General features: G+C 69.2%; 54 protein-coding genes and 2 tRNA genes (1 of these 56 only partly in view). 21 read left to right on the top strand and 35 right to left on the bottom strand.

Going from position 1 to position 57,303, the window contains the following annotated elements:
- Positions 1-108 carry the 5' end (the start) of a TetR/AcrR family transcriptional regulator gene (locus tag ACTWQN_RS10700; protein ID WP_443203234.1) on the bottom strand. 477 nt of this gene lie to the left of the window's left edge, so only the first 108 of its 585 coding nucleotides appear in the window; it begins with the start codon at positions 106-108; the stop codon falls past the left edge of the window.
- Between the two features lies 1 nt (position 109).
- Complete coding sequence (locus tag ACTWQN_RS10695; RefSeq protein ID WP_443203233.1) at positions 110-1,450, bottom strand: glutamate-5-semialdehyde dehydrogenase; 1,341 nt, start codon at positions 1,448-1,450, stop codon at positions 110-112.
- Positions 1,451-1,574: 124 nt separating this feature from the next.
- On the opposite strand from ACTWQN_RS10695, the gene ACTWQN_RS10690 reads away from it, so the two are divergent.
- Complete coding sequence (locus ACTWQN_RS10690) at positions 1,575-3,695, top strand: RecQ family ATP-dependent DNA helicase (protein WP_443203232.1); 2,121 nt, start codon at positions 1,575-1,577, stop codon at positions 3,693-3,695.
- A gap of 58 nt (positions 3,696-3,753) precedes the next feature.
- Here the strand turns inward: ACTWQN_RS10690 and ACTWQN_RS10685 are convergent, their stop codons facing one another.
- The 4 genes from ACTWQN_RS10685 to ACTWQN_RS10670 form a co-directional block, all read right to left on the bottom strand.
- Positions 3,754-3,918: a DUF885 family protein gene (locus ACTWQN_RS10685; protein ID WP_443203231.1), complete on the bottom strand. Its 165-nt coding sequence runs from the start codon at positions 3,916-3,918 to the stop codon at positions 3,754-3,756.
- The gene (locus tag ACTWQN_RS10680; RefSeq protein WP_443203230.1) at positions 3,919-4,074 is read right to left on the bottom strand and encodes a hypothetical protein; all 156 of its coding nucleotides are present in this window, start codon (positions 4,072-4,074) and stop codon (positions 3,919-3,921) included.
- A gap of 326 nt (positions 4,075-4,400) precedes the next feature.
- Complete coding sequence (locus tag ACTWQN_RS10675) at positions 4,401-4,598, bottom strand: DUF397 domain-containing protein (protein WP_443203229.1); 198 nt, start codon at positions 4,596-4,598, stop codon at positions 4,401-4,403.
- Positions 4,595-5,446, bottom strand: a complete 852-nt coding sequence (locus ACTWQN_RS10670; protein WP_443203228.1) for a helix-turn-helix domain-containing protein — start codon at positions 5,444-5,446, stop codon at positions 4,595-4,597. The genes ACTWQN_RS10675 and ACTWQN_RS10670 overlap by 4 nt, the downstream gene beginning before the upstream one ends.
- 278 nt (positions 5,447-5,724) lie before the next feature.
- On the opposite strand from ACTWQN_RS10670, the gene ACTWQN_RS10665 reads away from it, so the two are divergent.
- Together ACTWQN_RS10665 and ACTWQN_RS10660 are read left to right on the top strand one after the other, a co-directional pair.
- Entirely contained in the window at positions 5,725-5,943 is a 219-nt protein-coding gene (locus ACTWQN_RS10665) for an HC3 family zinc finger protein (protein WP_443203227.1), read from the top strand.
- Positions 5,944-6,078: 135 nt separating this feature from the next.
- Positions 6,079-7,356: an MFS transporter gene (locus ACTWQN_RS10660; protein ID WP_443203226.1), complete on the top strand. Its 1,278-nt coding sequence runs from the start codon at positions 6,079-6,081 to the stop codon at positions 7,354-7,356.
- Positions 7,357-7,383: 27 nt separating this feature from the next.
- Here ACTWQN_RS10660 and proB read toward each other — a convergent pair whose 3' ends face one another.
- The 4 genes from proB to rplU all read right to left on the bottom strand — a co-directional run bounded on the left by proB (position 7,384) and on the right by rplU (position 10,690).
- Positions 7,384-8,505, bottom strand: a complete 1,122-nt coding sequence (gene proB, locus ACTWQN_RS10655; protein WP_443203225.1) for a glutamate 5-kinase — start codon at positions 8,503-8,505, stop codon at positions 7,384-7,386.
- Entirely contained in the window at positions 8,502-9,983 is a 1,482-nt protein-coding gene (gene obgE, locus ACTWQN_RS10650) for a GTPase ObgE (protein WP_443203496.1), read from the bottom strand. The genes proB and obgE overlap by 4 nt, the downstream gene beginning before the upstream one ends.
- A 126-nt stretch (positions 9,984-10,109) precedes the next feature.
- Positions 10,110-10,367, bottom strand: a complete 258-nt coding sequence (gene rpmA / locus ACTWQN_RS10645; RefSeq protein WP_443203224.1) for a 50S ribosomal protein L27 — start codon at positions 10,365-10,367, stop codon at positions 10,110-10,112.
- Positions 10,368-10,381: 14 nt separating this feature from the next.
- Positions 10,382-10,690: a 50S ribosomal protein L21 gene (gene rplU / locus ACTWQN_RS10640; RefSeq protein ID WP_443203223.1), complete on the bottom strand. Its 309-nt coding sequence runs from the start codon at positions 10,688-10,690 to the stop codon at positions 10,382-10,384.
- A 417-nt stretch (positions 10,691-11,107) separates the two neighbouring features.
- Here rplU and ACTWQN_RS10635 point away from each other — a divergent pair, with 417 nt between their 5' ends.
- From ACTWQN_RS10635 to ACTWQN_RS10620, 4 genes are all read left to right on the top strand, one after another.
- Positions 11,108-12,811, top strand: a complete 1,704-nt coding sequence (locus ACTWQN_RS10635) for a hypothetical protein (protein WP_443203222.1) — start codon at positions 11,108-11,110, stop codon at positions 12,809-12,811.
- Complete coding sequence (locus tag ACTWQN_RS10630; RefSeq protein WP_443203221.1) at positions 12,808-13,788, top strand: glycosyltransferase family 2 protein; 981 nt, start codon at positions 12,808-12,810, stop codon at positions 13,786-13,788. The genes ACTWQN_RS10635 and ACTWQN_RS10630 overlap by 4 nt, the downstream gene beginning before the upstream one ends.
- Positions 13,789-13,904: 116 nt before the next feature.
- Positions 13,905-17,132 (top strand): arabinosyltransferase domain-containing protein, encoded by a 3,228-nt coding sequence (locus ACTWQN_RS10625; protein ID WP_443203220.1) that lies wholly within the window; start codon positions 13,905-13,907, stop codon positions 17,130-17,132.
- Positions 17,133-17,194: 62 nt separating this feature from the next.
- A complete protein-coding gene (locus tag ACTWQN_RS10620) occupies positions 17,195-17,917 on the top strand; it encodes a helix-turn-helix domain-containing protein (RefSeq protein WP_443203219.1) in 723 nt (240 codons plus the stop codon).
- A 69-nt stretch (positions 17,918-17,986) separates the two neighbouring features.
- On the opposite strand, the gene ACTWQN_RS10615 is transcribed toward ACTWQN_RS10620, so the two are convergent.
- The 6 genes from ACTWQN_RS10615 to ACTWQN_RS10590 form a co-directional block, all read right to left on the bottom strand.
- Positions 17,987-20,902 (bottom strand): translation initiation factor IF-2 N-terminal domain-containing protein, encoded by a 2,916-nt coding sequence (locus ACTWQN_RS10615; protein WP_443203218.1) that lies wholly within the window; start codon positions 20,900-20,902, stop codon positions 17,987-17,989.
- A gap of 166 nt (positions 20,903-21,068) precedes the next feature.
- A complete protein-coding gene (locus tag ACTWQN_RS10610) occupies positions 21,069-21,863 on the bottom strand; it encodes a TIGR03936 family radical SAM-associated protein (protein WP_443203217.1) in 795 nt (264 codons plus the stop codon).
- 235 nt (positions 21,864-22,098) lie between these two features.
- The gene (locus ACTWQN_RS10605) at positions 22,099-24,063 is read right to left on the bottom strand and encodes a TIGR03960 family B12-binding radical SAM protein (RefSeq protein ID WP_443203216.1); all 1,965 of its coding nucleotides are present in this window, start codon (positions 24,061-24,063) and stop codon (positions 22,099-22,101) included.
- A gap of 135 nt (positions 24,064-24,198) precedes the next feature.
- Entirely contained in the window at positions 24,199-24,744 is a 546-nt protein-coding gene (locus tag ACTWQN_RS10600) for a GNAT family N-acetyltransferase (RefSeq protein WP_443203215.1), read from the bottom strand.
- Between the two features lie 5 nt (positions 24,745-24,749).
- Positions 24,750-25,160 (bottom strand): nucleoside-diphosphate kinase, encoded by a 411-nt coding sequence (gene ndk / locus ACTWQN_RS10595; protein ID WP_443203214.1) that lies wholly within the window; start codon positions 25,158-25,160, stop codon positions 24,750-24,752.
- 344 nt (positions 25,161-25,504) lie between these two features.
- Positions 25,505-27,040, bottom strand: a complete 1,536-nt coding sequence (locus ACTWQN_RS10590; RefSeq protein ID WP_443203213.1) for an alkaline phosphatase D family protein — start codon at positions 27,038-27,040, stop codon at positions 25,505-25,507.
- 183 nt (positions 27,041-27,223) lie between these two features.
- On the opposite strand from ACTWQN_RS10590, the gene ACTWQN_RS10585 reads away from it, so the two are divergent.
- The gene (locus tag ACTWQN_RS10585; protein ID WP_443203212.1) at positions 27,224-28,324 is read left to right on the top strand and encodes a zinc-binding dehydrogenase; all 1,101 of its coding nucleotides are present in this window, start codon (positions 27,224-27,226) and stop codon (positions 28,322-28,324) included.
- A gap of 20 nt (positions 28,325-28,344) precedes the next feature.
- On the opposite strand, the gene ACTWQN_RS10580 is transcribed toward ACTWQN_RS10585, so the two are convergent.
- Complete coding sequence (locus tag ACTWQN_RS10580) at positions 28,345-29,256, bottom strand: DMT family transporter (RefSeq protein ID WP_443203211.1); 912 nt, start codon at positions 29,254-29,256, stop codon at positions 28,345-28,347.
- A 111-nt stretch (positions 29,257-29,367) separates the two neighbouring features.
- Between ACTWQN_RS10580 and ACTWQN_RS10575 the strand changes: the two genes are divergently transcribed.
- Entirely contained in the window at positions 29,368-30,237 is an 870-nt protein-coding gene (locus ACTWQN_RS10575) for a LysR family transcriptional regulator (protein ID WP_443203210.1), read from the top strand.
- On the opposite strand, the gene ACTWQN_RS10570 is transcribed toward ACTWQN_RS10575, so the two are convergent.
- From ACTWQN_RS10570 to ACTWQN_RS10530, 9 genes are all read right to left on the bottom strand, one after another.
- Positions 30,234-30,662 (bottom strand): type II toxin-antitoxin system VapC family toxin, encoded by a 429-nt coding sequence (locus ACTWQN_RS10570; protein WP_443203209.1) that lies wholly within the window; start codon positions 30,660-30,662, stop codon positions 30,234-30,236. The genes ACTWQN_RS10575 and ACTWQN_RS10570 overlap by 4 nt on opposite strands.
- On the bottom strand, positions 30,662-30,901 hold the full coding sequence (locus ACTWQN_RS10565) for a ribbon-helix-helix domain-containing protein (RefSeq protein ID WP_443203208.1): 240 nt from the start codon (positions 30,899-30,901) through the stop codon (positions 30,662-30,664). The genes ACTWQN_RS10570 and ACTWQN_RS10565 overlap by 1 nt, the downstream gene beginning before the upstream one ends.
- A 55-nt stretch (positions 30,902-30,956) precedes the next feature.
- A complete protein-coding gene (locus ACTWQN_RS10560) occupies positions 30,957-31,409 on the bottom strand; it encodes a DUF4233 domain-containing protein (RefSeq protein ID WP_443203207.1) in 453 nt (150 codons plus the stop codon).
- A gap of 26 nt (positions 31,410-31,435) precedes the next feature.
- On the bottom strand, positions 31,436-32,803 hold the full coding sequence (gene folC, locus ACTWQN_RS10555) for a bifunctional tetrahydrofolate synthase/dihydrofolate synthase (protein WP_443203206.1): 1,368 nt from the start codon (positions 32,801-32,803) through the stop codon (positions 31,436-31,438).
- Between the two features lie 44 nt (positions 32,804-32,847).
- Complete coding sequence (locus tag ACTWQN_RS10550; protein ID WP_443203205.1) at positions 32,848-33,225, bottom strand: helix-turn-helix domain-containing protein; 378 nt, start codon at positions 33,223-33,225, stop codon at positions 32,848-32,850.
- Between the two features lie 268 nt (positions 33,226-33,493).
- Entirely contained in the window at positions 33,494-36,142 is a 2,649-nt protein-coding gene (locus ACTWQN_RS10545) for a valine--tRNA ligase (protein WP_443203204.1), read from the bottom strand.
- Positions 36,143-36,365: 223 nt separating this feature from the next.
- Positions 36,366-36,962 (bottom strand): YwqG family protein, encoded by a 597-nt coding sequence (locus ACTWQN_RS10540; protein ID WP_443203203.1) that lies wholly within the window; start codon positions 36,960-36,962, stop codon positions 36,366-36,368.
- Positions 36,963-37,181: 219 nt separating this feature from the next.
- Entirely contained in the window at positions 37,182-37,289 is a 108-nt protein-coding gene (locus ACTWQN_RS10535; protein WP_443203202.1) for an MFS transporter small subunit, read from the bottom strand.
- Positions 37,286-38,623: an OFA family MFS transporter gene (locus ACTWQN_RS10530; protein WP_443203201.1), complete on the bottom strand. Its 1,338-nt coding sequence runs from the start codon at positions 38,621-38,623 to the stop codon at positions 37,286-37,288. Before ACTWQN_RS10530 ends, ACTWQN_RS10535 begins: the two co-directional genes overlap by 4 nt.
- Positions 38,624-38,729: 106 nt before the next feature.
- Here ACTWQN_RS10530 and fdhD point away from each other — a divergent pair, with 106 nt between their 5' ends.
- Entirely contained in the window at positions 38,730-39,566 is an 837-nt protein-coding gene (gene fdhD / locus ACTWQN_RS10525) for a formate dehydrogenase accessory sulfurtransferase FdhD (RefSeq protein ID WP_443203200.1), read from the top strand.
- Between the two features lie 109 nt (positions 39,567-39,675).
- Here the strand turns inward: fdhD and ACTWQN_RS10520 are convergent, their stop codons facing one another.
- The 5 genes from ACTWQN_RS10520 to tig all read right to left on the bottom strand — a co-directional run bounded on the left by ACTWQN_RS10520 (position 39,676) and on the right by tig (position 45,319).
- A complete protein-coding gene (locus tag ACTWQN_RS10520; RefSeq protein WP_443203199.1) occupies positions 39,676-40,314 on the bottom strand; it encodes an RBBP9/YdeN family alpha/beta hydrolase in 639 nt (212 codons plus the stop codon).
- Positions 40,315-40,706: 392 nt separating this feature from the next.
- On the bottom strand, positions 40,707-41,987 hold the full coding sequence (gene clpX, locus ACTWQN_RS10515; RefSeq protein WP_443203198.1) for an ATP-dependent Clp protease ATP-binding subunit ClpX: 1,281 nt from the start codon (positions 41,985-41,987) through the stop codon (positions 40,707-40,709).
- 408 nt (positions 41,988-42,395) lie between these two features.
- The gene (locus ACTWQN_RS10510; RefSeq protein ID WP_443203197.1) at positions 42,396-43,028 is read right to left on the bottom strand and encodes an ATP-dependent Clp protease proteolytic subunit; all 633 of its coding nucleotides are present in this window, start codon (positions 43,026-43,028) and stop codon (positions 42,396-42,398) included.
- 37 nt (positions 43,029-43,065) lie between these two features.
- Entirely contained in the window at positions 43,066-43,692 is a 627-nt protein-coding gene (locus tag ACTWQN_RS10505) for an ATP-dependent Clp protease proteolytic subunit (protein WP_443203196.1), read from the bottom strand.
- Positions 43,693-43,933: 241 nt separating this feature from the next.
- Entirely contained in the window at positions 43,934-45,319 is a 1,386-nt protein-coding gene (tig, locus tag ACTWQN_RS10500; RefSeq protein ID WP_443203195.1) for a trigger factor, read from the bottom strand.
- A 306-nt stretch (positions 45,320-45,625) separates the two neighbouring features.
- Here tig and ACTWQN_RS10495 point away from each other — a divergent pair, with 306 nt between their 5' ends.
- Positions 45,626-46,567 (top strand): ferredoxin family protein, encoded by a 942-nt coding sequence (locus ACTWQN_RS10495; protein WP_443203194.1) that lies wholly within the window; start codon positions 45,626-45,628, stop codon positions 46,565-46,567.
- Between the two features lie 304 nt (positions 46,568-46,871).
- Here ACTWQN_RS10495 and ACTWQN_RS10490 read toward each other — a convergent pair.
- A tRNA-Pro gene (locus ACTWQN_RS10490) sits at positions 46,872-46,945 on the bottom strand.
- 107 nt (positions 46,946-47,052) lie between these two features.
- Between ACTWQN_RS10490 and ACTWQN_RS10485 the strand changes: the two genes are divergently transcribed.
- The 5 genes from ACTWQN_RS10485 (at position 47,053) to ACTWQN_RS10465 (ending at position 51,966) form a co-directional block, all read left to right on the top strand.
- A tRNA-Gly gene (locus tag ACTWQN_RS10485) sits at positions 47,053-47,123 on the top strand.
- A 542-nt stretch (positions 47,124-47,665) separates the two neighbouring features.
- Positions 47,666-49,150: an MDR family MFS transporter gene (locus tag ACTWQN_RS10480; RefSeq protein ID WP_443203193.1), complete on the top strand. Its 1,485-nt coding sequence runs from the start codon at positions 47,666-47,668 to the stop codon at positions 49,148-49,150.
- A gap of 46 nt (positions 49,151-49,196) precedes the next feature.
- On the top strand, positions 49,197-49,832 hold the full coding sequence (locus ACTWQN_RS10475; RefSeq protein WP_443203192.1) for a 2'-5' RNA ligase family protein: 636 nt from the start codon (positions 49,197-49,199) through the stop codon (positions 49,830-49,832).
- A gap of 90 nt (positions 49,833-49,922) precedes the next feature.
- Positions 49,923-51,137 carry a GNAT family N-acetyltransferase gene (locus ACTWQN_RS10470; RefSeq protein ID WP_443203191.1) on the top strand — a complete coding sequence of 405 codons (1,215 nt, stop codon included), beginning with the start codon at positions 49,923-49,925 and terminating at the stop codon, positions 51,135-51,137.
- Positions 51,138-51,204: 67 nt separating this feature from the next.
- On the top strand, positions 51,205-51,966 hold the full coding sequence (locus ACTWQN_RS10465; RefSeq protein WP_443203190.1) for a hypothetical protein: 762 nt from the start codon (positions 51,205-51,207) through the stop codon (positions 51,964-51,966).
- Positions 51,967-51,985: 19 nt separating this feature from the next.
- Here the strand turns inward: ACTWQN_RS10465 and ACTWQN_RS10460 are convergent, their stop codons facing one another.
- From ACTWQN_RS10460 to ACTWQN_RS10450, 3 genes are read right to left on the bottom strand one after another with little or no spacing between them, the layout of a single operon-like run.
- Positions 51,986-52,810, bottom strand: coding sequence for an Fpg/Nei family DNA glycosylase (locus tag ACTWQN_RS10460; RefSeq protein WP_443203189.1), 825 nt, complete (start codon positions 52,808-52,810; stop codon positions 51,986-51,988).
- 18 nt (positions 52,811-52,828) lie between these two features.
- Complete coding sequence (locus ACTWQN_RS10455; protein WP_443203188.1) at positions 52,829-53,158, bottom strand: hypothetical protein; 330 nt, start codon at positions 53,156-53,158, stop codon at positions 52,829-52,831.
- 2 nt (positions 53,159-53,160) lie between these two features.
- Positions 53,161-53,631, bottom strand: coding sequence for a ribose-5-phosphate isomerase (locus ACTWQN_RS10450; protein ID WP_443203187.1), 471 nt, complete (start codon positions 53,629-53,631; stop codon positions 53,161-53,163).
- Positions 53,632-53,697: 66 nt separating this feature from the next.
- Between ACTWQN_RS10450 and ACTWQN_RS10445 the strand changes: the two genes are divergently transcribed.
- The 5 genes from ACTWQN_RS10445 to ACTWQN_RS10425 form a co-directional block, all read left to right on the top strand.
- Positions 53,698-54,378, top strand: coding sequence for a 2-phosphosulfolactate phosphatase (locus ACTWQN_RS10445; RefSeq protein ID WP_443203495.1), 681 nt, complete (start codon positions 53,698-53,700; stop codon positions 54,376-54,378).
- Entirely contained in the window at positions 54,375-55,166 is a 792-nt protein-coding gene (locus ACTWQN_RS10440; RefSeq protein WP_443203186.1) for an MBL fold metallo-hydrolase, read from the top strand. Before ACTWQN_RS10445 ends, ACTWQN_RS10440 begins: the two co-directional genes overlap by 4 nt.
- A gap of 248 nt (positions 55,167-55,414) precedes the next feature.
- Positions 55,415-55,993, top strand: a complete 579-nt coding sequence (locus tag ACTWQN_RS10435; RefSeq protein WP_443203185.1) for a YbaB/EbfC family nucleoid-associated protein — start codon at positions 55,415-55,417, stop codon at positions 55,991-55,993.
- Entirely contained in the window at positions 55,990-56,316 is a 327-nt protein-coding gene (locus ACTWQN_RS10430; protein WP_443203184.1) for a WXG100 family type VII secretion target, read from the top strand. The genes ACTWQN_RS10435 and ACTWQN_RS10430 overlap by 4 nt, the downstream gene beginning before the upstream one ends.
- Before the next feature lie 14 nt (positions 56,317-56,330).
- Positions 56,331-57,303, top strand: a 973-nt coding sequence (locus tag ACTWQN_RS10425) for a WXG100-like domain-containing protein (protein ID WP_443203183.1), incomplete at its 3' end; no start/stop codon positions are given.

Below are 57,303 nucleotides of genomic sequence, written 5' to 3'. Positions count from 1 at the left end.
CACCGTGGTCGCGTTGAAGCCGCGCTCGGCGAACAGTTCCGAGGCGGCTTGCAGCAACGCTTCCTTGGTAGCGGCCGAATCCCGTTTGCGGCGCGGCGCCCCGGTCAACTCAGCTCCCCGGCAGAGGACTCGCGTTCGCCGGAGCGGAGCCCGGTCGCACGTGCCCGTCACCGAAGGCCAGCCACTTCGTGGAAGTCAGCTCGGGCAGCCCCATCGGACCGCGGGAGTGCAGCTTCTGGGTGGAAATGCCGATCTCGGCGCCCATCCCGAACTCGCCACCGTCGGTGAACGCGGTGGAGGCGTTGACCATCACGGCAGCGGCGTCGACCTGCAAGGTGAACTGCCGCGCGGACCGGACGTCGCTGGTCACGATGGCCTCGGTGTGCCCGGAGCCGTGGGCGCGGATGTGCTCCACCGCATCGGGCAGCGAATCCACCACCGCTGCCGCGATGTCCAGCGACAGGAACTCGGTGTCCCAGTCCTCTTCGGTCGCCGCAACGACGTTCGCACCACCGGCGGCCACCACGCGCTCGTCGCCGTGCACGGTCACTCCCGCGTTGTGCAGTTCGGCCAGCGCCTGCGGCAGGAACTCGTCGGCGATGTCCTTGTGCACCAGCACCGTTTCCGCCGCGTTGCACACGCTGGGACGCCGCGCCTTGGAGTTGAGCAGGATGCGCAGTGCCGAGTCGATGTCGGCACTGGCGTCGACGTACACGTGGCAGTTGCCGACGCCGGTCTCGATGGCGGGCACCGTCGCATGCTCGGTGACGGCCGCGATCAATCCCGCGCCACCACGCGGGATAACCACGTCGACCAGGCCGCGGGCCGTGATCAAGTGGTGCACGGACGCCCGGTCGTGGCACGGCAGCAGCTGCACGGCAGCGGCGGGCAGACCGTGCTCGCCGATCACGTCGGAGAGGATCGACACCAGCGCCGTGTTGGAGTGCTCCGCCGAGGACGATCCCCGCAGCAGCACCGCATTGCCCGCCTTGAGCGTCAGCCCGGCGGCGTCCACCGTGACGTTGGGACGACCCTCGTAGACGATCCCGACCACGCCGAGCGGCACCCGGACCTGTTGCAGTTGCAACCCGTTGGGCAGCACGCTGCCGCGCAGCACCTCGCCGACCGGGTCCGGCAGCCCGGCGACCACGCGCAGCCCATCGGCCATCGCGGCGATCCGCTCCGGGCTCAGGCTCAGCCGGTCGACCATGTGCTCCGGCATGCCCGAGTCGCGACCGGCCGCGATATCGCGGTCGTTGGCGGCGAGGACCTCCGGCGTCCGCCGCACCAGGGCGTCGGCCATCGCGTGCAGCAGCGCGTCCTTGGTGCTCCTGGTGGCCTGGGCCAGCTCGGTCGCGGCTCGCTTGGCCCGCCGCGCCGCGTCGCGGACCTGCTCCCGCAACTCGTCGCCGGACGCCTTGGCCGTTGTCGTGGATTCGGTGGTGGTCACCTGCCCAGACTAGTCCGTTCGGACAACCCCTCGACATCCGATTTCCGGCCCGGCCAGCCTCACCCAGGTGTGCGCCACCGCCCCCGGATCCGGCACGTCAGGGCCTTCCGGTAGGAATCGGGACGTGGACGAACACGCGCTGCGCGAACTCGCCGACGACCGACTCCGCGCCCTGGCGGGCCCTGATGCCACGCTGCGCGAGGACCAGTGGAGCGCGATCCGCGCACTGGTGCTCCAGCGCCGTCGCGCGCTGGTCGTGCAACGCACCGGCTGGGGCAAGTCCGCGGTTTACTTCATCGCCACCGCGCTGTTGCGCGAGCTCGGCGAAGGTCCGACCGTGATCGTCTCGCCGCTGCTGGCGCTGATGCGCAACCAGGTCGATGCGGCCGCGGCCGCTGGCGTGCACGCCGCGACGATCAACTCCGCGAACCCCGAGGACTGGGCTGACGTCGAGGAGCAGGTCGCCGCCGGTGAGGTCGACGTGCTGCTGGTCAGCCCGGAGCGGCTGAACAACCCCGACTTCCGCGACACCATCCTGCCCGAGCTCACCCAGAGCGCCGGTCTGCTGGTGGTGGACGAGGCGCACTGCATCTCCGACTGGGGCCACGACTTCCGCCCGGACTACCGGCGACTGCGGACGCTGCTCACCGAGCTGCCGGAAGGCGTGCCGGTGCTGGCGACCACCGCCACCGCCAACGACCGCGTCGTGCAGGACGTGGCCGATCAGCTCGGCGTGGGCGGCGAGTACACCGATCCGCGGGAAACGCTGGTGCTGCGCGGCAGCCTGGACCGGGAGAGCCTGCGGCTGGGCGTGGTCCGGTTGCCGACGGCGCAGGCGCGGCTGGGCTGGCTGGCCAGCCACCTAGGCGACCTGCCCGGTTCGGGAATCATCTACACCCTGACCGTGGCGGCGACCGACGAGATCGCGGCCTACCTGCGGGACCAGGGCTACCAGGTGGCGTCCTACTCGGGTCGCACCGACCCGGCCGAACGCCAGCAGGCCGAGGCGGACCTGCTGGCGAACCGGGTGAAGGCGCTGGTGGCGACCTCCGCACTGGGCATGGGCTTCGACAAACCCGACCTGGGCTTCGTGGTCCACGTCGGGGCGCCGTCCTCGCCGATCGCCTACTACCAGCAGATCGGCCGCGCCGGGCGCGGTGTGCAGCGGGCGGAGGTGCTGCTGCTGCCCGGCCCCGAAGACCGCGATATTTGGAGCTACTTCGCATCGCTGGCGTTCCCGCCCGAACCCACGGTGCGCGCGGTGCTCGATGCGCTGGGCCGCGCGGAGCGGATGTCGACGGCAGCACTTGAGCCGCACGTCGAACTGGGCCGCACCCGGCTGGAGATGGTGCTCAAGGTGCTGGACGTCGATGGCGCCGTGCGCCGGGTGAAGGGCGGCTGGGAGGCCACCGGGCAGCCCTGGGCGTACGACGCCGAGCGGTACCAGCGCATCGCGGTCGAGCGGAAGTCCGAGCAGCAGGCGATGCTCGACTACCTCGGCACCTCGTCCTGCCGGATGGAGTTCCTGCGGCGCCAGCTGGATGACCCGCACGCCCAACCGTGCGGGCGCTGCGACAACTGCACCGGCTCCGGTTACGCCGCCGACGTCGACGAGCACGCCGTGCAGCGGGCGGAGGAACGACTGCGCCGACCCGGTGTGGCGGTTTCGCCGCGCAAGATGTGGCCGAGCGGGATGGACGCGCTGGGTGTTGCGGCTGCTGGCAAGGTAGCCGCTGGCGAGCAGGCCGCCGAGGGCCGGGCGATCGGACGGCTCACCGACATCGGATGGGGAAACCGGCTGCGCGAACTGCTCGGCACCGGCGCACCGGACCAGGATCTGCCCGACGACCTGTTCCAGGCCGTGATCAAGGTGCTGGCCGCCTGGGAGTGGGAGCTGCGCCCGGTGGGCGTGGTCGCGCTCGGGTCGCGGACCCGGCCCCGGCTGGTGCGCAGCCTGGCGGAGCAGATCGCCGCGATCGGCCGGTTGCCGCTGCTCGGCGAGGTGTTGACGAACCCGAACACGACGCCTCGGCGGGCCACGAACAGCGCTCAGCGGGTGGCGTCGCTGTGGCCGCAGTTCAAGGTGCCCGACGACCTCGCCGCCAAACTGTCCACACTGGACGGACCAGTGCTGCTGATGGACGACTACGCCGACACCGGATGGACCATCACGGTCGCCAGCCGCCTGCTCCGCCAGGCCGGTGCCCCGGCGGTGCTGCCCTTCACCCTCGCCACCACGAGCTGACTCCAGCCGCGAGCAGCACTGGTCGCAGTTGCCGACTATTACCACTCGCGGCATCGAATCAGCGGTTCGATCGACTCCTGGTCCAGTCCGCGATGGCCTCGTCGAGGACGGGCATCGGGCCGTTGCCGAGCACCACGTCATGGAACCTCCGGAGGTCGAAGGCCGCGCCGAGTTCGGCTTCGGCGCGGGCGCGGAGCTGTTGGATCTCCAGTCGACCGACCATTTAGGACAGTGCCTGGCCGGGATTTTCGATGTGCGCACTGGCCGGTCGCAGCAGCAGGCTGAGCAGTTTGGTCAGCGGCGAGATGACGAGGTCGTGCATGGTGTGCTCGACGAGTCGCGAGCCGATTCGCGTCGCAACCGCCTCGGCCCGCTGCACCACAACGCCGCGCGTTATTCGTTGCCGCGCTGAAGGATCGAGTTCGCCGGGCGATGCGCATCGCGCGATCCCGAATCGCCAATTCCGCCGCTTCGTCGAGATCGTTGAAACGTTGATCAATTCTGGTGGCCGAGGAGATCGTTCAGCGGATCTTCGTCGGCGAGTGCGAGCACTGTGGTCGCCAGGTCAACGGATTCGACCGACCTAGACGAAACGGGCCAATTCACCCGAAATGAGTCGAAGAACTGGCTGGTCACGAGAGAGCTGTGGAAAACCAGCCTCGGTGCCCTCGAACCGCGAGCCGAGGGCACCGCAGTGGGCGGCTTTCAGAAATCGAACCGACCGGTGCGCACTCCAGCGATGAACGATCGCCACTGGACATCGGACACCGTGAAGTACCCCGCCGCCCGATGTTTCGAATCCCGGACCGCTGCGCCGTCACCGGCGCGGCCGACCTCGACGCAGTCGGTTTCCTGCGCCGACCAGCTCGACTTCCGCCAACCGACCGGCTGTGCAGTAATCACGCAATAGCCTCCATCTCGTTCGCACACTTGGCGATGAACCCGATTGATTCGGCGTCGTCCATCGCGAACGAGAGCAGGGTAGTGATCGCGTCCAGGTATTCCTGCGCGAGTCCTGGGTTGTACAGAAAAACCGCCGACCGGTAATGCTCCAAGTGGACGATCGGCTGCGCCTTGGGGAACTCGAAGACCACGAAAGGGCCCACGTGACCGGGATGCCAAGTCGTCGATCCACTTGGCACCACGCGAACCTCGATGTTGGGCCAGCTGGCCAGTTCCTCCACTTTGCGCAGTTGTTCGGCCATCACGGCATGCCCACCGATCGGTTCTCGCAGCGCGTGCTCGCTGATGATCGTCATCAGCCGCGGGGCGTTGCGCGCGGAGAGGATCTCGCGGCGACCGACCCGCATCAGCACCAGCTTCTCGACCTCGCCGACCGGTTTGCCGCGCATCACGGCGCGCGCGTAGTCGGAGGTCTGGAGCAACCCGGGGATCAACCCGGTGGCGACGTTGGTTATGCGGGTAGCGGTGCGCTCGAACTCGATCAGCGCGGTCAGTTCCTGCCGCACCCCGGCCCGGTCCGCGGTGAGCCAGTTCGGCGCGTCGGCATCGCGGGCCATCTCAACAAGTCGATCACGTTCGGTAGCCGAAACACCTAATGCGGTGACGAATGCGGCGACCACTTCTGGCGGCGGTACGGATTTTCCCGTCTCGTACCGCATCAGCTTGACGTGGTTGGTATCGAGCTCCTGTGCCAGCGCACGCAGGCTCTTGCCGGTCGCTTCCCTGGCTTCGCGCAGCTCAGCGCCGAGTGCGCGGGCTTTCGGCGTGCCACCAGTGGTACGGGTCATGAAACACAGCGAAACAGAATTCGAGTCAAGTAACTACTACCTGTTCAGGTAATTGGCCCGCCGTTTCAGTACCACCAGAATGGTACGCGCGACGACGACCGATCAGGAGCCCAGCATGCGGATACCAGCCAGTCTCGCAGCAGCGCGGCGCGCACTGGTGTTCGGTATGTTCCCTTTCGTCGTTCCCCCGAAGCGACTGCCCGGACGCGACACCTCCCGCGATGGCGCGCGGCGGTCGCCTCCAGTTGACTGGACTTTGGAACAGGCGGTGATCGTGCATGCCCTACCCGTTTCGCTGGCAACCCGGTGAAGGACAGCGACACGCCACGCTGAAACCCCGGCCCCGTGGCGGATTTCCGACCGATACGCAGATCGAGACGTTGTGCGGCACGCAGATCACGGTGGACAACTCCGATATCGCATGGCTGTGGACGACCTGCCCGGAGTGCAACAAGACCGCGCACGAGCTGGCCGGTACGCCCATCGGCCCGCGATAGCCCGTTTTCCCACTGACTGAATCCGGACCTTCCGCGCGGGCGGCGCAGACCGTACTGTGTCGTCACCCGTTCGAGGTCCGGAACGCGAGCGCGTCCCCGGAACAAGAGCGTCCTGCCACGAAACCGGAGGATGCGATGGCTCACGACGCGGCGACGGCCGAAGATTCCCGCCTGCCCGTTCGCACGCTGGTCGCCGCGAGCATCGGCAATGCGATCGAGTGGTACGACTGGACCATCTACACCGCCTTCAGCGTCTACTTCGCCTCGGCGTTCTTCCCCGGTGAACTCGCGTTGATCAACACGTTGGCCACGTTCGCGCTGGCGTTCTTCTTCCGCCCGCTGGGCGGCTGGCTGCTCGGCCGGTTCGCCGACCTCCGGGGCCGCAAGACCGCGATGCTGCTGACCATTTCGCTGATGGCCGGTGGTTCGCTGATCATCGGCCTGCTGCCGACCTTCCAGGCGATCGGCTGGGCGGCGTCGATCCTGCTGATCCTGGCCCGGGTCGGCCAGGGCCTCTCACTCGGCGGCGAGGTGTCCAACGCCTCGGCGTACCTGGCGGAGATCGCGCCACCGGCCAAGCGGGGTCGCTACTCGGCGTTCTTCTACATCTCCACCGGTACCGCGCTGCTGGTCGCCTCGCTGCTCGGCTACGTGCTCACCGCACTGCTCACCAAGGACCAGCTCACCGACTTCGGCTGGCGGATCCCGTTCTTGATCGGCGGAGTGCTCGGGCTGCTCGGCATCTGGCTGCGCCGCACCCTTGAGGAGACCGAGCAGTTCGAGGACAACCAGGCCAAGGCGAAGGCGCTGAAGAATCCACTGTGGATGACGCTGACGCACCACCCCAAGGCCGTCGCCCAGCTGGTGGGCTTCAGCATGCTGTCGACGTTGTGCTACTACACGTTCTTCAGCGCGCTGACCCCGTTCGCGGTGACCAACCGCGCGGCGAACGCCACCGATGTGTTCCTGGCCCTGTCGATCGCCACCGCGATTTTCATCGCCCTGCAATACCCGATGGGCGTGCTGTCCGACCGCATCGGCCGGAAACCGCAGCTGCTGGTCTGGTCGGCGGCCACCGCGGTTCTCATCGTGCCACTGTCCACATTGGTCCGGCCCGGGTTGGGGAACCTGCTCGTGGTGTTCTGCGTCGGCATCGCGCTCTACACCGCGATGACCTCCATCGCACCGGCGATCATGTCGGAGCTGTTCCCCACCGAGCTGCGCGGCCTGGGCATCGGCGCCTGGTACAACCTCACCGTCGCCATCTTCGGTGGTACCGCACCACTGGTGATCCAGGCGCTGGCCCGCTACGACCTGTCGACGCTGTTCTTCTGGTACATCGCCATCGGTGCCGCGATCGCGTTCTTCGTGATCCGCACACTCCCCGAAACCCGAGCCACCGAACTCCGCTGACCCCGATCGGATTACCCCTACGGAGTCCTAGCGCATCGCGACCAGGTCGTCTGCGTGGACTACCTCGCGGCGTTGTTCGGGGGGTAGCTGGTGGCTGGAGCGGCCGATCAGGGCCGGTAATTCCGCCGCGTCGTAGGCGACTACGCCGCGGGCCACCACCTCGCCCGCCGGGTTGACCAGTTCGACCACGTCGCCGCCGTCGAAGGCGCCCTCCACCGCGGTGACACCGGCGGCCAGCAGGGATCGGCGGCGTTTGACCACCGCCGCCACCGCACCGTCGTCCAGCCACAGACGCCCGTTGGCTCCGGCCGCGTGCGCGAGCCAGAAGCGGCGGGCCGAGAGCCTGCTGCCGGTTGCGGCGAACGCGGTGCCGACGTCAGCCGGGCCGAGCGCGCGCTCGACCAACGCGGCAGACGTCAACAGCACCGGAATCCCCGAGGAGCACGCGACTCTCGCCGCCTCCACCTTCGACGCCATACCACCGGTGCCCAACCCGGAGGCGCCGGTGCGGCCCGCGTGCACCCCGACCATGTCCGCGTCGCCGCCCACCTCGCGGATCGCCCATGCGTCGCCACGGCGCGGATCACCGTCGTACAGAGCGTCCACATCGGACAGCAGGATCAACGCGTCGGCACCCACCAGGTGCGACACCAACGCGGCCAGCCGGTCGTTGTCGCCGAAGCGGATCTCGGTCGTGGCGACCGTGTCGTTCTCGTTGACCACCGGCACCGCGCCGAGGCCGAGCAGCCGGTTCAAGGTGCGCTGCGCGTTGCGGTAGTGGCCGCGCCGCACCACGTCGTCCGCGGTGAGCAGCACCTGGCCGACCGTCAGGTCGTAGCGCGCGAATGATTCGGCGTACGCATGCGCCAGGGCCTGCTGACCGACGCTGGCCGCGGCCTGCTGGGTCGCGAGGTCCTTCGGCCTGCGGCGCAGCCCCAGCGGGGCGATCCCCGCCGCGATCGCCCCGGACGACACCAGCACCACCTGACCACCGGCAGCGACCCGCCGGGCCACCTCGTCGACCAGCCCCGCCAGCCGTTCGGCGTCCAACCCGCCCTCGGTCGTGGTCAGCGCGGACGACCCGACCTTCACCACGATCCGCTGCGCCGCCGCTACCGCCTTCCTGGTGTCCGAGAGCTGCTCGCTCACCGGCCGTCCTCCTCCTCGACGTACCGGCCGAACTCGTCCAGCGAGCTGCGGCGCGCCTTCTTCGCCGCCTTGCGGTCCGACGCCGGAACCCGGTCGCTCTGGTCCACCCGCAGGTCGGTGCCGCGGCGGCCGAGGACCCCCGCCACCCCGGCCGGGGTGGACGGCTCCCAGTCGAAGGTCACTCCGCCGATGGTCACCTGGCTGCCCGGCTGCGCACCGTTTTTGGCCAGTGCCTCCTCCACGCCGAGCTTCGCGAGCCGGTCGGCCAGGAAGCCGACCGCCTCGTCGTTGCCGAAGTCGGTCTGGCGCACCCACCGCTCCGGCTTCTCGCCGCGCACCACGAACGCGTCCTCGGTCTCCGGATCGGCGTCGACGGTGAACGCACCGCTGTCCACGGCCGCAGGTCGGACCACCACTCGCGCTGGCTCCGGCGGCGGCAGCTGCGCCCGGTAGCGCTCGACCTCGGCGGCCATCGCGAAGCTCAGCTCGCGCAGCCCTTCCCGCGATGCGGTGGACACCTCGAACACCGGCCACCCGCGGGCCTCGACATCCGCCCGGACGAGGTCGGCCAGCTCCCGGGCTTCCGGTACGTCGATCTTGTTGAGCACGACCATGCGCGGCCGGGTCGCCAGGTCCGCGCCGCCCTGTTCGGCTTTCAGCGCGGGCGTGTACTGCGCGAGCTCGACCTCCAGTGCGTCCACATCGGACAGCGGGTCGCGGCCCGGTTCGAGCGTGGCGCAGTCCACCACGTGCACCAGGACCGCGCAACGCTCGATGTGGCGCAGGAAGTCCAGACCCAATCCGCGGCCCTCACTGGCGCCCGGGATCAGGCCCGGCACGTCCGCGACCGTGAACACCGTCTCACCTGCGGTGACCACGCCGAGGTTGGGCACCAGCGTGGTGAACGGGTAGTCGGCGATCTTCGGCCGGGCCGCGGACAGCACCGAGATCAGCGACGACTTGCCCGCCGACGGGAACCCGACCAGGCCGACGTCGGCGACCGACTTCAGCTCCAGGACGAGTTCGAACTGCTCGCCGGGCTCACCGAGCAGCGCGAAGCCCGGCGCCTTGCGGGCCTTGGAGGCCAGCGCCGCGTTGCCCAGCCCGCCGCGACCGCCAGCGGCGGCGACGAACGTGGTACCGGTGCCGACCAGGTCGGCCAGCACCTCGCCGTCCGGGGTCAGCACCACGGTGCCGTCCGGGACCGGCAGCATCAGGTCTTCGCCCATGGCGCCGTTGCGCAGGCTGCCCTTGCCCTGCCTGCCGCTCGCGGCGCGCGCGTTCGGCCGGTAGTGGAAGTCCAGCAGCGTGTGCACGCCGGGGTCCACCACCAGGCGCACGTCGCCGCCCTTGCCGCCGTTGCCGCCGTCCGGGCCGCCGAGCGGCTTGAACTTCTCCCGGTGCACCGAGGCGCAGCCATGCCCGCCGTCGCCTGCCGCGACGTGGATGGTCACGCGGTCAACGAACCGCGACACGATGTCTCCTTATCTTCGCGAGTGCGGGCTCCAGTCCGCGTTCGCACTCACGAGAACACAAAAACGAGGGGCGGGCCGGACTAGCCGGACCCGCCCCTCGTCGGGAAGTACTCGCAGCCGAGAGCCGGGTCAGGCCTCGGCCGACAGCACGCTGACGGCCTTGCGGCCGCGGTAACGTCCGAACTGGACAGTGCCAGCGGACAGCGCGAACAGGGTGTCGTCCTTGCCCCGCCCGACGTTGAGACCGGGGTGGAACTTGGTGCCCCGCTGCCGGATCAGGATCTCACCGGCCTTGACGACCTGGCCGCCGTAGCGCTTGACCCCGAGGTACTGGGGGTTCGAGTCGCGGCCGTTCCGAGAGCTGGAAGCGCCCTTCTTGTGTGCCATGACTACTCAGGTCCTCACTTCGTGATGCCGGTGACCTCAACGCGGGTCAGCTTCTGCCGGTGACCCTGGCGCTTGTGGTAGCCGGTCTTGTTCTTGAACTTGTGGATGCGGATCTTGGGGCCCTTGGTCTGCTCGACCAGCTTGCCGGTCACCGACACCTTGGCCAGCGCGTCGGCGTCGGTCGTGACCTCAGAGCCATCGACGACCAGAAGCGCCGGGAAACTGACCTCGGAGCCCAGCTCGCCATCGAGCTTCTCGACCTCGACGACGTCCCCGACAGCCACCTTGTACTGCTTGCCGCCGGTCTTGACGATCGCGTACATGAGTCGGAAGTCTCCTGCTGCTCGGTTTCGCTACTTCACCAGGTCTGCGGCGGACGTCCACCCCCGACCGCGTGATCGAGGATTCCTACCACGCCGCCGGTGCAGCGCCTCGGTGGGTTCCTGTCCCGGCGGCCGAGCGCACGGCCGACCGCCCCCGAAACAGGCGTTTAGCCTCTCCGCCCGTCCGGCGGCGAGAAGTTCTCACCCATCATACAGACCACGTTCTCGGTCCCGATCGACCGGGGCGGCAGCACGAAGCGGAACCGGCCGCGAAAGCCGGTGACAGGCGAGCCGGGCCAGGCTACGGCCGCTGGATCGGGCAGGTCAAATCGCGCCAACCGACTTTCGAAAGTGCCGCTTTCGGACCTGCGCTTGCTACCTTGAGTCGCCGTTCGAATGAATCTGGGGACACGTAGCGTGACTGACATTGCATCCGAAGCCGACCGGGACGAGCGCGCCATCCCCGAAGCCCCACCCGGGCGCGCACGGATGCACCGGTTCGGCCCGATGCTGTTGGGCCTGCTGGCCGCTGTGCCGCCGCTGATGATGCTTCGGGAAGTGCTGCGCTACCCGCAGATGCACTTCTACGACTACTGGTGGGTGCTGCTCGACATCACGGGTGAGGACGGGACGCTGCGCCCGGCGGCGCTGTTCGGCTTCCGCAACGAGCACCCGTTCGTGCTGCCGAGCCTGCTGTTCTGGCTCAGCGCCCGGTTCGGGCACGGGCTCAACCAGCTGTTGGGACTGCTGGTCATCGCCTTCGGCATCGGCTGCGTGCTCCTGGTGTGGGCGATGCTGCCGAAGACGCTGAACCGCTGGCAGCGCGCGGGGCTGGTGGCGGCGGCCTCGACGCTGGTGTTCAACCCGCACGGCATCCACAACTACGTGCGCTCGATGAGCGGGGCGTCCTGGATCCTCGCGCTGCTGCTGGTGCTGGCCGCGTTGCTGGCGATGCAGCGGGAGCACCGGGTGCTGGCGATCACCTTCGGCCTGCTGGCCTCGATCAGTTACGGCACGTCGTTCGCGGTGTGGCCGGCGCTGGCCCTGGTGGCCTGGCTGCGCGGTGATCGACGACGCTCGGTGGCCGCGCCGCTGGTGGTCGGGGTGATCGTGGTCGCCGCCTGGCTGGTGCTGCGCGGCCCGCAGGGCGGTGGCGGCAGCTCTCCGACCGACGATCCGGCGCAGGCCATGCTCGCCGGGCTGAGCATGCTCGGCATGGTTTGGACCGGCACCGAACCGACGGTGGCGCTGATCGCGGGCGTGGCGGGTTTGGCGGTGCTGGTGCTGCACGCCCGGCAGAGCTCGCAACAGCGCAGCAGCGCCGCGGTTTGGTGGGGGCTGGCGATCTACGCCGTCGGATGCGCGGTGATGATCTCCGGATCGCGCGCCGCGTTCGGCGAAGCCGCCGGGTTGCAGAGCCGCTACAACAGCATGACCGCCGCGCTGTGGATCGCGCTGCTGGTGATCGTGGTCGGCTGGCCGCGCTGGCCGAAGATCCGCACCGTCGCGGTGGCCACCACGGTGTTGGCCACCGTCGCGCTCGGCGCACCGATGGCGCAGGGCGTGCGGGCCGATGCGCCGAACCAGGACCTGCTGGCCATCGCCGCGCGCATCGGCCACCCCGATGCGTTCGTCGACCGGTTCCCCGAACCGGATCGGCTGCTGCCTCGGCTGCGGGCCCTGGGGCACTACCCGTTCTCCGCGGAATTCACCCTGGGCTGCCCCGACGGCGTGAACATCGGCGATCGGGTCAACACCGCTAACTGGCGAACGCCCAGCGTTGGCGCGCTGCGCGAGCCGCGCCCGGACGGGCGCGATGTGGTGCTCAACGTCGAGACCGACCAGATCCACGGCGGTGCCCGGATGCTGAGGGGCTGGGCGATCTCCGGGATCGAGCGCGCCCGGTGCGTTGTCGTGCTCGACCAGGCCGACACGGTGGTCGGCGGCGGAGTGGTCGACATCCCGCGCTCGGACGCCGAAGCCCAGACACCCGGCATCGAGATCGGGCTGGGCTTCCAGGCCGTCGCCCCGGCGCAACCCGGCCCGCTGCGCGTCGCCTTCAACTTCCCCGACGGCTGGTGGATCCGGCCCCTCACCGAAAGTCCGCAGGTCACGTCATGACTGAAGCCGCGCATCCGGAGGTCTCGCTGCTCGCCCCGGCCAAGAACGAGCAGCAGAACCTGCCGCAGCTGTTCGCCGAGACCCGCGAGGCGATGAAACAGCAGCACCGGTCCTGGGAACTGCTGGTCGTCGACGACGGCAGCACCGACGACAGCTGGCGGGTGATCACCGAGCAGGCGCAGTCGGATCCCCGGTTCCGCGGCATCCGGTTGCGGCGCAACTTCGGCAAGGCCGCCGCGCTGGCCGCCGGGGTCGCCGAGGTCCGCGGTCGGCTGCTGGTCACATTGGACGCCGACCTGCAGGACGACCCCGCCGAGATCCCCCGGCTGCTGGACGAACTCGACGGAGCCGATCCGGCGGACCTGGTCAGCGGGTACAAGGCGCAGCGGCAGGACCCGCTGGGCAAACGGCTGCCGTCGAAGGTGTTCAACTGGATCACCGGGCTGATCACCGGCCTGAAGCTGGCCGACCACAACTGCGGGCTCAAGGCGGCGCGGACCGAGGTCTACCGGCGCGTGCCGCTGTACGGCGAACTGCACCGCTACATCCCGGCGCTGGCGCACCAGCTCGGCTACCGGGTCCGCGAGCGCGCGGTGCACCACCGGCCGAGGATGCACGGCAAGTCCAACTACGGGCTGGAGCGCTACGCGCGCGGTGCGCTGGACCTGCTCACCGTCGTCGCGCTCACCCGCTACGGGCGGCGGCCGGCGCACCTCTTCGGCGGGCTCGGGATGCTGGCCGCAACGATCGGCACGCTGATCCTGCTCTACCTCACCGGCGTCTGGCTGTTCACCGACCAGTCGATCGGCACCCGTCCACTGTTGACGCTGGGCATCCTGCTGGAGATCTTCGCGGTGCAGATGATCTCGCTGGGTCTGCTCGCCGAACTGGTCCTGCACCGCACGGGACGGGACCGCGATGTGGATGTCCTCGTGGCCGACCATGCCACCGCCCCCGACCACGTCCAGAGCGCGTGACGGTCAGGTGGGAATTCCGGTAAGAACCAGCATTCCCGCTCGCCGCCGGGCATGTTCCGGGGTGCACGGGCGGGGTGCGCACAACTGCGGACGATGACCGCCCGTATGGTCTCCCCGTGCACCTTGGGTCGGCGAAGAAACTTCGACTGCTCGCCTCGGTCCTCGGGCTGGTCGCCACCGTGCTGGCGCTGCTCGTGCCGTTCTTGCCCGTCAACCACGACGTGGTGACCCTGCGGTGGCCGACCGCCCAGGGCACCAGGTCGGTATCCGCACCGCTGGTCGCGTACTCGCCGCTGTGGCTCGACGCGAAAGTGCCGTGCGCGGCCGCCCGCGGCCTGGACGCACGCACCGCCGGGCCGGGCATCCTGCTGAGCACCAACCCGCCGTCGTCGGACTACGGCAAGCTGACCGGTCTGGTGCTGCAAGTCGACGGCGGCCAGGCCGCGCTGTTCTCCAAGGGACAGCAGGTGAGCACCGTGGCGCTGCCCGCGGGCAACTGCACGATCGCGGTGCGCGCCAACGCCTCCGGCACCACTTCCAGCATCGGCAACCAGCAGTGGGCGCGCATCGGCGGCGACCAGCGGCCACAGCTGACCGGCATCTACTCCTCGCTGGACAACGCCGTGGACGACGTGCGCGGCCTGGCCTTCGAGGCACGCGTGGACAACCGGTTCAGCAGCTACGCGACACCGCTGAAGATCTTGGTGATCGCACTGGCCGTGGCGGCGTTCATCGGCTCGGTGATCTGCCTGCACCGGTTGGACGTGCGGGCCGGGCGGCGCCCGCCGCGCCTCGCCCCGCGCGGCTGGTGGAAGCCGACGTTGCGCGACGCGGTGGTCTACGCGGCACTGGTCGTGTGGTGGCTGGTCGGCGCGATGACCTCCGACGACGGCTACGTGCTCAGCATGGTGCGATCGGCGCAGAGCGCCGGGTACGTCAGCAACTACTACCGCTGGTTCGCCAACCCAGAGTCGCCGTTCGGCTGGTTCTACGAGTTCTACTCGCTGTGGGTGCAGGTTTCGACGTCCACGCCGTGGGTTCGGTTGCCCGCGCTGCTGATGGGCGTCATCAGCTGGCTGTTGATCAGCCGCGAGGTGCTGCCCCGCCTCGGGCAGCAGGTGCGCCGCAGCAACGCCGCCGGTTGGGCCGCGGCAGCGGTGTTCTTGGCGTTCTGGCTGCCCTACAACAACGGGCTGCGGGCCGAACCGGTCGTGGTGCTGTTCTCGCTGCTGGCGCTGTGCGCCGTCGAACGCGCGGTGGCGACCGGGCGGCTGATGCCCGCCGCGCTGGGCCTGGTCGGCGCCGCGTTGTCGGTGGGCGTCAACCCGCACGGACTCGTCGCGGTGCTGCCCTACATCGCCGCGCTCAAACCGCTGTGCCGAATGGCGCGCAAGCGGGCCCAGGAATTCGGCTGGGTGCCGGTGCTGGCGCCGATCTCCGCGTCCGGGTTCGTGATCCTGACGTTGGTGTTCTACGACCAGACCTGGCAGTCGGTCATGGACGCGATGGAACTCAAGACCACCTTCGGTCCCAACGGCCGCTGGTACGAGGAGCTCAACCGCTACAGCCTGCTGTTCAGCCAGAGCCCGGACGGTTCGCTGACCCGCCGGTTCCCGGTGCTGCTGGTGGTCCTGTGCCTGGCGACCTGCGCGGTGGTGCTGCTGCGGCGCGGCCGGATCCGGGGCGCCGCACTCGGCCCGAGCCGACGACTGCTCGCGATCACCGCGCTGTGCTTCGTGGTGCTGGCCCTGACCCCGACCAAGCACACCCACCACTTCGGCATCTTCGCCGCGTTCGGCGGCGCGCTGGCGGCGCTGACCGCACTGGCCACCAGCAGCACCGTGTTGCGGTCGCGGCGGAACCGGTCGGCGTTCGTGGCCGGGCTGATGGTGATCCTGGCGTTCGCGGCCACCGGGCCGAACGCCTGGTGGTACGTCTCGGGTTGGGGCATACCGTGGTTCGACAAACCACCGTCGGTCGACGGGCACCGGGCCAGCACGCTGTTCCTGATCTTCGCCGGGATCGCCGGGATCATCGCGCTGGTCGAGCACCTGCGCGTCGACGAGAACAACCCGAAGGTCGTCGACGAGCGGTGGGGCAAACCGGAAAAGCGCAGCCGGGCGTTGCGGCTGGGCACCGCGCCGCTCGCGGTGCTGTGCGCGCTGATGGTGTTCGGCGAGATCGCCGCGTTCGCCAAGGCGATCCAGGAGCAGGGCAACAGCTACACCCTGGGTACCGACAACATCAAGCAGCTCACCGGATCCAGTTGCGGGTTGTCGGACTACATCGAGGTGGAAACCGATCCGCAGGCCAGCATGCTGCCGGTGTCGGCCCAGCAGCCATCGGTGGCCGCGCCCGCGAAGAACCCGGACCTGAAGCTCCCGCCGCGTCGGGTGGCGGACCGGGAGACCGCCGCGCAGTACCTCCAGTCCAAACAGGACGGTTTCACCCGCCCCGGAGTGCCCTCCGACGACGGCGCCGACCCGGACGCGCCGAGTTGGCGGCCACCGCACCAGTTCGGCGGCGACAACGCGCCGGTGTGGGGCAGCTACGACGAGGCCGGTAGCGGCACCGGCGAGCTGCGCACGCCCTGGTACGACCTGCCGGAGTCGGCCCGCAGCGGCGACGTTCCGGTGGTGCTGAGCCTGGCGGGCGCGGAGACCGGCGCGAACTTCGTGGTCTTCGAATTCGGCAAGGACACCGACCGCGGCTTCCAGCTCACCGGTCGCTACACCGTGCACCAAGGTCCGCCGCCCGGGTGGCGGGACCACCGGTACATGCTCGGCAGCGAGGCCGAGGGGGCGACGAAGATGCGGATGATCGCGGTCGACCAGACCCTCGGCGCGGAAGGCTGGCTGGCGGTGAGCGCGCCGCGGGTGCCGAAGCTGACCCGCATGACCGAGGTCATCGGCAACGGTGCGACGTTCGTGGAGTGGCCCGCCGCCCTGGTGCACCCGTGCCTGCGGATCTCCGGGCTGTACAACGGGATCGCCGAAATGCCGCAGTTCCGGGTGTCGGCCGGGGAGGAGGTCCGCGACATCGGTGAGGGCTGGTCTTCGCCGGATGCGGGCGGCCCGTTCGGTTGGCTGACGGTGGCCTCAAGCGTCCGCGAACTGCCGACCTACCTGCGCAACGATCCGCAGCAGGACTGGGGCTCGCTGTTCGTGGTGCACCCCTACGATGCGGACGCGCTGCCCGCGCAGGCGGCGCTGGAGGTGCACTCGGAAACCCACTGGGGCACCTGGTCACCCGGCCCGTTGACGCAGTCCGTGGAACTACCGGGCGACATGCCCAGTTCCGACGACCGCACCGACATCCCGACCTTCGACGACGAAACGGACTGACGGGGCCGGACCAGTATCGAGCACGGGTACCCGGTGTCGGGGCTCGCGGGCATCATGGTCGGGTGAGTTGGTATCGGGAGCGGCCGCCGATCGGTGTCCTGGCCGGGGCGATCGCGTGCGTGTGGACGCACGGCGCGGACGCGGACGGCCACGTGCAGCGCGTCGTGCCGGACGGCTGCGTGGACCTGATCTGGATGGGCGACCGGCTCGACGTGGTCGGGCCGGACACCGCCGCCCGAGTCGCGGCGCTGCCGCCGGGCAGCCGCATCACCGGGATCCGTGCCAAGTCCGGTGCCGCCCGCCTGCTGCTGGGCAACCTCCCCGCAGCCGAGCTGCGCGATCTCCAGGTCGACAGCACCGACGTCTGGGGCGCGTCCGCACAGGCCGCGGTGGACGAACTGGGGGCGGCCGAAGACCTGGGCCAGGCGGGGCGGATCCTGGAGCGGTTCGCCTGCGCGCGACTGCCGGAGTACGAGCCCGACCGGGCGCTCGAACCGGTGGTTACCGCCCTCGACGTCCCGGCGCCGCCGTCGATCCCGATGCTCGCCGACACCCTCGGGCTCTCCGAACGGCAGCTGCGACGACGCGTCACCGCCGCCGTCGGATACGGCCCGCAGACCCTCACCGGCGTGCTCCGCCTCCAGCGGGCGACACGACTCGGCGTGCGGCGTCGCGGGCTGGCTGAGCTCGCGCACACCGTCGGCTACGCCGACCAAGCCCACCTGACGCGCGAGTTCCGACGGCTCACCGGCCTGACCCCACGCCAGTACTTCACGGCGCGCTGACACCAGCCGCTCGGCCGAAGCCGGAATGGCCGATCCGTTCTTGAACGAATCGGCCATTCCGCGCGCTGATCAGCCCTCGGTGTTCGCGTCCTCCACAGGCGGCCCAGCCGGGCGCGACGCGGAGCGGCGGCCCCGCCGAACCGGCGCGGCCGGCGCGATGCTCACCACTGCGTCGTCGGCGGGCGGCTGCGATTCCGCCGGTTTGCTGACCACCAGCGGCGCCACCGGCGCACCGGTGCTGCCCGCGGCCCGCGTCGCCTTCCGGCGCGGCCGACCGTTGACGACCGGTTCGGCCGGTTCGGCCACCGACTGGGGCTCGACCGGCGCCGGAGCGACCTCGACGACCTCCGGCTCGATGACCGGGGTGGATGCGGCCACCGGTTCGGGCTCCGGTGCGGGTGGGACCGGCGCCGAAACCGGCTCGGCCACCACGACCTCCGGCTCAGCGGGCTCGGCGGCCTCCGGTTCCACGACCTCGGCCACCGGCTGCACCTCGACCGGCTCGGCGGCCACCGGCTCCACCACCGCGGGCTCCGGCTCCGCCACCACGGCGGGCTCGACCACGGCGGGCTCCGCCACAGGCTCTGGCTCCGGCTCGGTCTTCACCGGCTCCGGCGGTTTCACGACCTCGTGCTTGGCCTCGCTACGCGGCTCCGGCGCGACGGGCTGTTCCGCCGGTGCCTCGTGCTGCTTGCCGCGGTGCCGGTTGCGGCGGGTGCCGTTGCTCGCCGCCGCCTGGCCGTTGGCCTGCGTGACGGGGTCGGTCGAGACGATCAGGCCGCGACCCCGGCAGTGCTCGCAGGTGCTGCTGTAGGCCTCCAGCAGGCCGGTGCCGACCCGCTTGCGGGTCATCTGCACCAGGCCCAGCGAGGTCACCTCGGCCACCTGGTGGCGGGTGCGGTCCCGGCCCAGGCATTCGGTGAGGCGGCGCAGCACCAGGTCGCGGTTGGATTCCAGCACCATGTCGATGAAGTCGATGACGATGATGCCGCCGATGTCGCGCAACCGGAGTTGGCGGACGATCTCCTCGGCCGCCTCCAGGTTGTTGCGGGTCACCGTCTCCTCCAGGTTGCCCCCGGAGCCGGTGAACTTGCCGGTGTTGACGTCGATGACCGTCATGGCCTCGGTGCGGTCGATCACCAGGTAACCGCCGGAGGGCAACCAGACCTTGCGGTCCAGTGCCTTCGCGATCTGCTCGGTGATCCGCTGCTCGGTGAACACGTCGTTCTTGCCGACGTGCTTGTACAGCCGCTGCGCCAGGTCCGGCGCGACGTGGTGGACGTAGGCCTCGATGGTGTCCCACGCGTCGGGGCCCTGCACCGTCATGGCCGAGAAGTCCTCGGTGAACAGGTCGCGAACGACCTTGATCAGCAGGTCCGGCTCCTCGTAGAGCAGCTGCGGGGCCTGCGCGCCGGGCGTCTCGGCCTTCTCCTTGATGACCTCCCACTGGGCCTGCAACCGCCGCACGTCGCGGTCCAGCGCCTCTTCGCTGGTGCCCTCCGACGCGGTGCGGATGATCACCCCGGCGTTCTCCGGCACGATCCGCTTGAGGATCTCCTTGAGCCGCTTGCGCTCGGTGTCCGGCAGCTTGCGGCTGATGCCGGTCGCACCGCCGCCCGGCACGTACACCAGGAATCGGCCCGGCAGGCTGATCTGCGTGGTCAGCCGCGCGCCCTTGTGACCGACCGGGTCCTTGGTGACCTGCACCAGCACGCTGTCGCCGGTCTGCAGGGCCTGCTCGATGCGGCGAGCCTTGCCGGCCAGCCCGGCCGCGTCCCAGTCCACCTCACCGGCGTAGAGCACCGCGTTGCGGCCCCGGCCGATGTCGACGAACGCCGCCTCCATGCTGGGCAGCACGTTCTGCACGCGCCCCAGGTAGACGTTGCCGACCAACGAGCCGGAACCCGACGAGGTCACGAAGTTCTCGACGAGGACGTTGTCCTCCAGCACCGCGATCTGGGTCTGGTCGCCGTTCTGCCGGACCACCATCTTGCGGTCCACCGATTCGCGGCGGGCCAGGAACTCCGCCTCGGAGAGCACCGGCGCCCGGCGGCGCCCGGCCTCCCGGCCGTCCCGGCGGCGCTGGCGCTTGGCCTCCAGGCGGGTCGAGCCCTTGACCGCGCGGACCTCGTCGTCGCTGCTGTCCTGGCGGGTCTCCGCGGCAGGCTCCCGGACGTGCACGACGGTGTTCGGCGGATCGTCCTCGCGGGTGCCGCTCTCGTCGTCCGCGGTGCCCTTGCGGCGGCGGCGACGCCGACGGCGCCGGTTGGAGTCACCCCCGCCCTCGGACTCGGCGGATTGCTCTTCGGCGGTCTCCTCGGCAGCCGGTTCGGCGGCTTCGGCAGCGGTGTCCTCGGCGGCCTCGGACGGCTCTTCTTCGCCACCCGATTCGCCATCGGCACCGCGCCCCCGGCCGCGACCCCGGCGGCCCCGCCGCCGACGGCGGCGACCAGCGGGCTCGGACTCGTCCTCGCCCTCGGCGGCCTCCGCCGACTCGGTGGTCGTGGCGGGCTCGGCAGGCTCCGGCTCCGCTTCCGCCTGCTCAGGCTCGGCCTGCTGCGCGGGCTCCTCCTGCGCCTGCGGCGCCAGGAACATCGCCTCCGGGGCGGCGAAGACCGGCGTCAGCCCCGGCGCGGACGTCGGCTCGGCCCCGGCGGACGCGAAGTCGGCGGCTGGCACCGCCGACGCCGACTCCTCAGCGGCGGCCTCGGCCTCCGGCGAGTTCGACGGCTCCGCCAGCAGCTCGGGGTGCAGGGCCTGCACCACCTGCAGAGCGATGTCGCGGTCGATGTTCGACTGGGCGCTGCGGACCGATTCGCCGATCGATTCCAGCGCCGTGATGATCTCCCGGCTGCTGGCTCCCAGCAGCTTGGCCAGTGCGTGCACCCGAAGCTTGGCCGGCAGCTCGATCGTGCCCTGCTCTTCTCGGGTAGGTGTGGGCGATTGCCCGCTGGCGTTCCCAGCGGGCCTATCCATGTTCAACATCCAGCTCCTCCGCCCCCGGGCGCGTCCTGGTGGACGCGGCCGCACAGAGGCATGTGCGTTCTCCGGTCTCCGTCACCATCGGGCGACGGCAATTCTGGTAGTCCCTCCGCCCCGGACCTTCAGGCCGGGAAGTCATACGGCGGGTCGACGACGTCCGCGCCGTCCGTCACCCGGCCACGGGCTCTCCCGCCGGACTTCGGTCGCCGCCTGAGTCCTGGGCCAACGGGTCGGCAATGCCTCCCCCGTCGTCGAGCCGACCCTGCTCCAGCCGGGTCGCGCTCGCGGCGGCCGACGGTGCCAGACCGGCGACGACACGCAGGGCGCTCAGTACGTCGTCGGGTCGTACGACCGGTGTTGTCTGCCGCACGACCGTTACAAGTATCCCATACGGTTCCGATGCCTTCGGCCAATCGTCCACCCGGGCGGTCGAGGCCGAATTTCGATCACTCTGCGCGACCGGTTGACCACTGTCCCGAACCGCCGCGCTGACCAGCGCCGCTCGTGCGTCGATGGTGCGGTGGCCGTCCTTGGTCATCCGCTCCACCGGAGCGCTTTCGGCGGCCATCAGCGCCGCCACCGCGTCGCGCAGCTCGCCGACGTCCGTGCCGGGAAGATCGATCCGCCACCGGCTCACGCCCAGCCGGTCGGCCAGCGCGCCCGGCGCGGCCTCCGCCGCGTCGAGCACGTCGATGCCGTCGGGCAGCGCGGCGTTGAGCTCGTCGCGCAGCACCACCGGGTCGAGTCGTTCGACGAGTTGGAGCTCCACGTACTCAGCCTCGCTGGACACGCCGGTGGGTACCGCGCCCGCCCAGGACACCTTCGGGTGCGGGCTGAAGCCCTGCGAATACGCCATCGGAACCCCGGCACGGCGCAGCGCGCGCTCGAAGGTGCGCGCCACGTCCCGGTGCGAGGTGAATCGCAGCCGCCCCCGTTTGGCGTAGCGCAGCCGCAGCTTCTGCACGGGTGGCGCCGAGGGATTGGGATGATCTCGCCGACTCAGGATGTCCTCCCCGACCAGTGATCGTCATCGGCGGTCGTGGTCGACCGGTTCCGATGCCGGTGCTTGCTTGCTCAACCGCAGTGCCACAACACCTGCGGGTCATGTTTCGAAGGACCGTACCCTGGCGGCCAACCCCGCACCGAGTGCTCGACCGACCGTAGTGCCCGGATCCCCTGTTCCGCGGACCGCCCGTCCGTCAGCCGTTGGTGAAGGCCGGGTTGCGGACCGGAGCGCCCTGGCCGACCGGGGAGATCGGCAGCAGCTTTCGCCCAGTCGGGCCGATCTCGATGTCGGTGCCCATGGTCGGGCACACACCGCAGTCGAAGCACGGCGTCCACCGGCAGTCGTCCTGCTCGCGGGCGTCCAGCGCGTCCTGCCAGTCGGCCCACAACCACTCCTTGTCCAACCCGGAGTCGAGGTGGTCCCACGGCAGGACCTCGCCCTCGCCGCGCTCCCGAGTGGTGAACCAGTCCACGTCCACGCCCAGCGGCACCAATTCGGCAGCGGCGCAGGAAACCCAGCGCTCGAACGAGAAGTACTCGTTCCAGCCGTCGAACCGGCCGCCGTCGCGCCACACCCGCTCGATCACCCGCCCGATCCGGCGGTCGCCCCGGGACAGCAGCCCTTCGATCAGGGAGGGCTTGCCGTCGTGGTAGCGCATGCCGATGTTGCGGCCGAGACCGCGGTCGGAGTTGATCTCCTGGCGCAGCTTGCGCAGCCGGTCGTCGATCGTGTCCGGGTCGGTCTGCGACGCCCACTGGAACGGTGTGTGCGGCTTGGGCACGAAACCGCCGATGGAGATGGTGCAGCGGATGTCCTTGCGTCCCGTGGCCTGCCGACCGGCCCGGATGACCTCTTTGGCCATCTCGGCGATCTGCAGCACGTCGTCGTCGGTTTCGGTCGGCAGCCCGCACATGAAGTACAGCTTGACCTGCCGCCAGCCACCTGCGAACGCGGCCGAGACGGTGCGGATCAGGTCCTCCTCCGACACCATCTTGTTGATCACCCGCCGGATCCGCTCGCTACCGCCTTCGGGCGCGAAGGTCAGTCCGGAGCGGCGGCCGTTGCGGGACAGCTCGTTGGCCAGGTCGATGTTGAACGCGTCCACCCGCGTCGACGGCAGCGACAGCCCGGTGTTGGTGCCCTCGTAGCGGTCCGCCAGGCCCTTGGTGATCTCGGCGATCTCGGAGTGGTCGGCCGAGCTCAGCGACAGCAGTCCGACCTCTTCGAAGCCGGTGGCCGCCAGACCGCGCTGCACCATCTCACCGATGCCCTCGATGGACCGTTCCCGAACCGGCCGGGTGATCATCCCGGCCTGGCAGAACCGGCAGCCGCGGGTGCAGCCGCGGAAGATCTCCACGCTCATCCGCTCGTGCACGCTCTCGGCCAGCGGCACCAGCGGTTGCTTGGGGTACGGCCAGTCGTCGAGCTCCATGGTGGTGCGCTTGAAGACGCGGTAGGGCACCCGTTCGTGATTGGGCACCACCTGGTCGATCGCACCGTCCGGGCGGTAGCTGACGTCGTAGAACTTGGGCACGTAGACGCCGCCGGAGGAGGCCAGCCGCAGCAGCAGTTCGTCCCGGCCACCTGGCCGCCCCTCGGCCTTCCAGCGCCGGATGGCCTCGGTGATCTCCAGGACGGCTTCTTCCCCGTCGCCGAGCACGGCCGCGTCCAGGAAGTCCGCGATCGGCTCGGGGTTGAACGCGGCGTGTCCGCCCGCCAACACGATCGGATGATCATCGGTGCGGTCGACGGCGTGCAGCGGGATTCCCGCGAGGTCGAGTGCGCTGAGCAGGTTGGTGTAGCCCAGCTCAGTGGCGAAGCTGATGCCCAGCACGTCGAAGGCACCGACCGGGCGATGGGCGTCCACGGTGAACTGCGGGATGCCGTGTTCGCGCATCAGCGCTTCCAGGTCCGGCCACACCGAGTAGGTCCGTTCGGCCAGCACATCGGGCTGCTCGTTGAGGATCTCGTAGAGGATCTGCACGCCCTGGTTGGGCAGTCCGACCTCGTAGGCGTCGGGGTACATCAGGCACCACCGAACGGCGACGTCGTCCCACGCCTTCACCGTCGCGTTGAGCTCGCCACCCACGTACTGCACGGGTTTGGAGACGCGCGGCAACAGCGGTTCCAACCTGTCGAAAACGGACTCCACACGCACCCGGCCAGGGTAGAGGTTCGCCCCCTGCCGAAGGGAAGCGGGCGATTCCGGCACATCGCAGGCGCGGCTCAGGGCCTGACCGGTGCGTGGACGTGAGTGGCGGAGACGCCGATTTCGCGCGAAATCGGCGCTCGCTCAAACGTCGCGGGTGAACCAGATTTCGTCCCGGTCGTCGCCGGTGGCGACCCGCACCGCGCCCGGCCAGCGGCCGCGCTCGACCCAGCCTTGGGCCTCGTAGAAGCGCTCCAGGTCGTGCCCGCTGCGGGTGACCAGGTCCAGCTTCTCCAGGCCGATCGCCTGCGCCTGCACCAGGACCGCATCGAGCAGCTTCTTGCCCCAGCCCTTGCCCTGCAGCTCGGGATCGACGGCGAGCCAGACGAGCTCACCGGTGTGCTTGCGGACCGGCAGCTGACGCTGTCGCAGCACCGCGAGACCGACCAGCACGTGCTGCTGGCCGATGGTGATCAGGTGCACCTTCTTGCCGCGGACGTCCTCGACGAGCGAGGCGGCCGCCGCGCGCAGCTGATCGATCGAATCGGTGGGGCTGAAGCCGACCGCGCCGCCCGCGACGGTGACCCGTCCCCACAGGTCCGCGAGCGCGTCCACCAGGTCCGGGTGCGGGGTGTCCACCCGGTGCGGCCCGGAGATGAAGCCGTCGGCGTCGATGTTGCTCCCGGTCAATTCGGTCAGAGCTCCGGGAACCACAGCTTGAGCTCGCGCTCGGCCGACTCGGCGGAGTCGGAGCCGTGCACGAGGTTGAACTGGACTTCCAGGCCGAAGTCACCGCGGATGCTGCCCGGCGCGGCCTTGTCCACCGGGTCGGTGCCACCGGCCAGCTGCCGGAACGCCGAAATGGCGCGCGGGCCCTCGACGCACGCGGCCACGACCGGGCCGGAGGTGATGAACTCGATCAGCGAGCCGAAGAAGCTCTTCCCGTCGTGTTCGGCGTAGTGCTGCTCGGCGAGTTGGCGGTCGACGTTCTTCAGCTCCAGCGCGACCAGCTTCAGGCCCTTGCGCTCGATGCGGCTGATGACCTCGCCGACCAGCCCGCGCTCGACACCGTCGGGCTTGACCAGGACCAGGGTGCGCTCGCTCACGGTTGTCTCTCCTCACTACCTTCGGCGCCGGGTGCCACGGTGCACCGCGCCCGATTTGCCAATCAGCGTATCGATGCAGGTGGCACACCGACCGACGGCCCTGCCTCAGTCCGGTGCGATCAACTCGACGCTCGGGAAGTACGTGCGATACCGGCGTGCATCGCGCGTCAGCAGACGGAGTCGGCTCACAGCTGCGTGGGCACCGATGTAGAAGTCGGGCAGTGGTGACCGCTGCTCACCTCCTCGTCTGCGGTAGTCCTGGAAGCACTTTCCCGCGAGGAACGCCGCTGACCACGGCAGCGGCGTTCGAACGTAGCGGACCGCAGTAACTCGATGGTGGCTGGTCAGCGCTGCGGCGGCAGGGTCTTGGTCCACAGCGAGCGCCCCGCCTGGTCCCGGAGGTCCACCCGCAGCTCTCCGGTCCGGCCGTCGATGTTGACCTCGCCGAAGTGCTGGAAGCCTTCCAACGGGGAGGCGCCCTGGCGGGTCGGCGCGCTGACGAACACCGGTTCCGGACCAAAAGTCGAGTCCAGCTCGTTCGGCCCGAACGCACCGGCGTGCAGCGGACCGGAGACGAACTCCCAGAACGGGTCGAACCCGGCGAAGGCCGCGCGTTCCGGCGCGTAGTGGATCGCCGCCGAGTAGTGCACGTCGGCGGTCAGCCAGACGATGTTGCGCACCGACCGGCGGCTGATCTCCTGCAGCACCCAGGCCAACTCCGCCTCGCGCCCGTTGGGCGCGCCCGGCAGACCGTTGGCGACGGCCTCGATCTTGTCGCCGTCGGGCACCACGATGCCGATCGGCATGTCCGAGGCGATCACCTTCCAGGTCGCGCGGGACCGGGAGAGCTCGTCGACCAGCCAGCGCGCCTGGCGGTCGCCGAGGATGCGCTCCGGTGCGGTGCCCGCCGAGTTCGGGTCGCGGTAGGTGCGCATGTCGAGCACGAACACGTCCAGCAGCGGGCCGTGCGAAACCTTCCGGTACACCCGACCGTCCACCGCGTCCTGGCGCCGCACCGGCTGCCACTCGTGGAAGGCCTGGAACGCGCGCTGCGCGAGCACATCGACCCGCTTCTCGGTGTAGCTGTCGGAGTCCAGGATCTCGCCCGGGTACCAGTTGTTGGTGACCTCGTGGTCGTCCCACTGCACGAGTTGCGGGACCTGCGCGGCGAAGCGGCGCACGTTCTCGTCGAGCAGGTTGTAGGCGAACTGCCCGCGGTATTCGGCCAGCGTTTCGGCGACCTTGGACTTCTCCGGGGTGACGATGTTGCGCCACACCCGGCCGTCGGGCAGCGTCACGGACTCCTGCAGCGGCCCGTCGGAGTACACCGTGTCGCCGCTGTGCAGGAAGAAGTCCGGGTTGCGGGCGGCCATCGCGTTGTAGATCGTCATGCCGCCGAGGTCCGGGTTGATGCCCCAGCCCTGCCCCACGACGTCGCCGGACCACAGGAACCGCAGGTCGCGCCGGTCACGCGGCACGGTGCGGAAGGAACCGGTCAACGCTTCGCTTTCGACGCGGCCGTCCAGGTCTTCGGCGATGACGCGGTAGTGCGCCTGCTGCCCCGGCGGCAGGCCGGTCAGCCGGAGCTCACCGGTGCCGTCGGTCTCCGGTGTCAGGACCGGGCCGGGAATCCGCACCGCGTGGCGGAAGTCGGCGTCGCGGGAGACCTCGACGAACATCCGCGATGGCCGGTCGGCGCGGGTCCACACCACGGCGCCGTCCGGCCGGGGGTCGCCGAGCTGCACGCCGTGGGTCAGGACCGGACGACCCGAGCGCGCGAAGGCCGGGGCGCCGGTCAGCAGCAGACCGGCTGCGGCCAGGCCGACAGAGGCACCACGTCGGAGCAGGTCGCGCCGGTTCAGGTCAGATTCGGGGCTCATGCGGCGGTTTCTATCCGCGCCAGGCGGCAATTCGATCACCGTTGGTCGACCGGAGGGTGAACGGTGGGTGCCGATTGGTCGTGCGCGTCGGTGATCTCCGGTGTCGGCGAACTCTGGTGCCGGGCTGATCGGCGCGATAGCTTCACGGTCAAACCGACTGGCCGGTCTGACAAGGAGGTCCGGATGCGCGCCGCCGTGCACACCGCCGCGAACCAGCCGATGCGGATCGAGCAACTCGCCGATCCCAAGCCGAAGGCCGGTGAGGTCGCCATCGACGTGCGGTCCTGCGGCGCCTGCCACTCCGACCTGCACGTGCTCAAGGGCGAGCTGCCGTTCCCGACCCCGACCGTGCTCGGCCACGAGGTCGCCGGGGTGATCTCGGAAGTCGGACCTGGCGTCACCGGGCTCGAAGTTGGCGACCGGGTGGTGACCAGCTTCATCATGCCGTGCGGTCAGTGCGAGCAGTGCGCGCGCGGCAACGAGGAGATCTGCCAGCGGTTCTTCGAGTTCAACCGGGGCAAGGGGCGGCTCTACGACGACGAGACCCGGCTGTTCCGGCCGGACGGCGAACCGGTGTGGATGTACTCGATGGGTGGTCTGGCCGAGCGCTGCGTCACGCCCGCGACCTCGGTCTACCCGGTTCCCGAGGGCGTCGAGCTGGCCGATGTCGCATCGGTGGGCTGCTCGACGATGACGGCCTACGGTGCACTGCGCCACGCGGCGAACGTGCAGGTCGGCGACACCGTGGCGGTGGTCGCGGCCGGTGGTGTCGGCTCGGCGCTGATCCAGCTGGCGGCGGTGTTCGGCGCGTCGATGATCATCGCGGTGGACATCAACGAGGAGAAGCTGGCCGGAGCTCGCGAGCTCGGCGCCACGCACGTGGTCAACTCGGCCGAGGTGGACGCCCCGGCAGCGATCCGCGAGCTGACCGGCGGGCGCGGTGTGGACGTCGCCTTCGAGGCGCTGGGCGCGGTGCCGACCTTCAACATCGCGCGGGATTCGGTGGTCGAGGGCGGGCAGATCGTGGTGGTCGGCATCGCCGCCCGGGGCACCACCGGTGAATTCGACCTGGCCACCATCGCCAGGCGGAAGCTGCAGATCAAGGGCTCCTACGGTGCGAAGCCGCGGCGCGACATGCCGGTCCTGCTGGACCTGGTGGCCCGCGGCCTGCTCCGCCCGCAGGACACGATCAGCCGCCACTACTCCTTCGACCAGGTCCAGGACGCCTACGACGCCCTGAAGCGCGGCGAGACCATCGGCCGCGCGGTCGTCGACATCGGCTGACGCACCTGCCTATCGCCCGCCTACCGAGCGGATCTGGCGAACAGCACGCCAGCGATCACCAGGGCACCACCGAGCACGGTGTTCCAGCCGACCGGCTCGGCTAGCAGGATCGCGCCCAGCGCCGTCGACCACAGCGGAGTCGCGTACGTGACGGTCGATGCGATGGTCGAGCCCGCCGCGCGGATCACCCGCAGGTTCAGCAGGAACGCCAGCCCGGTGCCCACCGCACCCAGCAGCACCAGAGCTCCGACGGCCGTCAGGCCCGGCCACCTGGGCACCGATCCGAATACCACCGCACCCAGCGCGAGTTGGGCCGTCGCGCAGGTGAGTTGCACGGTCGTCAGCGCGGCCGCCGACTCGGTGCGGCCGGAGAAGAACCGCCTGGTGTAGGCGAATCCGGCTCCGTAGCAGGTGGTCGCGCCCAGGCAGGCGAGGCTGCCGACCAGCACGCCGCCGCCGACGCCGTGCCACACGCCGAGCACCACGAGCACCCCGCCGAAGCCGATCAGCAGCCCGACGATCCGACGCGGCGTGGGGTTCTCCTGCGGGACCAGCAGGAGGACGAAGACGAGCGTGGTCAACGGAGTCGTCGCGTTCCATACCCCGGCGAGCACCGAGCTGACCTGCGTCTCGCCGTAGGCGAACAGGGTGAACGGCACGGCGTTGAGCAGCAACGCGACCACCGCGGCATGTCCCCAGGTGCGCAGGTCGCGGGGCAGCGAAGCGCGCTGCACGGCGCAGACTCCCCACAGCGTCGCGGCACCGAAGAGGCAGCGCGCCAGCGCCACCCACAGCGGCGCGACCCCGGCGTCGACCGCGACTTTGATCAGCACGAAGCTGGATCCCCAGATCGCCGACAACAGCACGAAGCCGGGCAGCCAATTCGTCCGCTCGCTGCCGCGCACCGCAACCGTCGCCACCCGTTCGGCCATGCCACCACCTTGTCGTCCGGCACCGCCGAATCCCGGCGGCTTTCGGCCATCACATTCGACCGGGCATCATGAGTCAAACAAGTAAATCTGAAATCACAATGAGAGTTGCTCATGTCGATCAACATCGCGCAGCTCCGCGCGTTCCTGGCAGTGGCCGACGAGGGCGGATTCGGCGCCGCCGCGGACGCGTTGCAGATCAGCCAGTCCGCCGTTTCGCACGCCGTGGCGGCGCTGGAGAAATCCCTGGGTTGCCGGGTGCTGATCCGCCAGGGCCCGCCCCGGCCCACGGCGTTCGGCGAGCGGATCCTCGACCACGCCCGCGCCGCCATCACCGCGACCGACACCATCCGCGCGCTGGCCGACCAACGGGACGGACGTCCCACGGGCACCGTGCGGCTGGCCGCGCCGCCGACCGTCTGCCAGGGCCTGCTGCCCGATCTGCTGGCGCGCTGGCGGGATGAGTTCCCGCAGCTGCGGATCCGGGTCTTCGAAGGTGAGGACGACGAGGTCGCCGACTGGCTGGCCTCGGCAACCGTCGATCTTGCGGTGCTCGTCGACCCGCCGACGGATGCGGGTGTGCCGATCGGCGAGGACCAGTTCCACGCGCTGCTGCCGCGCGACCACCCGCTCGCCGGGCAGCACGAGATCGACATCCGCGATCTCGACGACGACCCGTTCCTGCTGTCCTGCGGCGGCTGCGAACGGCACGTCCGCGACGCCTACCGGCAGGCCGGATCACGCCTCGAACCGACCCACCGGGTCCGGGAACTGGGCACCCTGCTGGCGATGGTCCGGGCCGGGGTGGGGGTCTCGGTGGTTCCCGGCCTGGCGGAAGCGATGCTCGACGACCGGCTGGTGCTGGTTCCGCTGCGCCAACGCGTCAAGCGAAGCCTCGTGCTCACCGGGCCGCGGGCCAAACCCTGGCACCCCGCCACGACCGCACTAATCGACACCATCCGCGCCGAAAACCGAACCAGCTAGTCCAGGGGATGGCGCCAACGCAGCCCCGGATACCGCGAAAAGCCCCGGTCAGTGGTGATCCACTCACAACCGTGCTCGATCGCGATGGCCGCGAGGTAGGCATCCGGGACCAGGTTGCCCTTCGCGTCGGCTTTGCGGCAGAGCTCAGTGAAGATCTCCCAGTGCCGCGGGCCGGGGTCAAGCTTCACTGCACGGTCTGAATTCATGATGTGATCAGCGATATCCACGGCAGCCGACGGCAACAAAGGCTCACGAAGAACGCGATTGCTTGTCATGATCCGGATGAAGCCACTCAGCACCACGGATGCCACACCCACCGGCTCAGGACCATTGAGCGCCTTCTCCAGCCACGCCCCGAACTCAGGCTGCAGTGGGTCTTGCCGGTTGTAAGCGGAAACGAAGATGTTTACGTCGCAAGCCAGCACTAGCGCTCCATGATGTCGAGCAAAGCGGCGTTGTCGTTGACGTCAACACCTGGCTGGTAGCCGCCCGTGTCCACCGGCGTGAGCCGGAACGGCTTTGCCTTCTCATGGATGCGTGAAAGGCGCTCTCGCGCGCTGTCCTGGAAGAACTCGCTCACAGTGCTGTGCAGATCCAAAGCCCGCCGCTTGATCTCCTCAAGGAGGTCCAGATCGACGGTGATCGTCGTTCTCGTCGTCGCCATACACACGAGTGTAGTCATGGTGCATCATGATGCACCAGTCTCGACCGGGTGAGATTCAGTCGGTCTGCTCCGGCGGATAGCCGAGTGGGTGGCCCAGCTGGTCGTAGAGCTGGCCTTCGCGCATCCGGCGGGCCACCTCGCGGCGCAGGTACAGGATGTAGCCCCAGACCAGGGCGAACACCAGGCCCATGATCCCGATCGCCGGGTGCACCAGGAAGCACACGATCGCGACGACCTGCAGGGCGAGCGCGACGCCGAGGCCCCACGGTCGCCGCTGCACGAACCCCGCGACCAGCATCAGCACCGCCAGCGCGATGACGATGCCGAAACCGGTGCTGGACACCCCGCTGTTGGACTTCCAGACCACCGGCAGCGCGAGCAGGAAGGCGATGAACTCCAGCACCAGCGTGCCCGCCATGATCCCGCGCAGGCCCTTCCACGGGTCGCGCACGCCGGGCGGCGCCTCCGGCAATCCCTTGCCGGGCTCGGGTTTCGACTGATCGGTCACGACTGCTCCAGTGTCTCGCCGCTCGCTCACGCCGGCTCCCTGCCGAACAGCGCGCGGGCCTCGCCCGCGGTCACCACGGACCCGGTGATCACCACACCACCGCCGGAGACCGACTCGCCGGGCTCATCGGTCTCCTCGGCCAGCTGGATCGCGGTCTCGACCGCGTTGTCCAACCGGGGCTCGACCACGATCCGGTCCGGTCCGAAGATGTCCTTGGCCACGCCCGCGAGCTCGTCGGGATCCATCGCGCGCGGCGAGGAGTTCTTGGTCAGCACGATCTCCTCGACCACCGGCTCCAGCTCGGCCAGGATGCCGCGCGCGTCCTTGTCGCCGAGCACACCGACCACGGCGACCAGTCGCCGGAAGGAGAACTCCGAGCTCAAGGCGTCGGCCAGCGCGCGAGCGCCGTGCGGGTTGTGGGCCGCGTCGATGAGCACCGTCGGCGCCGCCCGGACCCGCTCCAGGCGACCGGGGGTGATGACGTTGGCGAACGCCTCGCGGACCCGTTCGACGTCGAGTTGCCGGTCGGCACCGGCGCCGAAGAACGCCTCGGTGGCCGCCAGCGCCAATGCCGCGTTGCGCGCCTGGTGCTCGCCGTGCAGCGGCAGGAAGATCTCGTCGTAGACGCCACCCAGGCCTTGCAGCCGAAGCAGCTGCCCGCCCACCGCGACGGTCCGGGACAGCACGCCGAACTCGTGGCCTTCGCGGGCGACCGTCGCATCCACCTCGGCGACCCGGTCCATGATCGATTTCTGCGCCTCGGGCGACTGCGCAGCCACCACGGCGATGGAATCGGGCTTGATGATCCCGGCCTTCTCCTTGGCGATGCCCGCGAGGTCAGTGCCGAGATATTCGGCGTGGTCCAGCGCGATCGGACAGATCACCGCGATCTTCGCGTCGGCGACGTTGGTCGCGTCCCAGCTGCCGCCCAAGCCGACCTCGATCACCGCGGCCTCCACCGGGGCATCGGCGAAAGCCGCGAAGGCCATCCCGGTGAGCACCTCGAACTTGCTCATCCGAACATCGCTGCGGGAGTCCACGATGGACACGTACGGCGCGATGTCCCGGTACGCCTCGACGTAGCCTTCCGGGCTGATCGGCGCACCATCGATGCTGATGCGCTCGGTGGCCAACTGCAGGTGCGGGCTGGTGTAGCGGCCAGTGCGCAGCCCGAGGCCGCTGAGCAGCGCGTCGGTGATGCGCGAGGTCGACGACTTGCCGTTGGTACCGGCGATCTGCACCACCGGGTAGCTGTGCTGCGGCTCGGCGAGCAGATCGGTCAGTGCCCGGATCCGATCCAGCGATGGTTCGATCTTGGTCTCCGGCCAGCGCTCGTTGAGCTCGGCCTCCACCACGCGCAGCTCGTGCAACGCGGCGGGATCAGTGCCGGACAAGTGCTCACTCCCTAGCGCAGGATGACGAATGTCGAGGTCACAGTCTACGTCTCGGCCGTACCCCGGCCGCCGAAGACCCGCTCGGCCAGCAGCGCCTGGAAGTGCGGGCAGCTGGCGAGGTCGGCGTGCTCGCAGTCCAACGCGCACTCGATGAGCTCCAGCGACGTCCGCAGTTCGGCGATGCGCTGGCGGAGCTCGTCACGACGGCGGTGCATGATCTGCCGCCGGGCCTGCGGATCGGCGGCGGCGAACATCTCCCGGATCGCTTCGAGGCTCAGCCCCGCCTCCTTGGCCCGCATGATCATCGCGACCCGGTAGAGGTCGTCCGTCCCGTAGCGGCGGCGGCCCGCGACGCGCTCGGGCACCAGCAGCCCCATCGACTCCCAATGCCGCAGCACGTGGGTCCACACCGGACTGCTCACCGGCGACCTGGCCCTGCCGATCCTGCTCGGACTCGCCGAGGCCGCCCGCGCCAGCGGCGCGATCACCCCCGCCCAAGCCGAATCCTGGACCGCCGAACAACGCCGCCGCGCCGAAACCGACCGCCTCTGCTGCGCCCTACCGATCTTCGTAGCCGCCGCCACCAACCCGTGACCCGAAAAGGAGTGAAGGGCACCTTTGACCGGGTAAGCCGGTCAAAGGTGCCCTTCACCCGGCACACTGCCGAGTGATCAGCGCCGGGGCGGGTGATCAGTGCTGGGGTAGGGCTGCCAGGCGGGCGTTGATGCGGGCGATGTCGGCCTGGGCCGTTTCGCGGCGGGCCTTGATCTTGTCCACCACTTCGGCCGGGGCCTTGTCCAGGAAAGCCGGGTTGTTCAGCTTCTTGTCGGTGCCCGTCAGCTCCTTCTCCGCCACGGCGAGGTCCTTGGCCAGCCGCTTGCGTTCGGCGGCGAGGTCCACCGCACCCGAGAGGTCCAGCTCCACCGACACGGTCCCATCGGGCAATCCGACCTCGATGGACGTCGAGGAGGTGAAGCCGTCGGTCGGCTCGGCGATCCGGGCCAGCGCCCGCACCGCGGGCGCGTGGTCGGCCAACCCGAGCTCCGCGACGCCGCCGAGCTTCGCCGCGACCCGCTGACCAGGCTTGAGCCCCTGGTCGGACCGGAACCGGCGGATCTCGGTGATCAGCTTCTGCACCGCGAGGATCCGCTCCTCCGCCGCCTCGTCGGCGACCGCCCCGGACGCCTTCGGCCAGTCCGCGACGACCACGGAGTCACCGCCGGTCAACGAGGTCCACAGCGTCTCGGTGAGGAACGGGATCGTCGGGTGCAGCAGCCGCAGCAGCACGTCGAGCACGTACCCGAGCACCTCGCGGGTCTGCTCGGCCCGCCGCCCGCCGGCGTCGAGCTGCACCTTGGACAGTTCCAGGTACCAGTCGCAGAACTCGTCCCAGGTGAAGTGGTAGAGCGCCTCGGTGGCCTTGGCGAACTGGAAGTCCTCCAGCAGTTCGTCCACATCGGACACGACCTGGTCGGCGCGGTCCAGGATCCAGCGGTCGGCGTCGGTGAGCTCGGCCCGATCGGGCAGCAGCTCCGGCACTCGCGCGCCGTTCATCATGGCGAACTTGGTGGCGTTGAACAACTTCGTGCCGAAGCTGCGCGACCCGGCCACCCACTCCTCGCTGATCGGCGAGTCGGTACCGGGGTTGGCGCCGCGCGCCAGGGTGAACCGCAGCGCGTCGGTGCCGTAGGTGTCCATCCACACCAGCGGATCGACCGTGTTGCCCGCGGATTTCGACATCTTCTTGCCGTGCGCGTCGCGGACCATGCCGTGCAGCGCGATCACCCGGAACGGAACGGCACCGCTGGGCTCGCGATCCTTCATCGCGTACAGCCCGAGCATCATCATCCGCGTGACCCAGAAGAACAGGATGTCGTAGCCGGTGACCAGCACGCTGGTCGGGTAGAACTTGCGCAGATCAGCGGTGTCGGCTGGCCAGCCCATCGTGGAGAACGGCCACAGGCCCGAGGAGAACCAGGTGTCCAGCACGTCCTCGTCCTGGTGCCAGCCCTCGCCCGACGGCGGCTCGTCGTCCGGCCCGACGCACACGACCTCGCCGTTCGGGCCGTACCAGATCGGGATGCGGTGGCCCCACCACAGCTGCCGCGAAATGGCCCAGTCGTGCAGGTTGTCGACCCAGTCGAAGTAGCGCTTGGCCATCTCCGGCGGGTGCACCGCGACCCGACCATCGCGCACCGCGTCACCGGCGGCCTCGGCCAGCGGGCCGACCTTGACGAACCACTGCAACGACAGGCGCGGCTCGATCGGCTCCTTCGAGCGCGAGCTGTGTCCGACGCTGTGCAGGTACGGGCGCTTCTCCGCGACGATGCGGCCCTGCTCGCTCAGCGCCTCGCGGACGGCCACCCGCGCCTCGAAGCGGTCCATGCCGTCGAACTGCGTGCCGGTGTGCGCGATCCGTCCCTGCTCGTCCATGATCGTCAGCATCGGCAGGTCGTGCCGCTTGCCGATCTCGAAGTCGTTCGGGTCGTGCGCCGGGGTCACCTTGACCGCGCCGGTGCCGAACTCGGGATCGACGTGCTCGTCGGTGATGATCGGGATCTTGCGCCCGGTCAGCGGGAGTTCGATCTCGGTGCCGACCAGGTGCCGGTAGCGCTCGTCGTCGGGGTGCACCGCCACAGCGGTGTCGCCGAGCATCGTCTCGATCCGGGTGGTTGCGACGACGATCGAATTCTCCCCGTCGCCGTAGCGCATCGAGACCAGCTCGCCCTCGACCTCCCGGTGCTCCACCTCGATGTCGGAGATCGCGGTCCGCATCTGCGGCGACCAGTTGACCAGCCGCTCGGCCCGGTAGATCAGGCCGTCGTCGTAGAGCCGCTTGAAGATCGTCTGCACCGCGCGGGACAGCACGGCATCCATGGTGAAGCGCTCGCGGCTCCAGTCCACGCTGTCGCCGAGCCGACGCATCTGGGACAGGATGGCCCCGCCGTGCTTCTCCTTCCACTGCCAGACCCGCGCCACGAACTCCTCGCGGCCCAGGTCGCGGTGGTCGATCCCCTCGTCGCGGAGCTGCCGCTCGACGAGCGCCTGCACTGCGATGCTCGCGTGGTCCATACCCGGCAGCCACAGCGCCTCGTAGCCCTGCATCCGGCGGCGCCGGGTGAGGATGTCCATCAGGGTGTGCTCGAAGGCGTGCCCGATGTGCAGGCTGCCGGTGACGTTCGGCGGCGGGATGACGATGGAGAACGGCGGCTTGTCGCTGTTCGCATCGGCGGTGAAGTACCCGGCAGCTACCCAGCGCTGGTACAGCTCGGCCTCGACGTCGGCCGGATTCCAGGTCGACGGAAGTTCACGTTGCTGAGCGGCATGGGTTTGTGTCACACGCAGAATTCTACGAGTGCCCGCGCAACACCTTTTCCGGGCACTCACCCCCACCCCCACCAGCACAATTGTGATTCCAACCACCCCAACCCCACCGGGCAGGCGGAAACCAGACCACCGGTCACGCCGAGCGGCGCCAGCCGGGGAGCACAACATTCCGGTGCGGCAGAAAAGCTTGCTCCTAGCTCAACTCGGCCACGGTGGAGAGGGCCGCCACCTCCCGTCAGCTGCTTTGCCAGTGGAGGCGGCCTTGGCCGGTTTCTTCGTCGATGAAGGCGTAGGCCGTGCCCGCGTCGCCGAGGTTGATGCCGAAGGGTTCGTCCGCGCTGTCCAACTGCACCGCGAATCGCCAGGAACCGGGTTCGGTCGGCCACTCCTCGTCCTGCAGCCATTCCGGTTCGCCCCACAGCCTGCTGCGCAGCGCGTCGCCGGGGTTGTCCGGATCGTGCGGCGTCAGCTCGGCGTGGTGGTCGGGGCCGAAGGTGGGGCCCCGGCGGATGCTGGCCACCTGGTAGAAGTCCGCGGGTTCGCCGGGCTGGGCGAAGAATGCGTTCTCCCCGCCGGTCGGTTCGTAGGTGCCGTCGACGAACTCATCGGGATCGTCCTCGGTCATGAACAGGTAGCCGAGCCTGGTCTCCGCGCCGGGCAGGCGGATCTGGCCGATGAAGCGCATCGGGCGACCGGTGCTCGCCGACAGCGGCCACATCGGTTCGGCCAACCACACCGGTTGACCACCGAACTTGGTGATCGGCTCGGTGATCGGTTCCGTCGCTTCCACGAAACTGACGTTCTGCCGGACGGGCGGGGTGCTGGTGGGCATCTGCTTCCTCACTGTGCGGGTGCGCGGCCGACCGTAGCGCCACCGACCGTCAGCTCGGGGCCGATCCCGTGAACAACTCGCCCCGAGCAGACACCAGCTGGCGGAGCGCCGTCGTCGAATGCCCACATCGCGCCGGTGACCTGGGCCGCCAGCGAGGACAGCAGGTGGATGATCAGCCGCGCCGCGTCTCCGCCACCGGCAGGTCGAGTGCCCGGCGCGTCAGCCGGTGAACAGCTGGGTGACCTTCTGGACGAGTTCGTAGACGCCGTAGGCGAAGGGCAAGCCGACCCAAGCCCAGGCCAGCACGAGTAGTCCTCGGCGGCTCATTGCGCACCTCCGGTCGCCGGTTCGTGGTACTTGGCGTTGACCGGCCGCACCAGCTCGTTGGACACGAAACCGACGATCAGCAAGCCGATCATGATGTACAGCGACGTCGTGTACAGAGCCGGACCGGTAGCACCGGCCGCCTCGCGGAGGTCCGCGATGGCGTTGACGATCAGCGGCCCGAGCACTCCGGCCACCGACCACGCGGTGAGCAGCCGACCGTGGATCGCACCGACGTTCAGGCTGCCGAACAGGTCCTTCAGGTACGCCGGAATCGTCGCGAAACCACCGCCGTAGAACGACAGGATCAGCATCGCGCACAGCACGAACACCGGGACACCGGTCGCGCCGAACAGCAGGATGCCCAGGTAGAGCAGTGCGCCGCCGCCCAGGTAGAGCCGGTAGATGTTCTTGCGCCCCACGATGTCCGATGTGGACGACCAGATGAACCGGCCGGCCATGTTGGTCAGCGACAGCAGCGCGACGAAACCGGCTGCCGCGCCGGTCACCACCGGTGTTGAGCTCTCGGCGAAGAAGCCGACGATCATCGGCGAGGCCTTCTCCAGGATGCCGATCCCGGCCGTCACGTTGCAGCAGAGGATCACCCACAGCATCCAGAACTGCGGGGTGCGCACCGCGTTGCGGACCGTCACGTTCGCCGTGGTGATCATCGGCCGGACCACCTGCTTCGGCGTCGAAGCAGGTCGCCAGTCCGGCGGTGGTACCCGGACCAGCGCCACGCCCAGCGACATGAACACCGCATAGACCACGCCGTGCACCAGGAAGGTCAGCGCGATCCCGGACTGGCCGGAGCCGAAGGAATCCAGCATCTGCGTCGACCACGGCGAGGCGATCAGCGCGCCACCGCCGAAGCCCATGATCGCGATCCCGGTGGCCATGCCCGGGCGGTCCGGGAACCACTTGATCAGCGTCGAAACCGGCGAGATGTAGCCGATGCCGAGCCCGATCCCGCCGACGAACCCGTAGCCGAAGACCACCAGCCAGTACTGGCCGAGCGCGACCCCGAGCGCGGACAGCAGGAAGCCCAGCGAGAAGCAGGTGGTCGACACCGCCATCGCCCACCGCGGACCGCGGCGCTCCACCAGCGTCCCGCCCAGCGCGGCGGACAGCCCGAGCATCACGATGCCCAACTGGAACGGCAGCGCGCTGAGCGTCCCGGACAACCCGAGGGTGTCCTCCAGCGGTGGTTTGAACACGCTCCAGGCGTAGACCTGCCCGATTGACAAGTGCACCGCTAGGGCCGCAGGAGGAACCAGCCACCTGTTCCAGTTAGCGGGTGCGACAATTCGGGCGGGAGCGAGCAGGCCTGCGGCCATGGGACCTCCCCGACACGGCGTTGATTACAGCGCGCATGAGCATACTGTGTGCATGTCACCCGATCGAGGGGCGATTTCCGCCGAGTGAACGGGCAGGGAGGGGCCGATGGGACGCGTCACGGTGCGCCGACCGGTGCTGAAGATCGCCGCGAACGGCAGCCGGAGCAAGCCGGACACGCTGGCCGCCGAGGAGCCGCTGGAAATCCGCGTCAACGGCCAACCGCTTTCGGTCACCATGCGCACGCCCGGCCACGACATCGAACTCGCGCACGGGTTCCTGCTGACCGAAGGCGTCATCCACGACAAGGACCAGCTGTCCGCGGCCCGCTACTGCGACAGCCCCGGCCCGGACGGTCGCAACACCTACAACGTGCTGGACATCCTGCTGGCGCCCGGTGTGCGGCCGCCGGACGCCTCGGTGACGCGCAACTTCTACACCACCTCGTCGTGCGGGGTGTGCGGCAAGGCGGCGCTGGACTCGGTCCGGTTGAGCACCCGGTACTCCCCCGCCGATGACCCGCTGGCCCTGGACGTCGACACCCTCGTCGACCTCCCTGACCGGTTGCGGGCCGCCCAACGCGTCTTCGACGCCACCGGTGGCCTGCACGCCGCGGGCCTGTTCGGCGCCGACGGCGAACTGCTCGTGGTCCGCGAGGACGTGGGCAGGCACAACGCGGTGGACAAGGTCATCGGCTGGGCGCTGCTGGCGAACCGGGTGCCGCTGACCGGATGCGTGCTGATGGTGTCCGGGCGGGCGTCCTTCGAACTGGTGCAGAAGGCCGCGATGGCCGGGGTACCGGCGCTCGCCGCGGTGTCCGCGCCGTCGTCGCTGGCCGTGGATCTCGCGGCGGAGCAGGGCATGACGTTGATCGGATTCCTGCGCGGCCGGTCGATGAACGTCTACACCGGAACCGAGCGCATCGTGACGCGGGAAATCGCCTGAAAAGCGTTGCGCACGAACAACTTCCGAACCCCATCACCCGATCCGGCGATGAGTGAAGGGCACCTTTCGCCAACTAACTCGGTAAAAGGTGCCCTTCACCTGGAAAAGTTCACGCCAGGCGGAGGCGGTCTTGGGAGCGGTCGGTGGTGTAGGCGTCGGTGCCGAAGCGGTCGTTCAGGGGAACCGAGTCGTAGAGGGCCCAGCGCAGCAGCGAGGGCCACGGACCGTACCCGGCATCGGTGTTGAGGTGTTCGCCGTCGAGGATCACATCCATCTCGACCTGCAGTTCCTCGGCCAAACCGTGCGCGCGGTACATCGACAGGTACGGGTCACCGGTACCCACCACGAGCCGGGTGATCCCGGCGGCGCGCCGCAGCGCGGCAGCATCGATCGGGTAGGGCGTGATGTCCTGGGCGTCCGGGTGCTGCCAATCCGGTGCGGGCGGCGCGACCAGCAGGACCCGGTCCGCGCGGCGGGCCCGTCCGGCGATGGTCGCCGCGTGGTGCAGCCACAGCGCCGCGCCGCAGGCATGGCCCGCCACGACGAGTTCCGCCTCTCGCGGCACCGCCTCCAGGTGCTCCCGCAGCGCCGGCAGCCAGCGCTGCACCACCGGCCGATCGGGGTCGGGCAGCGTCGGCAGATCCACCCGGGCCCCTTGTTCGCGGAGTTGCCCGGCGAGCCACTGCTGCCAATGCCAGGGGCCGGAACCGGTCATCCCGTGAATCAGCAGGACATGCAACTCGCTCATGGCACCGCTCCCGGAATCGATGATCTGGTCGCCTCAATGATCATCTAACCGCGCCGGATTCGCAGGACACGCCGCCGGGGCGCACCACCGCGGGCTGAACGGCGCAATGCGGACAACCACCAACGAACCGTCGGTGGACGGCTCAGCCGCCCTCAGCGGGGCACGACGCCGCGCAGATCAGAATCGAGGGCCAGGTCCGATCACCGGCGTTGCGGACGCCCTGGGCCGACTCGCGGCCGTTGAGAGCATTCCCCGTCGCGAGCCGGTGAGCGCTGCGGTCGAGCTCGGGCAACAGCCGGGGCGATGGTGCGGAGCAGCGGGCTGGCGCCGAGTTCTCCCCGGCGCGGTCGAAATACCTCAGCCAGCGGTCTCGGCGCCTTCGGGCGCCTTGCTCACGCGGACTTCTCGCGACGCTCGCGGCGGGTCGCCTGGCGGGCGACGATCGTCGGGTTGACGTTCTCGCGCACCGTCTGCTCGGTGATCACGACCTTGGCGACGTCCGAGCGGCTCGGGATGTCGTACATCACCGGCAGCAGGACCTCTTCCAAGATCGCACGCAGGCCGCGGGCCCCGGTGCCGCGCAGGATCGCCTGGTCGGCGATGGCCTCCAACGCCGTCTTGGTGAACTCCAGCTCCACGTTGTCCATCTCGAACAACCGCTTGTACTGCTTCACCAGCGCGTTGCGCGGCTCGGTCAGGATCCGCACCAGCGACGGCTTGTCCAGGTTCGTCACGCTGGCCACGGTGGGCAGTCGGCCGATGAACTCCGGGATCAACCCGAACTTGATCAGGTCCTCGGGCATCACGTCGACGAAGTGGTCAGTGGTGTCGATCTGGCTCTTCGAGCGCAGCTCCGCGCCGAAGCCGACGCTGTGCTTGCCGACCCGGTCCTCGACGATCTTCTCCAGCCCGGCGAACGCGCCCGCCACGATGAACAGCACGTTCGTGGTGTCGATCTGGATGAACTCCTGGTGCGGATGCTTGCGGCCACCCTGCGGCGGCACGCTCGCGGTGGTGCCCTCCAGGATCTTCAGCAGCGCCTGCTGCACACCCTCACCGGAGACGTCGCGGGTGATCGACGGGTTCTCGCTCTTGCGAGCGATCTTGTCGACCTCGTCGATGTAGATGATCCCGGTCTCGGCGCGCTTCACGTCGTAGTCGGCCGCCTGGATCAGCTTGAGCAGGATGTTCTCCACGTCCTCGCCCACGTAACCGGCCTCGGTCAGCGCGGTGGCGTCGGCGATCGCGAACGGGACGTTGAGCATCTTGGCCAGCGTCTGCGCGAGGTAGGTCTTGCCGCAGCCGGTGGGGCCGAGCATCAGGATGTTCGACTTGGCCAGTTCGACGGCCTCTTCACCACGGCTTTCCCGGCGCTCACCGGCCTGGATGCGCTTGTAGTGGTTGTAGACGGCAACCGAGAGGTTGCGCTTGGCCGGGTCCTGCCCGATGACGTACTGGTCGAGGAACTCGTGGATCTCGGCCGGTTTCGGCAGCTCGTCGAGCTTGACCTCACCCGCCTCGGCCAGTTCCTCCTCGATGATCTCGTTACAGAGATCGATGCACTCATCGCAGATGTACACGCCGGGGCCGGCGATGAGTTTCTTGACCTGCTTCTGGCTCTTCCCGCAGAAGGAGCACTTCAGCAGGTCGCCGCCGTCACCGATACGTGCCATGACCGCTGACCCCGTCCCCTCCGACGCGCCGTCCGGTAGCGCGCCTGACCGTATGTGCCTCCGACGGTACCTGTCGTTCCCCGAGTTCGGGGAGACTCACAGTGTCCGCCATCGCCGAGCGTGGTGTGACCAGCGTCGCCCTCGGCGTGTCGTCGCCGACGGCCGGGCGTGGCGCACCGGCCCGACCGTCGGCGGCTGCGACGTCGTTCCGCGAGCGGTGCCAGCCGCTCGTCCCAGGTTCCGCTACTCGCACCGCAAAGCAAAGCGAATTCACGGACAGACCCGTCTTTGATCTTGTTTTTGCACCGGCGCCAGCCGCTCAGCCCGCGCTCGCAACCGGCACCGCCGCGGGTTCTGCGGTTCCGCTACCCGCACCGCCACGCAAAACGAGTTCAACGACAGGCTCTCTCAGGACTTCTGCATCGACAGCTTCCGGTAGGGCAGCACCTCGTCGATGATGCCGTACTCGGCTGCCTGCTCGGCGGTGAGGATCTTGTCCCGGTCGATGTCGTCGCGGACCTGCTCCTGGGACCGGTTGGTGTGCTTGGCCAACGTGGTCTCCAGCAGCTCCCGCATCCGCTGCACCTCGGCGGCCTGGATCTCCAGGTCGGAGACCTGGCCGTAGATGCCCTCCACCGACGGCTGGTGGATCAGGATCCGCGAATTCGGCAGCGCCATCCGCTTGCCCTTGGTACCGGCGGCCAGCAGCACCGCAGCGGCCGAGGCGGCCTGCCCGAGGCAGATGGTGCGCACATCGGGCCGGACGTACTGGATGGTGTCGTAGATGGCCATCAGCGCGGTGAACGAACCACCGGGCGAATTGATGTACATCTGGATCTCGCGGTCCGGGTCGTCGGACTCCAGGAACAGCAACTGCGCCATCACGTCGTTCGCCGACGCGTCGTCGACCTGGACACCGAGGAACACGATGCGTTCCTCGAACAGCTTGTTGTACGGGTTGGACTCCTTGACCCCGTACGCGGTGCGCTCGACGAACGAAGGCAGCACGTACCGGGACTGCAGAGGCTGGAATGAGCTCACGACAGTGACTCCTCGTTACTAGGTCCGGTCGGTGTGATCAGCTGCTCGGCAGGTTCGCCGTGCTCGCGACGTAGTCCACGAACCCGTATTCCCGGGCCTCCTCCGCGGTGAACCACCGGTCGCGGTCCGAGTCGGCGGTGATCTTGTCGACCGTCTGGCCGGTCTGCTCGGCGATCAGCTCGGCCATCTCCTTCTTGTGCCTGGAGAACATCTTGGCCTGGATCTCGATGTCGGACGCCGTACCGCCGAGACCGGCCGACGGCTGGTGCATCATGATCCGCGCGTGCGGCAGTGCGAACCGCTTGCCCTTGGCGCCCGCGGACAGCAAGAACTGCCCCATCGAGGCAGCCATGCCCATCGCCACGGTGGCCACGTCCGGCTTGATCAGCTGCATGGCGTCGTAGATCGCCATGCCCGCCGTCACCGAACCGCCCGGCGAGTTGATGTAGAGCGAAATGTCACGGTCCGGGTCCTCGGCTGCCAGCAGCAGCAGCTGCGAGCAGATCTGGTTCGCGATCGAGTCCTCGACCTGGGAGCCGAGGACGATGATGCGCTCCCGCAGCAGCCGCTCGTAAACCGAGTCGTTGAGCGAGAGTCCGTTCGTCCCCGTCCGCATGGACGGCGACTGCGCCTCGGACGCCGGAACAGTCAGGTGCTGCGTCACGTCTCCCTGCCTTCTCCCAAAATGGGCCCTTGTCCACCGGGGCCACTCGGTCACCCGGTCCGCTTCCACATTGGACCGGCCGACCTGGTCGTCGGGCGACATCGGCGACCCCCGGTGATGTCCTGCTTCCCTCTCGGGTGATCCGCTACAACCGACCCTAACGAACGTGGACGGCACCAGCTTCCCAGTACCGCCCACGTTCGCTTAGAGCATGCTTTTCAGTTGTCCGGCGAGAGCCCGGTCACTCCGCCTTCGCGGCCTCGACCGGCTCCGCCGCCCCATCCTCGGAGGCCGCGGTCTCGGCCTCTTGCGGGCCGAACAGCTCATCCAGGTCCAGCTCGTTGCCGCCCGCGTCAGTGACGGTCGCCTGACGCACGACGGAGAACAGCGCCTTGCTGCGCCGGACATCGGCGAACAGCGCGCCGAGCTGACCGGACTGCTGGGCCTGCTGGACGAACTGGTCCGGGCTCACCCCGAAGCGCTGGGCTTGGTAGATGATCCGCTGGGTGAGCTCGTCGTCGGAGACCGACACGTCCTCGGCATCGGCGATGGTGTCCAGCACCAGCTGGGTCTTGACCGCCTTCTCCGCCTCGGTGCGAGTCTCGGTGTCGAACTCCTCGCGGGTCTTGTCCTGCTGCTCCAGCCACTCGTTGAAGCGGTCCTCGTCGTGGTCGAACGGGTGCACCGCGTCGTGCTGGCGCACCTCGACCTCGGACTCGACGACCTTCTCCGGCAGCGGCACGTCGACGGTCTCCAGCAGCGCGTCGAGGACCTTGTCCCTGGCCTGCATGCCCTGCTGCATCTTCTTGACCCGACCCAGCCGCTCCCGCAGATCGGCGATGAGCTCCTCAGCGGTGTCGAACTCGCTGGCCATCTGGGCGAACTCGTCGTCGGCCTCGGGCAGCTGCCGCTCCTTGACGGAGTTGACCGTGACCGACACCTCGGCGTCCCGACCCGCGTACTCCCCGGCGACCAGCTTCGTGGTGAAGGTCTTGGTCTCGCCCTCGCTCGCGCCGGTCAGCGCGTCGTCGATGCCGTCGACGAGCTGGCCGGAGCCGATCTCGTAGGACAGCCCGCTGGTCTTGGCGTCCTCGACCTCTTCCCCGTCGACGGTGGCCGAGAGGTCGATGCTGACGAAGTCGCCCTGCTGCGCGGGGCGGTCCACCCCGGCGAGGGTGCCGAAGCGGGCGCGCAGCGAGTCGAGCTGCTCGGACACCTCTTCTTCGGTGACCTCGACGTCATCCACGCTGATCGAGAGCTCGCCGAAAGCGGGCACGGTGATCTCGGGACGGATGTCGACCTCGGCGGTGAACGCGATCTCCGAGCCGTCCTCGATCTTGGTCACCTCGATCTCCGGGCGACCCAGAGTGCGCACCTCGGTGCTGTTGACCGCCTCCAGGTACTTGGCCGGGACCGCTTCGTTGACGACCTCGTCGAGCACGGGGCCACGACCGATGCGGCTCTCCAACACCCGCGCCGGGACCTTGCCCGGACGGAAGCCGGGGATGCGGACCTGCTGGGCGAGTGCCTTGTACGCGCGGTCGAAGTTCGGCTTGAGCTCGTCGAACGGCACCTCGACGTTGATCCGGACGCGCGTCGGGCTCAGGTGCTCGACGGTGCTCTTCACGTGGTCTCCTAGTGCGAACGTGCTTGATTCCCGGCGCTGCCAACGGGCGCGGCGTACCACCACGTCCAACGATGCCGGGCTGACCTCCGAGTCTATTGCTTCCCAACTGGGCACACGGCCCGGGGTTGCGCGAAACCGCGAACCGGCGGCGACCGGTGCGGAGACGAGCGGTTCCCCAATCGCGGAAAGCGGCACCGGCCACCCGGAAAGCGACATCCAACCGCTTCCGCAACACCAGCAACTCGAACACCGCCAGCCGAAACGGCCCCCGCACCCCTCCAGCGGTGTTCGTGCTTGAGTGGAAGCGTGCACCACACCGCAACCGAGGCAACCACCTGCGCCGGACTGTCCGAGGCGTTCGCCGAACCGCTGGCCGGGACCGCCGCGGTCGCGCGCAGCTGGCTGTGCCTGGAACAACGCGGCCCCTGGGGCTACAACGCGCTGGTGCAGAGCCACCTGGACCGCGAACTGGGGCGGGCGCTGGCCGCACGTGGCGAGCAACACCGGGTGCGGGTCCAGCTCATCCGCCACCCCGGACGGCACGCCGACCGCTCCGGCGACCGGCCGCGGCGCGTCTTCCTGGCGCACACCGGGCCCGGCGCCAGCTGGCTGCGGGAGACGACCATCACCGATCCCGCCGAACTGCTCGACCTGGACTTCGCCCGGATCGCCGCCGGACACCACGACGACTGGGGCCACCCCGTCACCGACCCGCTGCTGCTGGTGTGCACCAACGGCCGCCGCGACCGGTGCTGCGCGTTGCTCGGCCGCGAACTCATCAACGAACTGGCCGGGCGCCACGACGGTGCGATCTGGGAGTGCTCGCACATCGGCGGACACCGGTTCGCGCCCGCCGCAGTGCTGCTACCCAGCGGATACACCTACGGACGGCTGACCGCGCAAACCGCCGACGCGGTGCTGTCCTGCGCGGCCGCCGGAAAAGTCGTGCTGGACAACTGCCGCGGCCGATCGTCCTGGACCCGCGCCGGACAAACCGCCGAACTGGCCGTCCGAGAGCACATCGGCGAATACCTCGTCGACGCCCTGCGCGTCACCAGCGAAGCCGAAGAAACCGAACAGATCGCGGTCACCCACCAAGACGGCCGCCGCTGGCAAGTCGCGGTGCGGCCACGCGAACTCGACCCGCCACGCGCCAACAGCTGCGGCAAAGCAGCCATCCGGCCCACCGCGTTCGTCGCCGAAGCGATCAACGGCCAACCAGTACCGCCGCAGAACCCAACTCAGTAGGCGTCACCGCGGTCACGATGCCATCGGCCGGTGCCCAAGCAGGCGATGCGGGCGGTCCCGGAAGCCACAACGACACCCCGACCAACAGGGCCGTGACAGCGCACAGCACCGCGCACACCACCACAGCTGGCAGTTGGGCGCGGAATCCGGCCTCACCCCGAACGCGCACGAAGGGGAAATCGGCCCCCTGCGGTCCACCGTTACCGTCCGCCACCCAGCACTGCGACGTACATCACCAACAGGGACAACCCGGGCCGCAAACGAAAACCGGCCGCCCGCCAAAGGCGAGCGACCGGCCGCGACGTCGGGGTGGCGGGATTTGAACCCACGACCCCTCGCACCCAAAGCGAGTGCGCTACCAAACTGCGCCACACCCCGTCCGACGTGCGGCACACCCGGGGACCCCGGGTGCGTTGCGAAGAGCCTATCGCGACCCGCTAAGCTGTGGCACGCAAGGTCTCGCAAGCCCACGGGCAGGCGACACCGCGGGCGTAGCTCAATGGTAGAGCCCCAGTCTTCCAAACTGGCTACGCGGGTTCGATTCCCGTCGCCCGCTCAGAGTTGGGTGTTTTGTGTCGACGCGGGCGTCGACCTTTACTCTTCGCCATTGCTGTGGGGGGCCGAGCCCCCCACACCCCCACGGTGCGGTGGTTGCGTTTCGTGGGCTCCTTGCGTTGTGTGGCGTTCCCGGCCTGGGTTTTGACCAGCGCCTCTGCGCCATCCCTTTTCGGAGCTGTTGGTGCCGCTTCGCGGCTGTTCCTGGTGGGTCGTGCCGCTTCGCGGCTGTTGGCGGTCGTTCGCGTGTTGGGGTGCCGCTTCGCGGTTGTGGTGGGTGGGTGTGCCGCTTCGCGGCTGTTTCTTGTCTCGGGTGGGTTGTGCCGCTTCGCGGCTGTGGTGGGGATGAGTGCCGCTTCGCGGCTGTGGTTTGTGGGTGGGTGGTTGTTGGGGCTGTTTGGGTGAGGTTTTTGGGTTGGGTTTTGGGTTTGGTTGTTGGGTGAAAAGGCTTTGGGTTTTGTCGGGGGGTTGGGTCAGGGTTGGGGGGTTGGTTGGTTGGGTCGTTGTTGATGTTGTTGTTGTTGATGTTGTTGTGGGGGTCTGGTGCTGGGGCTTGAGTACAAGTGGTTGGTTGGCATTACTTTTGTGCTGGCCTTGATCATGCAGATCTTGGATGTGACCGTGCTCAACGTTGCGTTGGCGGCGTTGGGGCGGGAGTTCGAGGTGGATGCTGCTGCGCTGCAGTGGGTGCTGACCGGTTACATGATCAGTCTGGCGGTTTTCATCCCTTCTTCTGGTTGGATCGCTGATCGGTTCGGTAGTCGGCGGACCTTCCAGTTGGCTGTGGTGATCTTCACGTTGGCGTCGGTGTTGTGCGGGGTTTCCGGCGAGATGTGGCAGTTGGTGGCGGCTCGGGTGTTGCAGGGTGTTGGCGGCGGCATGTTGATGCCGGTCGGGCAGGCGATGTTGTTCCGCGCTTTCCCGGCCAACGAGCGGGCCAAGGCCGGGGCGGTGCTGGCCATTCCGGTCACCATCGCGCCGATGCTCGGGCCGCTGCTCGGTGGTGTTCTCGTCGAGTACGCGAATTGGCGTTGGATCTTCTTCATCAACGTTCCCGTTGGTGCGCTCGCGCTGCTGTTCGCGGTGGTCTTCCTCAAGGAGGAGGCGCGCACCTCGCCCGGTCGGTTCGACCTGCCCGGTTTCGTGCTCGCCGGGGCCGGCCTGGCGACCCTGCTGTACGGGCTCGACCAGGGTGCCCAGCTCGGTTGGGGTGTTCCCCAGGTGTGGTTGAGCCTGGTCGCCGCCGCGCTGCTGATCGGTGGGCTGATCTGGCGGGAACTCAGCGTTGCGGACCCGATGCTGGACCTGCGGCTGCTCACCGACCGGTTGTTCAGCACCGGCAACCTGCTGATGCTGTGCCAGACCGCGGCGATATTCGGGGTGCTCTTCCTCATCCCGCTCTACCTGCAGAACCTGCGCGGGGTGTCGCCGATGAACGCCGGGCTGGTGCTGATGCCGCAGGCCGTCGTCATGCTGGTAACCACCCAGGTGGTCAGCCGGGCCTACGGGCGGATCGGGCCCAAGCGGCTGATCCTGGCCGGATTCGCCGTGCAGATCCTCATCGGCGTCGGGTTGCAGCTGCAGGGCAACAACACCTCGTTGTGGCTCCTGGTGGGGTTGCTCGCGGTGCAGGGCGTGGCGATGGGGCTGCTGATGACACCGGTGCAGACTGCGACGTTCGCGCGGATCTCCGGCGCCGCGATGGGACAGGCCAGCTCGATGTTCAACGTCAGCAGGCAGGTCGCTACCGCGCTGGGCACCGCGATCGTGGCGACCGTGCTGGTCGCGCTCACCGAACGCGGAATGTCCACAGTAGATCTCAGGACGCCAGGGCAGGTGGCCGAAGTTCAACTGGTCGAAGTTCAACTGGCCGCGTACCACGGGGCGTTCCTGGTCTCCGTGCTGTTCGCCGGGCTGGGTCTGCTGCTGACGCTGCGGGTGCGCGACGCCGACGCGGCCGCCAGCCTCGACGCGTCGACCGGCAAACCACAGCCGGGTGAACGCGAGCCGTCGGAAACCGTGAGATAGGTCAAGCTCTCCCCACTTGCGGACCGGCCGGGGCAATATGTGAGAGGTGACCGAGATAACGCACGCCGATCAGGTCCGCAATCACGCCCGCTGGCGCCCCGGCTGGCACGCCGGACGCATCGGTTACGCGTGGCTGCTGCCGCTTGCCGACCAACCCGGACTGCGCAAGCTGGTCAACGACTACCAGTACGCGCTGCGCGACCTGCCCGGCTTCGACCTCGTCCCGCTGGAATGGATGCACATCCTCGTGCAGGAAATCGGTTTCACCGACGAGATCGACGAATCGAGCATCGAGCCGCTGCTCACCGCCACGCGGACCCGGCTGGCGTCGGTGCTGCCGCTCACCCTGGCGTTCCACCACGCCCTCGTGCTGCCGGAGGCGCTGTCGCTGCCTGCCGAACCACAGTCGACGGTGCTCGAACTCCGCACCGCGGTGCGGGAAGCGACCGCCGAGGTGATCGGCGAACCGGCGGTGCCGCCGGAACCCGAAGACATCGACAAGCACGTCAGCCTGGCGCACTCCACCACCGACGGACCGGCGATCTTCGCCGTCGCCACGCTCAGCGCCACCCCCGTGGAGCCGACCACGGCCAAGGTTTCGTCGCTGTCCCTGGTCAAGCTGAACCGGGACCACTCGTGCTCCGAATGGGAGACCATCGCCGAAGTCCCCCTCGGCCCCTGACCCGCTGAAGCCGCGTGGCGGGTGTCCAATGCAGACCGAGTGCGCCGGAAGACGGTCGCACAACCGGCTGCCGGGCGGTAAGAACGTCGTATGGCGGACCTCATCGCAAGAAGCCTTTCGGTCGACGAGTACGACGCGTTCTCCACGGTGTTCTCCGATTCGTTCCTGGAAGACTGGCGGAAACCCGCCATGCAGCGATACCGCGACATCTTCGACCCGACGCTGGCCATCGGAGTCTTCGACAGCGCGGAGATGATCGGCGCCGCCGGGCGGCTCGAAATGGGGATCACGCTGCCGGGATCGACGCAGTGCCCGCTCGCCGCCGTCACGGCCGTCGGGGTCAAGCCGGGTCATCGGCGGCGCGGCGTGCTGACTTCGCTGATGCGCGCCCAACTCGACGCACTGCACCGCGCCGGATCCCCGATCGCCGCGCTGTTCGCCTCGGAGGGCGCCATCTACGGCCGGTTCGGCTACGGCCTGGCCAGCTACGAAACCCATCTGACCCTGCCCCGCGGTGCCACCTTCCTGTCCACTGTGGAAATCGATGAGCGGCGGATCCGCGAGGTCGACCGGAAAACCGCGATGGAGTTCGTGCACCGGCACTACCCAGTGGTGGCCGCGAACCGGACCGGCTGGCTGTCCCGGGCCGACCGCTCCTGGGAGATCCGGATGATCGACGACCGCGGCGAGCGCGGCGACTTCGGCAAGACCAGGTTCGCCCTGCACCCGGACGGCTACGTCATCTACCGACCGAAGTCGAACTGGACCACCCGCGGCCCCGCCTACCAGCTTCGGGTCCTGGAACTGGTCGCCTCGACGCCGCAGTCCTACGCCGCGCTGTGGCGGTACCTGCTCGATTTCGACCTCGTCGCCGAGGTGAGCTGGCGCAAGGCCGCGATCGACGAGCCGGTGCTGCACCTGCTCGCCGACCCGCGCGCGGCGGACCGGCGGATCGTCGACGGGCTGTGGGTGCGCCTGGTCGAACTCGATCTCGCGCTGGCGGCCCGCCGGTATGCCGCACCAGTGGACGTCGTGCTGGCGGTCACCGACCGGTTCTGCCCGTGGAACGCGGGCCGTTGGCGGCTGACGGCCGATGCCGACGGGACCGCGAACGTCGCCCGCTCCGAGCAGCCCGGCCAACTCGCCTTGGACGTGGCCGACCTGGCTTCGGCGTACCTGGGCGGCAACACGCTGGCCGCGTTGGCCCGCGCCGGACGCGTTGTCGAACTCGCGCCGGGCGCGCTTCTGCCAGCCTCCCGCGCATTCGCCACCGAGCACGCGCCGCACTGCCAGGAAGGTTTCTGACCCGCTGCGAGCCCCACCGGACGGGTACTGTCGAAATCGAGGTGTCCAGCCGGGGCAGGAGGCAGGGATGTCCACCGCAGTCATCATCATCGTGATCGCGCTCGTGGTGATCGTCGCCGCGATCTGGTGGTCCCGCCAGAAGGCCGTCGCGCACCAGCAGAAACAACTCGACGACGCCAAAGCGGAAGCGCGGCGCTGGGTGGAGCGACTGGGCGGGCAGGTGCTCAACCTGATCGGCACCAACGACGCCGCCAAACAGGCCCTCGCCGACGCCGCGGAACGCCATGGCGCAGCGGTCTCCCAGCTCGAACAAGCGGCCACGACCGCGCAAGCCCGCCTGACGACGGATTCCGCGCTGGAAGGGCTGTACTACGTGCGCGCCGCGCGGACCGCGATGGACCTGGATCCCGGCCCGGAGCTGCCCGACCTCGCCGGTCAGCGCGGTGCGGGCAAGGTGACCGAGTACCGCGAGGTCGAGGTGGCCGGCCAGCAGCAGGCGGCCTCGCCCAACCCGACCGCGCAAACCCCGCACTACTACCCCGGTGGCACGGTCGCCGGTCGGCCGGTGCCGCAGGGCTGGTACAGCGAGCCGTGGTGGAAGCCCGCGCTGGTCGCGGGAGCCTGGGGGGTGGGCTCGTTCGTGCTGATGGGCGCCCTGTTCGGGGGCATGACCGGAATCCCGGCGGAGGCGGCCTACGCGGAGGGCTACCAGGACGGCGCGGACGCGGACGGCGGCGGCCAGGACTTCAACGGCGCCGACCAGGACTTCGACCCGGGCTCGGACGGCGATTTCGGCGGGGGCTTCGACATGGGCGGTTTCGACATCTGACGCTGTCGCGCCCCGTGCACTACTCCGGCTGGCAGGTCGGGGGCTGGCAGGTCGGGCACCAGTAGAGCTTGCGACCGGCGAGATCCGCGATGGCCACCGGCGTCGCGCACACCAGGCAGGGCAGCCCGGCCCGCCGGTAGACGTACACCTCACCGCCGTGCCGGTCCTGCCGCGGCGCCCGACCGGTGACCTCCGGCAGGTGCTCCGGGCGCACGGTGTCGATGCGGCCGACGCGCACCCCGTCGGTCATCAGCGCGACGAGATCGCCCCAGATCGATTCCCACCGCGCCCGCCCGAGCTCCCGGCCGGGCGTGCCGGGCGCGATGCCGTGCCGGAACAGCGCCTCGGCCCGGTAGACGTTGCCGACCCCGGCAAGCACCTTCTGGTCCATCAGCAACGCGGCGATGCTGGTGCGGGAACGCGAGATCCGCTGCCAGGCCTGTTCGGGATCGGCGTCCGAGCGCAGCGGATCCGGCCCCAGCCGTCCGCGCAGCGCGGCGACCTCATCGCCGGTGAGCAGTTCACAGGCGGTCGGACCGCGCAAATCCGTCCAATGTGTACTGCCGATGATCCGCATCCGCACCTGGCCGCGCGGTTCGGTCAGCGGGAACTCGGACTCGGTGAACGTGCCGTACAGCCCGAGATGCACGTGGACGACCCGATCCGGTCCGTAGCAGTGGAACAGGTGCTTGCCGTGCGCCTCGGCCCGCTGGAACACCGAACCGTCCAACAGCGAAGCGCTCGTGGCGAACCGCCCCTGCGGGCTGTGCACCCGGACCTTCGAACCGGCGAAGAGTTGGCCGTGCAACCCGGCGAGCCGGTGCAGCGTGTGGCCTTCGGGCATGTCAACAATCCGTCCGCTTCAAGCGAGGATCCACAGGACGATCGACTCGACGAGGTACGCCAGCACGCACCACAGCGCGATGAACAGGCCGCGTCGGACCGGTCGATCGGGATGCCGGAACACCGCCCCGGCGATCAGCGAAACGCACGGCGCGACAACCGCACCCACGATCAGCCACACGCCAACCCCGAGCACGCAGTCGGGCGCGGTGCACACCGCGCCGGGGCCTCCGACGAGGACGGGCGCGAGCGCGCGCTGCGCGGCGAACAGCACCAGCACGCCCACCGCGGTTCCCACCACCGCCACCAGCGGTGTCAGCAGCCCCGGGGCCGGGCGTGCCGGTGTCACGGTCAGCTGCCGGGCAGCGCTGGCGGCTGACCGGTCTGCTCGTAATCGGTGAGCAGGTCGATCCGGCGCTGGTGCCGACCGCCCTCGAACTCGGTGGTCAGGAAGGCCTCGACGATCTGCTCGACCTCGTCGGCGGTGTGCATCCGGGCGCCGATACCGGCCAGCAGGGCGTTGTTGTGCTGCCGGGCGAGCTTCGCGGTCTCGACGCTCCAGGCCAGCGCGGCGCGTGCGCCGGGAACCTTGTTCGCGGCGATCTGCTCGCCGTTGCCGGAACCGCCGAGGACCAGTCCGAGGCTGCCCTCATCGGCGACGACCCGGCGGGCGGTCTCGACGCAGAACGGCGGGTAGTCGTCCTGGGCGTCGTAAACCGCCGGACCGATGTCGGTCACGTCGTGACCGTGGTCGGTCAGCCACTTGACGAGGTGGTTCTTGAGTTCGAAGCCAGCATGGTCGGAACCGATGTAGACGCGCACGCGGGCAGTGTGCCAAACCCCCCACCAACCCCGCACACCGCGGTTACGCTTCCCGCTGTGACCAGCATGAACATCGAGGTGCACACCGACTGGGGCCTGCCCGGCCTGCGCGCCATGGCGGACTGCCCGGTCCTGGTGGTGGTCGATGTGCTGTCGTTCAGCACCGCGGCCGACATCGCCACCAGCACCGGCGCGCGGGTGCGGCCGATGCGCTGGCGGGAGGAGTCGGCGGACCCGGACGTCGTGCTCGCGCAACCGCGCAGCTGGGACAGGTGGTCGTTGAGCCCGTCGTCGCTGCGCACCCTCACCCCCGACGTGCTGCTGGGCCTGCCATCCCCGAACGGGGCGACGCTGTGCGCGGAGGCGGCCGGCTCGGGGGCCGCGGTGTTCGCCGGTTGCCTGCGCAACGCGGCAGCGGTTGCGCAGGCGGCGGCGCGTCGCGGCGGGCCGGTCGGGGTGGTGGCCGCCGGGGAACGCCGGGACGACGAGCTGCGACCGGCGATCGAGGACCTGCTCGGTGCGGGCGCCATCATCTCCGCCCTGCCGGGGCGCCGATCACCCGAAGCCGAACTGGCCGCGGCCGCCTTCCAAGCCGTATCGGGCGACATCGGCGCGCTGCTCGCCGACTGCGAGTCCGGCCGCGAGCTCGCGGACCTGGGTTTCGCGCACGACGTCGCGCTGGCCGCCGAGGTGAACAGCAGCCGCACCGCGCCGGTGCTGCGCGACGGCGTCTTGGCGGCCCGGTGAGCTGGTCGGAAGTCGGAGCCGGTGTTTTCGTGCGGCGATACGCCGAGTTGGACCTCTCGGTCGGGCTCGTGGTCGGCGGCGAGTCCGCGCTGGTGATCGACACGCGCGGTGATCACCAGCAGGGTGTGGAGCTGGCGCGAGCTGTTCGCCAGGTCACCGCACTGCCTTGGCAGGTCGCGATCACGCACGGCCATTTCGACCACTGCTTCGGCACCGACGCCTTCCTACCCGCCCACGTCTGGGCGCACGAGCGCTGCCCGGCGCATCTCGCCCGCACCGCCGCAGGACAGCGCGATCACTGGGTCGCGCATTACCGCCAGGAAGGCGCCGACGACATCGCCGCCGCGCTGGCCGCGTCCGCTCCGGCCATGCCGGATCACCTGGTGTCGGCACGGGCAGATCTCGACCTGGGCGGGCGAACTGTGCAGCTGCGGCACCTCGGGCTCGGGCACACCGATCACGACCTGGTCGTCGCGGTGCCCGATGCCGGGGTGGTCTTCGCGGGCGATCTCGTCGAGCAGGGCGCGCCCCCGGACTTCGAAGACGCCTACCCGCAGCACTGGCCATCCACAGTGGACGCACTGCTGGCACTCGGCCCGACCACCATCGTCGCGGGTCACGGCACCCCGGTCGACCCCGACTTCGTCCGCACCCAGCGCGCGGAACTCGCCGAACTGGCTCGAATCGGCCACGCGTTGCGCGGCGGTGCGCTTTCCCTCGACCAGGCCGTCGAACGGTCCCCCTTCCCAGCCGCGACGACGCTGACCGCGCTGGCCCGCCTCCGCTGATTCCGGAAGGCCTTTTCAGCACCGTTGACACCCACTGGCTGCAACACCTGAACAGCCGTCAGCTGATTCGAGCAGAGCAACCGCATCATTCAGCGTCCGTCGCTGCACCATTCAGCGTCTTTGCGCAATACCCGGCACCGAATCGGCTACAGGACGGTCATTCTGGCGCAGGACGACGAAAAGCCCGATTTGCACCGGGCTCTGACGCCGTCTCCGGTTGAGTCTTTCATGGGGGGTGGGCGGCAACCATGACCTGGCGAGATGACTCCAGCGCAGCACGCGAGGACCTCGGCGCGCGCAATGCCGCGTTGCGCAACCAGATCGACGACATGCTTTCGGATCTGCGCAGGCGGACTGCCGAAATCCAGGAGAAGCAGGCCGAGGCCGCGCGGCAGACGTACGAGGTGGCCTCCGAGGACGGCACGGTGACGGTGCGCGTCGACGCGACCGGAACGGTGCAGGAAGTCGCACTCTCGCCGAAGGCGTTCGAACGCAGCACCCCGGAGAAGCTCGCGGCATCGATTACCAGCGTCATCCGCGAAGCGTCGGGAACCGCGCAGCGGACGCTGCGGGACCAGTTCGCGCCGATGACCGATACCACCAATGTGCCGGAGATTCCCGGGATTCCCTCGCTGCAGGGCCTGATCAGCAGCGGGCCCTTGGTCGAGCCGCCGGATCCCGAGGCCGAGCGCGCGCAGCGGCGCAGTGCGGACACCGCGGGCCCCACGGGGGCCCGTCAGCCCGAGGTCCGCAGCCGTCCGGCACCCGAGGACGACTGGGACGACTGGAACTGGGACGACAGCAACCGGCGAGGGGGCCGCCGATGAGCAGCGAAATGCGGATGCAGCCCGAGGAAATCCGCACGGGCGGCAAGATCGGCGACTCCGGCGACGACCTCGACAACGTGCTCAACACCCTCAAATCGGCCTTGGACGGTGAAGGCCAGTGCTGGGGCAACGACGAGGCCGGGCAGAACTTCGCCAAGGACTACACCCAAGGCCGCGACAGCGTCCTCGACAGCCTGAAGAAGGTCGCGAAGGCCCTCGGCGACATCGACGACAACCTCAAGGCCACTGCCGACGACACCGAGACCGGGGACGCGAAATCCGCTGGCGACATCGGCAAATCCGGCTCGGACATGCCCTCGTAGGGAGTTGACTTTTCGTGAGCATCGAAATGCCCGACGAGGTCAAATGGCTACTCCCCATCGTCGTCGGCGAATCCTGGCCCGAGGGTGACGAAGACGCCATGCGCCGGATGGCCGACGCATGGCGCGCCGCCGCCGACGGCATCGAGAACGTCAAAACCTCCGCCAACCGCGGCGCCGAACAAGCCAAAGGCGCCATGGAAGGCCAAACCGCCGACGCCTTCGCCAACCTCTGGAAAGACATCGGCGACGGCGGCGAAGCGGCCCTCCCCAAACTCAAAGAAGCCTGCGAAAAACTCGCCCAAAGCTGCGACGACGCCGCGCTCGACGTCGAACACACCAAGCTGACGATCATCGCCTCACTCATCGCACTCGCGATCCAAATCGCCGCGATGCTCGCCGCCGGACCCTTCACCTTCGGTGCCTCCACCGCGGGCATCGCCGCGGCCCAAGCCGTCACCCGCACCGTCGTGATGCAGATCTTCAAGCAACTCGTCATAGCCATCGTCAAGAACATCGCCATCGAAATCGCCACCTCGGTCGCGATCGAATTCGCCGTACAAGGCGTCCAAATCGCCTCCGGCGAACGCGACGGCTTCGACGGCGGAAAATTCAAAGACGCCGCCATCAGCGGCGCAATAGGAGGCGCCGTCGGAGGCGTCTTCGATGGCGCGGGCAAAGCGTTCGGCAAGCAAGCGGGCGACACCGTCGGAGACGCCGCAGGCGACGCGGCCGGTGACGCGGCGGGCCGGGCCGCCGGTCGCGCAGCAGGCGACGCAGCCGGGGATGCCGCGGGCGAGGCCGCCGAAAGCGCGGCGGCCGCGATCGGCAAGACCGCCGTGAAGGAAGGCGCGCTCGGCGCTGCCGAAGGCGCCGTGGGCAGCGCCGCCGAACAACTCATCACCGAAGGCAAGATCGACTGGGGCGAAGTCGGCACCGGCGCCATGTCCGGCGGCGTCACCGGCGCCGGAATGGGCGCCGGAGGCGAAG

The organism is Saccharopolyspora antiqui (assembly GCF_052246905.1).
Classification (GTDB): Bacteria; Actinomycetota; Actinomycetes; order Mycobacteriales; family Pseudonocardiaceae; genus Saccharopolyspora.
The sequence above is the reverse complement of the archived record's forward strand: the minus strand, read 5'-3'. Positions and strand labels throughout refer to the sequence as shown.

Excerpts from the sequence above, each read along its gene's own strand:
- rpmA (WP_443203224.1), bottom strand. The coding sequence starts at position 10,367 with ATGGCACACAAGAAGGGCGCTTCCAGCTCTCGGAACGGCCGCGACTCG.
- ACTWQN_RS10465 (WP_443203190.1), top strand. The coding sequence starts at position 51,205 with ATGTCCACCGCAGTCATCATCATCGTGATCGCGCTCGTGGTGATCGTC.
- ACTWQN_RS10535 (WP_443203202.1), bottom strand. The coding sequence starts at position 37,289 with ATGAGCCGCCGAGGACTACTCGTGCTGGCCTGGGCTTGGGTCGGCTTG.
- clpX (WP_443203198.1), bottom strand. The coding sequence starts at position 41,987 with ATGGCACGTATCGGTGACGGCGGCGACCTGCTGAAGTGCTCCTTCTGC.
- ACTWQN_RS10660 (WP_443203226.1), top strand. The coding sequence starts at position 6,079 with ATGGCTCACGACGCGGCGACGGCCGAAGATTCCCGCCTGCCCGTTCGC.
- ACTWQN_RS10575 (WP_443203210.1), top strand. The coding sequence starts at position 29,368 with ATGTCGATCAACATCGCGCAGCTCCGCGCGTTCCTGGCAGTGGCCGAC.
- ACTWQN_RS10530 (WP_443203201.1), bottom strand. The coding sequence starts at position 38,623 with ATGGCCGCAGGCCTGCTCGCTCCCGCCCGAATTGTCGCACCCGCTAAC.
- ACTWQN_RS10665 (WP_443203227.1), top strand. The coding sequence starts at position 5,725 with ATGCCCTACCCGTTTCGCTGGCAACCCGGTGAAGGACAGCGACACGCC.
- ACTWQN_RS10445 (WP_443203495.1), top strand. The coding sequence starts at position 53,698 with ATGAACATCGAGGTGCACACCGACTGGGGCCTGCCCGGCCTGCGCGCC.
- rplU (WP_443203223.1), bottom strand. The coding sequence starts at position 10,690 with ATGTACGCGATCGTCAAGACCGGCGGCAAGCAGTACAAGGTGGCTGTC.
- ACTWQN_RS10670 (WP_443203228.1), bottom strand. The coding sequence starts at position 5,446 with ATGACCCGTACCACTGGTGGCACGCCGAAAGCCCGCGCACTCGGCGCT.
- ACTWQN_RS10630 (WP_443203221.1), top strand. The coding sequence starts at position 12,808 with ATGACTGAAGCCGCGCATCCGGAGGTCTCGCTGCTCGCCCCGGCCAAG.
- ACTWQN_RS10460 (WP_443203189.1), bottom strand. The coding sequence starts at position 52,810 with ATGCCCGAAGGCCACACGCTGCACCGGCTCGCCGGGTTGCACGGCCAA.
- ACTWQN_RS10520 (WP_443203199.1), bottom strand. The coding sequence starts at position 40,314 with ATGAGCGAGTTGCATGTCCTGCTGATTCACGGGATGACCGGTTCCGGC.
- ACTWQN_RS10590 (WP_443203213.1), bottom strand. The coding sequence starts at position 27,040 with ATGAGCCCCGAATCTGACCTGAACCGGCGCGACCTGCTCCGACGTGGT.
- ACTWQN_RS10565 (WP_443203208.1), bottom strand. The coding sequence starts at position 30,901 with ATGGCGACGACGAGAACGACGATCACCGTCGATCTGGACCTCCTTGAG.
- ACTWQN_RS10580 (WP_443203211.1), bottom strand. The coding sequence starts at position 29,256 with ATGGCCGAACGGGTGGCGACGGTTGCGGTGCGCGGCAGCGAGCGGACG.
- ACTWQN_RS10585 (WP_443203212.1), top strand. The coding sequence starts at position 27,224 with ATGCGCGCCGCCGTGCACACCGCCGCGAACCAGCCGATGCGGATCGAG.
- ACTWQN_RS10685 (WP_443203231.1), bottom strand. The coding sequence starts at position 3,918 with ATGGTCGGTCGACTGGAGATCCAACAGCTCCGCGCCCGCGCCGAAGCC.
- ACTWQN_RS10435 (WP_443203185.1), top strand. The coding sequence starts at position 55,415 with ATGACCTGGCGAGATGACTCCAGCGCAGCACGCGAGGACCTCGGCGCG.
- ACTWQN_RS10430 (WP_443203184.1), top strand. The coding sequence starts at position 55,990 with ATGAGCAGCGAAATGCGGATGCAGCCCGAGGAAATCCGCACGGGCGGC.
- ACTWQN_RS10540 (WP_443203203.1), bottom strand. The coding sequence starts at position 36,962 with ATGCCCACCAGCACCCCGCCCGTCCGGCAGAACGTCAGTTTCGTGGAA.
- fdhD (WP_443203200.1), top strand. The coding sequence starts at position 38,730 with ATGGGACGCGTCACGGTGCGCCGACCGGTGCTGAAGATCGCCGCGAAC.
- ACTWQN_RS10615 (WP_443203218.1), bottom strand. The coding sequence starts at position 20,902 with ATGTTGAACATGGATAGGCCCGCTGGGAACGCCAGCGGGCAATCGCCC.
- ACTWQN_RS10470 (WP_443203191.1), top strand. The coding sequence starts at position 49,923 with ATGGCGGACCTCATCGCAAGAAGCCTTTCGGTCGACGAGTACGACGCG.